The sequence below is a fragment of the Epilithonimonas hispanica genome (assembly GCF_003385395.1).
GTDB lineage: Bacteria > Bacteroidota > Bacteroidia > Flavobacteriales > Weeksellaceae > Epilithonimonas > Epilithonimonas hispanica.
This window is the reverse complement of the sequence record NZ_QNUG01000001.1, coordinates 115,343-165,900: the sequence shown is the minus strand read 5'-3', so window position 1 is coordinate 165,900 and position 50,558 is coordinate 115,343. Positions and strand designations below refer to the sequence as shown.

36 protein-coding genes, 2 tRNA genes and 2 pseudogenes (1 of these 40 cut by a window edge) are annotated in these 50,558 nt (G+C 34.7%); 13 read left to right on the top strand and 27 right to left on the bottom strand.

Annotated elements, in window-relative coordinates; all coding sequences use genetic code 11:
• The 5 genes and pseudogenes from DRF58_RS18575 to DRF58_RS00685 form a co-directional block, all read left to right on the top strand.
• Positions 1-180, top strand: a pseudogene (locus DRF58_RS18575) (IS982 family transposase); the annotation flags it as partial.
• A gap of 121 nt (positions 181-301) precedes the next feature.
• Entirely contained in the window at positions 302-1,930 is a 1,629-nt protein-coding gene (locus tag DRF58_RS00700; RefSeq protein WP_116031691.1) for a M1 family metallopeptidase, read from the top strand.
• 309 nt (positions 1,931-2,239) lie between these two features.
• On the top strand, positions 2,240-3,187 hold the full coding sequence (locus DRF58_RS00695) for a tetratricopeptide repeat protein (protein ID WP_116031689.1): 948 nt from the start codon (positions 2,240-2,242) through the stop codon (positions 3,185-3,187).
• 2 nt (positions 3,188-3,189) lie between these two features.
• Positions 3,190-3,594 carry a hypothetical protein gene (locus tag DRF58_RS00690; RefSeq protein WP_116031686.1) on the top strand — a complete coding sequence of 135 codons (405 nt, stop codon included), beginning with the start codon at positions 3,190-3,192 and terminating at the stop codon, positions 3,592-3,594.
• A 13-nt stretch (positions 3,595-3,607) separates the two neighbouring features.
• The gene (locus DRF58_RS00685) at positions 3,608-3,955 is read left to right on the top strand and encodes a helix-turn-helix transcriptional regulator (protein ID WP_116031683.1); all 348 of its coding nucleotides are present in this window, start codon (positions 3,608-3,610) and stop codon (positions 3,953-3,955) included.
• Positions 3,956-4,006: 51 nt separating this feature from the next.
• Here the strand turns inward: DRF58_RS00685 and guaA are convergent, their stop codons facing one another.
• From guaA to DRF58_RS00595, 18 genes are all read right to left on the bottom strand, one after another.
• A complete protein-coding gene (gene guaA, locus DRF58_RS00680; RefSeq protein ID WP_116031680.1) occupies positions 4,007-5,536 on the bottom strand; it encodes a glutamine-hydrolyzing GMP synthase in 1,530 nt (509 codons plus the stop codon).
• Positions 5,537-5,855: 319 nt separating this feature from the next.
• Positions 5,856-7,094, bottom strand: coding sequence for a phosphoribosylamine--glycine ligase (gene purD / locus DRF58_RS00675; protein WP_116031678.1), 1,239 nt, complete (start codon positions 7,092-7,094; stop codon positions 5,856-5,858).
• Positions 7,095-7,198: 104 nt separating this feature from the next.
• A complete protein-coding gene (locus DRF58_RS00670; protein ID WP_116031675.1) occupies positions 7,199-7,915 on the bottom strand; it encodes a pirin family protein in 717 nt (238 codons plus the stop codon).
• A 139-nt stretch (positions 7,916-8,054) separates the two neighbouring features.
• On the bottom strand, positions 8,055-9,323 hold the full coding sequence (gene ilvA / locus DRF58_RS00665) for a threonine ammonia-lyase IlvA (RefSeq protein WP_245955333.1): 1,269 nt from the start codon (positions 9,321-9,323) through the stop codon (positions 8,055-8,057).
• A 193-nt stretch (positions 9,324-9,516) separates the two neighbouring features.
• A complete protein-coding gene (locus DRF58_RS00660; RefSeq protein WP_116031674.1) occupies positions 9,517-10,971 on the bottom strand; it encodes an ATP-binding cassette domain-containing protein in 1,455 nt (484 codons plus the stop codon).
• A gap of 404 nt (positions 10,972-11,375) precedes the next feature.
• A complete protein-coding gene (ilvC, locus tag DRF58_RS00655) occupies positions 11,376-12,857 on the bottom strand; it encodes a ketol-acid reductoisomerase (protein ID WP_116031671.1) in 1,482 nt (493 codons plus the stop codon).
• Between the two features lie 140 nt (positions 12,858-12,997).
• Positions 12,998-13,588, bottom strand: coding sequence for an acetolactate synthase small subunit (gene ilvN / locus DRF58_RS00650; RefSeq protein WP_116031669.1), 591 nt, complete (start codon positions 13,586-13,588; stop codon positions 12,998-13,000).
• Between the two features lie 187 nt (positions 13,589-13,775).
• The gene (gene ilvB, locus DRF58_RS00645) at positions 13,776-15,515 is read right to left on the bottom strand and encodes a biosynthetic-type acetolactate synthase large subunit (RefSeq protein ID WP_116031666.1); all 1,740 of its coding nucleotides are present in this window, start codon (positions 15,513-15,515) and stop codon (positions 13,776-13,778) included.
• 24 nt (positions 15,516-15,539) lie between these two features.
• Complete coding sequence (ilvD, locus tag DRF58_RS00640) at positions 15,540-17,225, bottom strand: dihydroxy-acid dehydratase (RefSeq protein ID WP_116031664.1); 1,686 nt, start codon at positions 17,223-17,225, stop codon at positions 15,540-15,542.
• Positions 17,218-18,120, bottom strand: a complete 903-nt coding sequence (gene ilvE, locus DRF58_RS00635; RefSeq protein ID WP_116031661.1) for a branched-chain-amino-acid transaminase — start codon at positions 18,118-18,120, stop codon at positions 17,218-17,220. Before ilvE ends, ilvD begins: the two co-directional genes overlap by 8 nt.
• A 589-nt stretch (positions 18,121-18,709) precedes the next feature.
• On the bottom strand, positions 18,710-20,029 hold the full coding sequence (locus DRF58_RS00630) for an SLC45 family MFS transporter (protein WP_116031658.1): 1,320 nt from the start codon (positions 20,027-20,029) through the stop codon (positions 18,710-18,712).
• A gap of 4 nt (positions 20,030-20,033) precedes the next feature.
• Positions 20,034-20,555 (bottom strand): nuclear transport factor 2 family protein, encoded by a 522-nt coding sequence (locus DRF58_RS00625; protein ID WP_116031656.1) that lies wholly within the window; start codon positions 20,553-20,555, stop codon positions 20,034-20,036.
• Between the two features lie 7 nt (positions 20,556-20,562).
• Positions 20,563-22,410: a glycoside hydrolase family 13 protein gene (locus DRF58_RS00620; RefSeq protein WP_116031654.1), complete on the bottom strand. Its 1,848-nt coding sequence runs from the start codon at positions 22,408-22,410 to the stop codon at positions 20,563-20,565.
• A 226-nt stretch (positions 22,411-22,636) separates the two neighbouring features.
• The gene (locus DRF58_RS00615) at positions 22,637-23,632 is read right to left on the bottom strand and encodes a bile acid:sodium symporter family protein (RefSeq protein ID WP_116031652.1); all 996 of its coding nucleotides are present in this window, start codon (positions 23,630-23,632) and stop codon (positions 22,637-22,639) included.
• 171 nt (positions 23,633-23,803) lie between these two features.
• Positions 23,804-25,960, bottom strand: coding sequence for a glycoside hydrolase family 97 protein (locus DRF58_RS00610; RefSeq protein ID WP_116031649.1), 2,157 nt, complete (start codon positions 25,958-25,960; stop codon positions 23,804-23,806).
• 78 nt (positions 25,961-26,038) lie between these two features.
• Positions 26,039-27,052 (bottom strand): SusE domain-containing protein, encoded by a 1,014-nt coding sequence (locus tag DRF58_RS00605; RefSeq protein WP_116031647.1) that lies wholly within the window; start codon positions 27,050-27,052, stop codon positions 26,039-26,041.
• 23 nt (positions 27,053-27,075) lie between these two features.
• Entirely contained in the window at positions 27,076-28,656 is a 1,581-nt protein-coding gene (locus DRF58_RS00600) for a RagB/SusD family nutrient uptake outer membrane protein (RefSeq protein ID WP_116031644.1), read from the bottom strand.
• 10 nt (positions 28,657-28,666) lie between these two features.
• A complete protein-coding gene (locus DRF58_RS00595) occupies positions 28,667-31,387 on the bottom strand; it encodes a SusC/RagA family TonB-linked outer membrane protein (RefSeq protein WP_116031643.1) in 2,721 nt (906 codons plus the stop codon).
• 666 nt (positions 31,388-32,053) lie between these two features.
• Between DRF58_RS00595 and metG the strand changes: the two genes are divergently transcribed.
• Positions 32,054-34,087, top strand: coding sequence for a methionine--tRNA ligase (gene metG, locus DRF58_RS00590; protein ID WP_116031640.1), 2,034 nt, complete (start codon positions 32,054-32,056; stop codon positions 34,085-34,087).
• 53 nt (positions 34,088-34,140) lie between these two features.
• Here metG and DRF58_RS00585 read toward each other — a convergent pair whose 3' ends face one another.
• Positions 34,141-34,845: a class I SAM-dependent methyltransferase gene (locus DRF58_RS00585; RefSeq protein WP_116031639.1), complete on the bottom strand. Its 705-nt coding sequence runs from the start codon at positions 34,843-34,845 to the stop codon at positions 34,141-34,143.
• Positions 34,846-35,317: 472 nt separating this feature from the next.
• On the opposite strand from DRF58_RS00585, the gene DRF58_RS00580 reads away from it, so the two are divergent.
• Both DRF58_RS00580 and DRF58_RS00575 read left to right on the top strand, forming a co-directional pair.
• Positions 35,318-36,460 (top strand): vWA domain-containing protein, encoded by a 1,143-nt coding sequence (locus DRF58_RS00580; protein ID WP_185144522.1) that lies wholly within the window; start codon positions 35,318-35,320, stop codon positions 36,458-36,460.
• Positions 36,461-36,673: 213 nt separating this feature from the next.
• The gene (locus DRF58_RS00575; RefSeq protein ID WP_116031636.1) at positions 36,674-38,128 is read left to right on the top strand and encodes a sigma 54-interacting transcriptional regulator; all 1,455 of its coding nucleotides are present in this window, start codon (positions 36,674-36,676) and stop codon (positions 38,126-38,128) included.
• Positions 38,129-38,478: 350 nt separating this feature from the next.
• Here the strand turns inward: DRF58_RS00575 and DRF58_RS00570 are convergent.
• The 3 genes and pseudogenes from DRF58_RS00570 to DRF58_RS00560 form a co-directional block, all read right to left on the bottom strand.
• Positions 38,479-38,670, bottom strand: a pseudogene (locus tag DRF58_RS00570) (phenylalanine--tRNA ligase subunit beta-related protein); the annotation flags it as partial.
• Positions 38,671-38,754: 84 nt separating this feature from the next.
• Positions 38,755-39,576, bottom strand: coding sequence for a GLPGLI family protein (locus DRF58_RS00565; RefSeq protein WP_116031635.1), 822 nt, complete (start codon positions 39,574-39,576; stop codon positions 38,755-38,757).
• A 259-nt stretch (positions 39,577-39,835) separates the two neighbouring features.
• A complete protein-coding gene (locus DRF58_RS00560) occupies positions 39,836-41,206 on the bottom strand; it encodes a hypothetical protein (RefSeq protein WP_116031632.1) in 1,371 nt (456 codons plus the stop codon).
• A 143-nt stretch (positions 41,207-41,349) separates the two neighbouring features.
• Here DRF58_RS00560 and DRF58_RS00550 point away from each other — a divergent pair, with 143 nt between their 5' ends.
• Entirely contained in the window at positions 41,350-41,700 is a 351-nt protein-coding gene (locus tag DRF58_RS00550; protein WP_116031628.1) for a helix-turn-helix domain-containing protein, read from the top strand.
• 74 nt (positions 41,701-41,774) lie between these two features.
• Here the strand turns inward: DRF58_RS00550 and pheT are convergent, their stop codons facing one another.
• Together pheT and dnaN are read right to left on the bottom strand one after the other, a co-directional pair.
• Positions 41,775-44,174, bottom strand: coding sequence for a phenylalanine--tRNA ligase subunit beta (gene pheT, locus DRF58_RS00545; RefSeq protein WP_116031625.1), 2,400 nt, complete (start codon positions 44,172-44,174; stop codon positions 41,775-41,777).
• 310 nt (positions 44,175-44,484) lie between these two features.
• Positions 44,485-45,615 (bottom strand): DNA polymerase III subunit beta, encoded by a 1,131-nt coding sequence (gene dnaN, locus DRF58_RS00540; RefSeq protein ID WP_116031623.1) that lies wholly within the window; start codon positions 45,613-45,615, stop codon positions 44,485-44,487.
• A gap of 268 nt (positions 45,616-45,883) precedes the next feature.
• On the opposite strand from dnaN, the gene DRF58_RS00535 reads away from it, so the two are divergent.
• The 4 genes from DRF58_RS00535 to DRF58_RS00520 all read left to right on the top strand — a co-directional run bounded on the left by DRF58_RS00535 (position 45,884) and on the right by DRF58_RS00520 (position 48,452).
• Complete coding sequence (locus DRF58_RS00535) at positions 45,884-46,249, top strand: diacylglycerol kinase (RefSeq protein ID WP_116031620.1); 366 nt, start codon at positions 45,884-45,886, stop codon at positions 46,247-46,249.
• A gap of 239 nt (positions 46,250-46,488) precedes the next feature.
• The gene (locus DRF58_RS00530; protein WP_116031619.1) at positions 46,489-47,472 is read left to right on the top strand and encodes a D-alanine--D-alanine ligase; all 984 of its coding nucleotides are present in this window, start codon (positions 46,489-46,491) and stop codon (positions 47,470-47,472) included.
• 73 nt (positions 47,473-47,545) lie between these two features.
• The gene (gene coaD, locus DRF58_RS00525) at positions 47,546-48,007 is read left to right on the top strand and encodes a pantetheine-phosphate adenylyltransferase (protein WP_116031616.1); all 462 of its coding nucleotides are present in this window, start codon (positions 47,546-47,548) and stop codon (positions 48,005-48,007) included.
• A 133-nt stretch (positions 48,008-48,140) separates the two neighbouring features.
• On the top strand, positions 48,141-48,452 hold the full coding sequence (locus DRF58_RS00520) for a hypothetical protein (RefSeq protein ID WP_123902342.1): 312 nt from the start codon (positions 48,141-48,143) through the stop codon (positions 48,450-48,452).
• Positions 48,453-48,502: 50 nt separating this feature from the next.
• On the opposite strand, the gene DRF58_RS00515 is transcribed toward DRF58_RS00520, so the two are convergent.
• The 3 genes from DRF58_RS00515 to DRF58_RS00505 all read right to left on the bottom strand — a co-directional run.
• A tRNA-Phe gene (locus DRF58_RS00515) sits at positions 48,503-48,575 on the bottom strand.
• Positions 48,576-48,694: 119 nt separating this feature from the next.
• Positions 48,695-48,767: transfer RNA gene (locus tag DRF58_RS00510), tRNA-Phe, on the bottom strand.
• 91 nt (positions 48,768-48,858) lie between these two features.
• Positions 48,859-50,558: the 3' portion of a lysophospholipid acyltransferase family protein gene (locus DRF58_RS00505; RefSeq protein ID WP_116031612.1), read on the bottom strand. Its footprint extends 145 nt past the window's final position; 1,700 of the gene's 1,845 nt are visible here — the last part of the coding sequence; its start codon lies beyond the right edge, outside the window; the stop codon is at positions 48,859-48,861.

The window sequence follows — 50,558 nt, the reverse complement described above, 5'->3', positions numbered from 1 at the left end:
ATTGAGACTTTATTCTCTCAACTTTGCGACCAATTTAAAATCAGAAACAATTACGCAAAATCTTTTAACGGTTTTAAAACAAGGGTATTGAGCAAAATAGCAGCATTAACTTTCATTCAGTTTGTAAATGTTTTTGTTTTCAATAGAAAAATGAATAGACTTAAAATTGAATTAATTTAATAGTGCACTACGAGTTTTTAATTAATTTTGTAACGTTTCATTTCATAAGTGAAACTAATTCTAAAGAAAAATTAAAAAATGAAATTGGAAATTCACGAATTCCAAAAAAAATAAAATTATAATGAGTAAAAAATTATTACTTCTCTCCATATTAATATCGGGAGTTTCACAAGCTCAGTTTTTTGAGGATGCAAAACCTACAAAAATAGACACTTTAAAAGGTTCTAATACAGAATTCAGGAACTTTTGGGATGTCAAGAAATATGATATCGTAGTGGAACCGAACTTCGAAGCTAAAAGCATCAAAGGAAGTAATAAAATCAGTCTGACAATTAAGAAAGATATAGTGAATCCAGTTTTTCAAATCGACCTTCAAAGTCCGATGAAAGCTGACAAGATCACAGCCAGTTTTCCTATTGTTGATAAAAAAATAGACGGCGATTTTATTTTTATTTCTACGAAAAAGAACTTCAAAAAAGGAGAAAAATATACGATTGACATTGATTATTCCGGAAATCCTGTGATTGCAAAACGCGCCCCTTGGGATGGCGGATGGATATTTACGAAGGACAAAAACGGAAATCCTTGGATGACTGCTACTGATGAAGGAATTGGTGCTAGCATTTGGCTTCCTGTAAAAGATATTTGGAGTGATGAGCCAGATAATGGTATTACTTTCAAAATCATCACACCAAAAGATCTGGTGGGTGTAGGCAACGGAAAATTAATCAAAGAAGAAAATCTGGGCGATAAAAAGTCTTGGCTTTGGGAAGTAAAAAGTCCGATCAACGATTATTCCATCATCCCATCGATTGGGAAATATGTGAATTTCAAAGATACTTTTGACGGCGAAAAAGGAAAATTGGATTTGGACTATTGGGTTTTGGATTATAATCTTGACAAGGCTAAAAAACAATTTGAGCAAGTAAAACCAATGATGAAAGCTTTTGAGCATTGGTTTGGACCATACCCTTTTTATGAGGATTCTTATAAATTGGTAGAGTCGCCACATCTTGGGATGGAACACCAAAGTAACGTTGCTTACGGAAACAAATATCAAAATGGTTATCTCGGAAGAGACCTTTCCGGAACAGGAATTGGTCTGAAGTGGGACTACATCATCATCCACGAAACGGGACACGAATGGTTTGCGAACAACATCACAGCAAAAGACCAAGCCGATATGTGGATTCACGAGAGTTTTACCACTTATTCCGAAACATTGTTTGTGGACTATGCTTTTGGGAAAGCCGATGGTAACAAATATCTGCAAGGTTTAAGAGGCAATATCCAAAACGATAAACCAATCATCGGAACATACGGAATCCGAAATGAAGGCAGCGGCGATATGTATCCAAAAGGTGCGAATATGATTCATACGATTCGTCAGGTGATTAATAATGATGAGAAATTCCGTCAAATCTTAAGAGGAATTAATAAAGACTTTTATCATCAAACTGTAACTACAGAACAAATTGAAAAGTATTTTTCTGAAAAATCAGGTATCGATTTATCAAGTATTTTCAATCAATATTTGAGAACGGTGAAAATCCCGACTTTGGAATATAAGCAAAACGGTAATCAATTGACTTATAAATGGACGAATGTAATTCCTGATTTGAAATTACCAATCCGATTAGCTGATGGTCAAGAGTTGAAGCCTACAGAAAAAGAACAGACAACAACTTTGAAATCCGATAAGCCTGTTGATTTTGATAAGAATTATTACATCAATTATTCTAAACAATAATATCAGAAGTCATAAAAACAAAAGACCTATTCTAAAAATAAATAGGTCTTTTTCGTTTTTAAAGGAAATTTACTTTTGCTTTATTAATGATAAAGCTCTTATGGTTATTGAATATTCAAATTTATAGTTTACTAAAACCCAAAGCAAAAAAGAGAGGTGGACATTGGGGTGGACAAATTATTTTACAAATAAACACAATTGAAAATCAAACAATTGAATATTTTAAAATTACACCAATGGAAATGTAATTTTATAATAAGTAACAAAATCATTGTTTTTTATGTAATTTGCGTAATCATAAAAATATAATTGAAACAATTTTACATTATAATTCTATTATTTCTTTTCTGCGAAAATCTATTTTCTCAGAAAATTGCGATTGATGGAAATAAAGATGATAAGAAAAAAATAGAATCTATCATTCTTCAAAACAAAAATTTTGGTAAAGACACCATTGCTTTAAAATCCTATCTTGATCCGCTCATCAAATCCAGTGATAAAAATCTACACGCGGTTTATTACAACATTTTGGGAAGTGGTTTTGCATCTGCTAATGAAAAACTCAATCAGAGCAGTGATCTATTTTTTGCTAAATCTATAGAAATTGCAAAAGCCAATAAAAATTCTGGATTAGAGATCTGGGCATTATGTAATTATGCATTCTATCTCTACGATTACAAAAAAACAACAGAAGCACTTCAGGTTTATTTGGATGCGGACAACAAAATTAGACATACAGAAATCAATTCGGTCATTCTCCCAAGCGATTGTTTCAAAAAGATTGGTTATTTTATGGGCACAATCGGGGATAAAAACGAAGCAATTAATTACTTAAAAAAAGCAGAACAACGTGCGGAACCCAACTCCAAAGAATTAGCCGCGATAATGGATAATATTGGTTATTATTTTTTGGAACTTAATCAGCTTCATAATGCCGAAAAATACATCATTGGTGCTAGAGATATTTCTCTGAAGATTAACGATCAAATCCGCTACCCAAAGACTTTGGGGAATCTTGGTTTTTTGGAATTAAAAAAAGGTAATCTTGACAAAGCGGAAACTTATGTAAAGCAAGATCTTAAAATTTCTACCGATCTTCATAGCGATCATAACTCCAGCTTTGCTAGATTTTTATTAAGCAAAATCCTTATTGAAAATAACAAAATTGAGGAAGCTAAAAAAATGTTCAATGAAGCAGAAAAATTTGCAGAATCCAAAGTTCATCTCAAAAAAATGTTTTTCAAATTGAAGAATTAAAATTGAAAATTGCTCAAAAAGAAGGTGATACGCAGCAGGAATTATTCTGTTTAAGAAAACTTAATCAATTAGAAAACGAACTAACTGATAGCGATGGAGATCGAAATCTAGAACGCACTAATATTCTCGCTCAAAAAGAGCGTTATGCTAATAAATTAACCTTGGCTAGTGCACAATTTGAAAAAGAGCAACTGAAAAACAGAGCTATTATAGTTGTTTCAATTTTACTATTTTTCATAATTATTTTATTAATTATCTTCAACAAAAAACAGCTCAAAATCAGAAAAGACAAATACGATAAAACGGTTCTGAGACTAGAATTGGAGAAACTTAAATCTGAACAAAAACTTTCTGAAACCCACAAAACATTGTCTTCTTACAGCACATATCTTTCAGAAAAAAAATGAGCAGATTGAACTATTGAATAGAGAACTTCTTAAAATAAAAAACTCATCTTCTTCATCCATAGAAAAAGAGAAACAAAAGTTACAAAAATTGTTGGATTCTCATCTAATGACAGACGAAAATTGGGTCAATTTCAAACAAGCTTTTCAAGAGGAATATCCAGAATATTACAATGGACTGATGAGCGATTTTTCGGATCTCACAGAATCTAATTTAAGAATCATAACACTTTTGAAACTGGAATTATCTAACCAAGAAATTTCATCTTTATTAGGAATCACTATTGACGCTGTGAAAAAATCTAAACAAAGACTAAGAAAGAGGTTTGGTCAAAAATACGAGGAGTTGTTTGTTGGGAATTAAAAAATCCAGCAATAAATTACTGGATTTTTGATATTTTATTATTAATTATAATTACTCCCACTCAATTGTTGCAGGTGGTTTTGAACTGATATCGTAAGCAACTCTGTTGATTCCTCTCACTTCATTAATGATTCTACTAGAAACTGTATCCAAAAACTCGTAAGGCAATCTGCTCCAAGTTGCGGTCATAAAATCAATGGTGTTGGCTGAACGAACAACGGCTGTGTACTCATAAGTTCTTTCGTCGCCCATTACACCTACAGATTTTACTGGAAGAAGAACCACGAATGCCTGAGAAACTTTCTCGTACAAATCATTTTTATATAATTCCTCGATGAAGATATCGTCAGCTTCCTGAAGGATTCTCACTTTTTCTGCATCTACTTCGCCCACAACTCGGATTCCTAATCCAGGTCCAGGAAACGGATGTCTGTAAACCAACTCGTGCGGAATTCCCAACTCCTCGCCTACTTTTCTCACTTCATCTTTGAACAATTCTCTCAAAGGTTCCAACAATTCGAATTCCATTTCTTCTGGAAGTCCGCCTACATTGTGATGAGATTTGATAACTGCAGAAGGGCCTTTCACAGATTGAGATTCGATAACATCTGGATAGATTGTTCCTTGAGCCAAGAATTTCGCACCTTCTATTTGTTTTGATTCTTCATCGAAAACATAAACAAACTCGTTACCAATGATTTTTCTTTTTTCTTCCGGATCACCAATTCCAGCCAATTTGGATAGAAATCTCTCCGAAGCATCTACCATTTTGATATTCATATCGAAGTGCTTTCCGTAATTTTCCATTACTTTTTTGCCTTCGTCTTTTCTCAAAAGTCCGGTATCTACAAAAATACAATTCAGTTGGTCACCGATTGCTTTGTGAATCAAAACTGCTGCAACAGAAGAATCTACGCCACCGGAAAGTCCAAGAATCACTTTTTGAGTTCCCACTTTTTCTTTGATTTCTGCAACTGTTTTCTCGATATAGTTTGTCAGTTTCCAGTTTTTGTCAGCTTTACAAATTCCGAATACGAAGTTCTCCAACATTTTTCCGCCTTCTTCCGTGTGAGAGACTTCGGGATGAAACTGTACGCAGTAGATTTTTTTATCGGGATTAGAAATGGAAGCAATCACTCCGGATTTTGCATTGAGTTCAAAACCTTCCGGCAATTCTGCAACCTCATCAAAATGGCTCATCCAAACAATTGAATTTTGGTAAACACCTTTCAATAATTCGTTTTCTTTAACGATTTCCAAGTGTGCTTTTCCGTATTCGCCTTTTTCACCTTTTGCGACTTTTCCGCCCAAAAGATGTGCAGTCAATTGCATTCCGTAGCAGATTCCTAAAACCGGAATTCCTTGTTCATATAGTTCTTTTTCTACGAGATGAGCATTTTCGGCATTCACAGAACTTGGTCCTCCTGAAAGAATAATTCCTCTTGGTTTTTTATCCAGAATTTCTGATAATGGCGTGTTGAATGGTACTATTTCCGAATAGACTTCCATTTCACGGATTCTTCTTCCAATGAGTTGGTTGTACTGTGAACCGAAGTCTAAAATGATAATTCCGTTTTGCATATAATGTTGTAATATTTTTTATTTTCATTTTTGTCATTCCGTAGGAATCTAAACTATGCTGAGATTCCTACGGGATGACAAACTTGGTATTTAAATTAAAGTATTCTTATTTTCAAAAATCTCTTAATGATGGACAAATCTTCAATTTTTGTAGAAACCCATAGCCCCGATTGCAACGGCATCCTTTTTTGTTATTGCGATTGTTGAATGTTTCTACAAATTGCTTCACTTCGTTCGCAATGACAAAAAAGATATAGTGGAAAGCGGGATTAAGCTCCTAAAAAAAAGAGACATTGGTTGCCCAACATCTCTCGTTATTTTAAAATTTCGCAATATCGTCTCGGAAAAATCCGTAGTCAAAGTCCACAATATTAGCGTCTTCGTAAACTTTCTTGCGAGCTTCTTCGAATGTGTCTCCAAGTGCTACCAGATTCAGAACTCGACCGCCTGTGGAAACTACTTTTCCTCCTCGGTAATCTGCACCTGCATAAAGCAATGTGCTGTTCTTAACTTTTTCTGCTCCTGTTATCTCGTAGCCAGTCTCGTGATTCTGAGGATAACCTCCAGAACAAACCACCAAACAAACTGCTTTTTGATTTTTGAATTTCAGTTCCAATTCTTTTCCCTGAAGACAATCCTCGATAACATCTACCAAATTGTTCTCCAAAAGAGGTAAAAGAACCTGAGTTTCTGGGTCGCCTAATCTCATATTGTATTCCAACAGATAAGCGCCTTTTTCAGTCACCATTAATCCGAAGAAAATAAACCCTTTGAAACTAAGACCTTCTGTTTTAAGACCTTGAACTGTTGGATTCATAATATTATTAACGAAGTCTTGGAAATGCTCGTCTTTGAATTCCGGACTTGGCGCCGCAGAACCCATTCCGCCAGTGTTTGGACCTTTGTCACCGTTTCCTACTTTTTTATAATCTTTTGCAGGAACGAAAGGGAAAATCTTATCTCCGTTGGAAACCGCAATGATTGAAGCTTCGAAACCTTGTAAAAATTCTTCTATAATCACCTGAATCCCTGCATCACCGAAAATTCTTTTAATCATAAAATCGTGAATCGTTCCTTCTGCTTCTTCCAAATCTTCCGCAATCACTACACCTTTTCCACCAGCTAAACCACTTGCTTTGATAACAATTGGGAATGTTTGGTTTTGAAGATATTCTTTAGCATCTGCATAAGAATCAAAGGTTACAGACTCCGCTGTTTTGATTCCGTAAGTTTTCATAAACTTCTTAGAAAATGCTTTACTTCCTTCTAATGAAGCCGCTTTTTTTGCAGGACCAAAAACCTTGAGGTCAACTTTTTTGAACTCATCTACGATTCCTTCTACAAGAGGTGCTTCTGGACCGACAATCGTCAAATCTACTTTGTTCTTGATTGCAAAATCTCTAAGTACGATGATATCCGTCTCGTTGATATTTTCTCCTAATTTTTCGGTAGTAGCGTTACCAGGTGCGAAAAACATCTTTGTAATTCTGCTGTCTTCACTTAGCTTAAGCGCCAGAGCCGAAGCACGCCCACCATTTCCTACAATAAGTAATCTCATTATGTTTTCAGTTTAACTTTTTAAAATGCCAAATTTAAGATTTTTTGAGGACAAATGTTATACTGTTAGAATGGTATTTTTCTTAAAAATTTATTAAAAAGTTTTTATTTTGGCAATTCCATTGGGACTTCCATCAATAATATTTCTGAATTTTCTTCCGCTTGCAAAACAAAACTTTCTGCATCCCAAATTCCGAAACCGTCTCTGTCATCAAGGATTTGGTCACCAATTTTTGCTTTTCCTTTGATCACAAAAACGTAAACACCATTTCCTGATTTGTTGATTTTATATTCTTTGGAAAAACCTTTGTCAAATTTCGCCAAGTTGAACCAAGCATCCTGATGAATCCAAACGCCAGCATCATCTTGATTTGGCGAAAGAATCTGCTGAAAATCATTTTTGACTGAGTTTTCCTTAATGTTGATTTGGTCATATCTTGGCGTCACATCAGTTTTGTTTGGGATAATCCAAATTTGTAGAAACTTTACTGGTAGCTCAGTTGCATTTTCTTCACTGTGCATAATTCCAGTTCCCGCAGACATTACTTGAATGTCTCCTTTTTTGATGATTCCAGAATTCCCCATATTATCGCCGTGTCTCAATTCGCCTTCCAAAGGAATCGAAATAATTTCCATATCGCGGTGCGGATGTCTCCCGAATCCCATTCCGCCTTCTACGTAATCGTCATTCAACACTCTAAGAACGCCGAAATGTACTTTTTCCGGATTATGATAATTAGCAAAACTAAAAGAATGATGACTCTTCAACCAACCGTGATTGGCATAACCTCTGCTGTCGGATTTATGATATACTGTTTTCATTTTAATTGATTTTAAAATTTAGACTTTTTTATTAACACAAATTTCCAACTTTCAAAATCCTTATGCATTGATGTACGGTAAGAACGAAAAACTCCGACGATTGTCGGAGCTTTATTATTAACACAAAGGCACAAATATTTTAAACAAGCATACTCAAAACATCCGGATTATCATTAAGATAAGATTCAAAATAACCGAGATTTTGCATTCTCTGTTTTAAACCATTAAAATCAGAAATATTGGAAAGCTCGATTCCGACGACTGCCAAAGCGGTTTCTCGTGAGTTTTTTTTAGTATATTCGAAATGCGTGATATCGTCATTTTCGCCCAAAACATTCAGAACAAAATCTTTCAAAGAACCAGGACGTTGCGGAAATTTGACCATAAAATAATGTTTCAAACCATTGTAAAGCAAAGCACGTTCTTTGATTTCCTCCATTCTGGTAATGTCGTTGTTGCTACCGCTTACGATGCAGACAACATTTTTACCTTTAATCTGATTTCGATATTGTTCCAAAGCCGAAATAGATAAAGCCCCAGCTGGTTCCAAAACAATTGCATCTTTATTATATAACTGGAGAATCGTGTCACAAATTTTCCCTTCATCCACAGGAATACAATCTGCAAGTGAATTTTTACAAATCTCAAAAGTCAAATCTCCTACCCTTTTCACGGCCGCTCCGTCAACAAAACCATCGACTTCTGAAAGCTCTGTATTAAGATTATTATCGATGGAAGTTCTCATAGAAGGCGCACCTTTTGGCTCAACTCCAATTAATTGAGTCTCTTTCGATAATTCTTTAAAAACTGTTGCAATTCCAGAAGCCAAGCCGCCACCACCAATCGGAACGAAAACAAAATCGATATTTTCTTTTTGTTGTTCTAAAATTTCCAAAGCCAAAGTCGCCTGACCTTCAATAATCTGAACATCATCAAAAGGATGAATAAAAGCCGCTCCCGAAGTTTTTGCAAATTCCAAAGCTGCATTTTTTGAAGCATCAAAAGTATCTCCAACCAATTTGATTTCGGCAAAGTTTCCACCAAACATTTCTACTTGTTCAAGTTTTTGTTTTGGAGTTGTCACAGGCATAAAAATCGTTCCTTTGATTTGGAGTTGTTTACAGGAAAAAGCTACACCTTGAGCGTGATTTCCGGCACTGGCACAAACAATTCCTTGCGAAACTTTTTCTTCGTTGAAAAGAGTTTTAATTTTATTATAAGCCCCTCGCAATTTGTACGACCTTACAGGTTGTAAGTCTTCTCTTTTGAGGAAAACATTCGCTCCAAATTTTTCTGCTAATCTAGCATTGTATTGCAAAGGTGTGTAATTCACGACATTTTCTATACTTTTTCGGGCTTCTTTTACCGCTTCCAAGGTTGGAAATATAAGCGTTTCGTTCATCTTCATTTATAATTTTTATTTTTTAAAACCACAAAAGTCACAAAAGATATTATTTTTCTTAAAGTTTAAATAGTTGAAAATAAGAAGCTCACAAAATGTTCATCATTTTCGACATTCTTTTTGTGAACTTTAAACACATCTTTTTAAAGCTTAAAAAAACTTTTGTGCCTTTTGACTTCGTCGAATCTACGATTTGTGGTCAAATCATTTCTTTAATTCTTGTTGTTCCGTTTTCCAGAACGAGTTTGTGGCTGAGTTTTTTTGGTAATTGAGATTCAAAATGTCCAACATAAATCAACGATTGTCCCTGACTTGCCAAATCATCAATCACCTGATTGAAATATTGCGTCTGCTCATTATCCATTCCCTGACAAGGTTCATCCAGAATTAGGAGTTTTGGTTTTTTAATCAATGTTCTTGCTAGCAAAGCCAAACGTTGTTTTCCTAGAGGAAGCGTACTCAATTTTTTGTTTTTATCATCTTTCAAATCGAAGAAATAGAGAATTTGCTCCAACTGCTTTTGCTGGTCGAAACTCAGTTTCTGATACAAACTCATCGAATCAAAAAAACCGGAAGCAATAGTTTGTCCGACATTCGCATTCATATCAAAATACCAATGTAACTCGGGCGAAATCATCCCGATTTTTTCTTTGATGTCCCAAATACTCTCGCCACTTCCCCGTTTTTGTCCGAAAAGATGAATTTGATTGGCATAAGCTTGCGGATGGTCGCCATTCAATAAACTCAATAAGGTTGATTTTCCTGAACCGTTATGACCTTGCAACAGCCATTGCTCCCCGGAATTCACTTCCCAGTCGATATTTTTCAGGACTTGTTTTTCGCCGTAGGAAATGTTTATATTCTTTAACCGGATGAGGCTTTTCTTTTCACTTTCCTGATTATTCTGAAGGAAAAAAGGCAACGGTTTTGGTGTTCTTTCTTCGCCTTTGGAAAAATCTTTTGGAGAATTGCGATGAACTAATTGCCCGTTTTCTATTTCCACAAAATACTGAACGCTTTCGGGATATTCGTCATCATTATTAATCAAAATCAAGGTGGTATATTCCTGAATCAAATCATCAAAAGCCTGATTCAGAAACTGTCTCGATCTGACATCCAAACCTGTGTACGGCTGGTCGATTATCAGAACCTGGGGTTTCAGCCAAAGTGCTTTTAACAGCTGTAACTTCTTGTGTTCTCCGCTGGAAAGTTCTATCAATTGCTGGTTTTTGAAATTCTCAAATCCAAAAGGTTCTAAATAGGATTCTAATATTCTGAAATCCAGACTTTCTTCTTTTCCAAAATGATTGAGTTCTGCAAAAACAGTGAGTGTATCATTTTTAGCGAATTGATTGTATCGCTGTTGATAATAAAAATTGCGGTCGCCTTCCAGATTACTGAACTGAAACCAATTGGAAACGTACAGAATTTTCTTTGGCAATTCTGAATTTTCATTAAAATTGACTTCAACTTTTCCTTCAAAATTTTTGATTTCGCCGGAAATGATTTTGGCTAAAGTTGTCTTTCCACTTCCGCTTAATCCGCCTAGCATCCAACATTCTCCGGAAGATATTTCCCAGTTGAAATCTTTAAGTACGACTTGATTGCTGTACTGAAAGTTTAGGTTTGAAATTTGGATGATTGGGGTTGACATTTTTATTTTTTGAATCAATTTTGAACGCAAAGGGCGCAAAGGTTTTTATAATCTTATTGAAAATATTTTAAGGTTCACAAATCAAAGATTCATCGATTCCTTTAAAATCAATAAATGTATTGAGATAAAGGCGCTTCGCTCAGCAAAGAATAAACATTCAATTTGTCATTCCTTAGAATCTCAGCAGTTTTAAACCACTTTGTTAGATTTTCTACGGAATGACAAAATTTGAATTTAGGAACAAACTTTATTTTTATGACAAATTCCCTAGCCCCGATTGACTCTTTTCTTTAATTCTATTTTTTTGAATCGTCGAATCTCGTACCTCGATTTGCAACGGCATCCTTTTGTGATGAGGAACGAAGAGCAAAAGATATAGTGGAAAGCGGGATTAGCTCCTAATTTTAAACCGTTTTGATAGACTTCATCGCAGTCATTGCCTGACGAAGTTTTTTTCCTACAACTTCTACCGGATGATTTCTCAAAACATCGTTGACGTGAACCAATTGAGCGTTATCAACTGAAGCTTTTTTGTCTTCGTTAAAATCTTTTCCGACCAAATCTGTATCCACGGACTTCATAAAATCTGCCAACAAGGGTTTGCAAGCTTGATCAAACAGATAACAACCGTATTCTGCCGTGTCGGAAATTACACGATTCATCTCGAACAGTTTTTTTCTTGCGATGGTGTTGGCAATCAAAGGGGTTTCGTGAAGAGATTCGTAGTAAGCTGATTCTGGTTTAATGCCTGCTTCAACCATTGTTTCGAAAGCCAATTCAACGCCCGCTCTAATGAATGCGGACATCAAAAGATAATTGTCAAAATATTCCTGTTCATCGATTTTCACATCTCCTGCAGGCGTTTTTTCGAAAGCGGTTTCACCTGTTTCTGCTCTCCATTTCAATAAGTTTGCATCGCCATTTGCCCAATCTTCCATCATTGTTTTGGAAAATTCTCCCGAGATAATATCATCCTGATGTTTTTGGAAAAGTGGTCGCATAATGTCTTTCAATTCTTCTGATAATTCGAAAGCTTTGAGTTTTGCAGGATTGGAAAGTCTGTCTAACATCCCACTTACACCGCCGTGTTTCAAAGCTTCTGTGATGACCTCAACGCCGTATTGCACCAACTTGGAAGCATAACCTGCATCAATACCTTTCTCCATCATTTTGTCAAACGAAAGGATAGAACCCGTTTGTAAAAGTCCGCACAAAATAGTTTGCTCACCCATCAAATCGGACTTCACTTCGGCAACAAAAGAGGATTTCAAAACGCCCGCTTTGTGACCGCCAGTTCCCACGCAATATGCTTTTGCTTCTGCCCATCCTTTCCCTTGAGGGTCATTTTCTGGGTGAACGGCAATCAACGTTGGAACGCCGAAACCACGCAGATATTCGGCACGAACTTCGGAACCTGGACATTTTGGAGCAACCATAATTACCGTGATATCCTTACGGATCTGCATTCCCTCTTCCACGATATTGAAACCGTGAGAATAAGACAACGTTGCGCCTTGTTTCATCAAAGGCTGAACCGCATTAATCACAGAAGTATGTTGTTTGTCGGGCGTTAAATTAATCACCAAATCCGCAGTTGGAATGAGTTCTTCGTAGGTTCCGACTTTGAAATTATTTTCGGTTGCATTTTTCCAGGAATCTCTCTTTTGATCGATCGCTTCCTGACGTAATGCGTAGGAAACATCCAATCCGCTGTCTCTGAGATTCAGACCCTGATTTAGACCTTGAGCTCCGCATCCTACAACCACGATTTTCTTTCCCTTCAACGCAGAAACGCCATCAGAAAACTCTGAACTATCCATAAATTCCGCCTGTCCTAACTGATGCAACTGGTCTCTGAGTGATAAGGTATTGAAATAATTTGCCATTTTTATTTTGTCTTGATTTTATTAAGTTTTGTTTTGAATATGTATCGAAAATTGAACACAAAGCGCACTAATATTTTTTTTAAAAACTGAATGTTTTTAAGTTCACAGAGGCGCTTACGTTCAAAATTTTGATAGTTTTTTTACATTGTGAAAACGTCGTCTCTTTTGTCTAAGTATTCGTTTTCCACAATCTCGTGAGAAGGTTCTCTTTTTTCGAACTCAAGGACTTTTTCGTGAATTCCTGCGCTATTTTTGATGATTGCGATTCTTGCTCCACGAACGAATTCTATGAGTCCGTATTTGTTGAGTTCTTCCGTCAATCGGTCGATTTCTTCACGATGTCCTGCTGTTTCGAAAACAATATAATCTTGACGAATCACAACCGTAGACGCACCATATTGACGAAGCAATCTTTCTACGTAAACCTTTTCTGTCACGACATTTGCAGGAACTTTGTAAAGCGCCTGTTCCTGCCAAACAATCTCATCATCGGTATTGAAATAGGCTTTCAGAATATCGATTTGTTTTTCCAACTGACGACAAAGTTTTCTGACAACTTCTTCGGTTTCATTAATAAGAATCGTGAATCTGTGAATGCCTTCGACTTCGGATGGAGACGTATTTAAACTCTCGATATTGATTTTTCTGCGTGAAAAAATTCCTGAAATTCTGCCGATTAATCCAACCGAATTTTCTGTGTATAATGTGATGGTAAATTCTTGTTTTTCCATTTTATGATAAATTAAAGTTCCAAAGAGTTGGAAATGGTTTGCAGATATTTTTTAAACGCAAAGTCCGCAAAGTTTTTTTATTTAATTCAATGTTTTAAAGTTCGCAAAGGCGTAAAACTTAGCAAAGTTTATTAGACTGATAATCTATCTCCTAATTTCTTTGAATTGTTTTATAAATAATTATAAATTATTTAAGTCTGATTTCTGAAACCGAAGTTCCTTGTGCTACCATTGGAAAAACGTTATTTTCTTTCCCAACCATTACTTCCAAAAGATAAGCGCCGTCGTGATTAATCATTGTTTCTAAAGCTGTTTTAAGGTCTTTTCTTTCGGAGATTTTTTGTCCGTCGATGTAATAACCTTTTGCAACGGCTACGAAATCTGGACTTGTAATGTTCACAAAAGAGTAACGTCTGTCGTGGAACAGCTGTTGCCATTGTCTTACCATTCCGAGAAATTCGTTATTGAGAATCAGAATTTTAACCTTCGCTCCAAACTGCATAATCGTTCCCAATTCCTGCAAAGTCATTTGGAATCCACCATCACCAATAATTGCAACAACTGTTTTTTCTGGTGCGCCATACCAAGCTCCAATTGCCGCAGGTAAACCAAATCCCATCGTTCCCAAACCTCCTGATGTTACGCTGGATTTAGAATTATTGAATTGAGCATATCGACAAGCAACCATTTGATGCTGACCAACATCGGTTGTGATGATTGCATCGCCATTTGTCAATTCATTTAGAACTTTGATAACCTCTCCCATTGTCATTACATCAGTTGTTGGATTAAGTTCATTTTGAATGACTTCTTTGATTTCTTCTTTTTCCAATTCACGGAATTTTTCCAACCAAGCTGAATGGTCATTTTCTTTGAGAAGCGCCGTCAACATTGGAAGTGTTTTTTTACAATTTCCCCAAACAGGAACTGTGGTCTTTACATTTTTATCGATTTCGGCCGGGTCAATATCAAGATGAATAATTTTTGCTTGCTTAGCATATTTATCCAAACGACCTGTAACTCTATCATCGAAACGCATTCCGACAGCAATGAGAACATCGCATTCGTTGGTCATTACGTTTGGTGCATAATTTCCGTGCATTCCTAACATTCCGACGTGCAATTTGTGATTGGTTGGAAGTGCGCTAAGTCCCATTACTGTAGCTGCCGCGGGAAGATTGACTTTTTCAATAAAAGCTTTGAATTCTTCTTCTGCTTTTCCCAAAATAACACCTTGTCCGAAAAGAACAAACGGTTTTTTTGCCTGGTTAATCAATTCTGCGGCTTGCTCGATATATTCGTTTCGGATTTCAGGTTCGGGGCGATAACTTCTGATATGATTACATTTTTTATATCCCAAATATTCGAATAATTGTAATTGAGCATTTTTTGTAATATCAATCAAAACAGGACCTGGACGACCTGTACTTGCAATATGAAAAGCTTTGGCAATAGCTTCGGGAATTTCTGTTGCATCGGTAACCTGATAATTCCATTTTGTAACTGGTGTTGTAATATTGATAACATCAGTTTCCTGAAAAGCATCGGTTCCCAAAAGCGAGGCAAAAACCTGACCTGTAATGCAGACAATCGGGTTGCTATCTATCATCGCATCTGCCAAACCTGTCACCAAATTGGTTGCACCGGGACCACTGGTTGCAAATACCACTCCAGTCTTTCCTGACGTTCTCGCAAATCCCTGTGCTGCGTGAATTGCACCTTGCTCGTGGCGAACCAAAATATGTTTCAGTTTTTCGGAATAGTCGTACAAAGCATCATAAATCGGCATAATTGCTCCACCGGGATAACCGAAAATCGTTTCCACATTTTCCTGTAACAGAGCTTCTAAAACAGCTTTTGAACCTGAGATTTCTACCGGTTTGGGTTGTTCTAATTCTGTATTTTCCTTTACTTCAAGCGTACTCATATTATTTTCAATTTTACTTTTAAATTATAAATCGGTTACACAACCTTGTGAAGCATCCGCTACAGATTTAGCGTATTTGTACAACACACCTCTTTTCACTTTGTATTCGGGTTGTTGGAACTCGGCTTTTCTTTTGGCGATTTCATCGTCTGACAATAATGCGTTGATGGTATTTTTCTCTGCATCTAATTCAATCACATCGCCGTCTTTAATTAAGCCAATCAATCCTCCGGAAAAAGCTTCAGGCGTGATATGCCCAACGACGAAACCGTGTGTTCCTCCTGAGAATCTTCCGTCTGTAATCAAGGCAACATTTTTACCTAAACCTGAACCCATCAAAGCGGAAGTTGGTTTCAACATTTCCGGCATTCCTGGAGCACCTTTTGGACCTTCGTTTTTAATGACAACCACGTTTCCTTCCTGGATTTTTTTATCTTCAATTCCTTTGATGAATTCTTTTTCGCCATCAAAAACGATTGCTGTTCCTTTAAAATAAGCACCTTCTTTTCCTGTAATCTTCGCAACAGAACCTTTTTCAGCAAGGTTTCCGTACATAATTCTGATGTGTCCGGTTTCTTTGATTGGATTTTTGATATCGTGAATGATATTTTGCTGTCTGTCGATAATTGAAGTGACGTGTTCCAAGTTTTCTGCAATGGTTTTACCCGTAACCGTTAAACAATCGCCGTGAAGCAAGCCTAAATCCAATAGATATTTCATTACCGCAGGAACTCCTCCTACTTTATGAAGGTCTTCCATCAAGTATTTTCCGCTTGGTTTAAGGTCGGCTAAAAATGGTGTTTCGTCACTGATTTTTTGGAAATCATCCAAAGTCAAATCGTAGCCAATAGATTTTGCAATGGCGATAAAATGGAGAACAGCATTGGTACTACCGCCCAAAATCATAATCAACCTCAAAGCATTTTCGAAAGCTTTTGGCGTCATAATATCAGATGGTTTGATATCTTTTTCGAGAAGAATTTTAACGTAATGACCTGCAAACTGACATTCTTCTTTTTTTTCTTTACTAAGCGCAGGATATGATGATGAATAAGGCAAACTCATTCCCAGAGCTTCGATCGCAGAAGCCATTGTGTTTGCAGTGTACATTCCGCCACACGCTCCTGCGCTTGGACAGGAATTTTGAATCACACCTTGAAAATCTTCCTCAGAAATTTTCCCAGCAATTTTGTTTCCTAACGCTTCGAAAGCAGAAACGATATTCAAATCTTCACCTTTGTAATGGCCTGGTGCAATACTTCCGCCATAAACCATTATCGAAGGGCGGTCGAGACGCGCCATCGCCATCAGAGAACCCGGCATATTTTTGTCACAACCCGGAACTGTAATCAATCCGTCGTAATATTGCCCAGCACAAACCGCTTCTATAGAATCTGCAATGATGTCGCGACTTACAAGTGAATAACGCATTCCGTCGGTTCCGTTGGTCATTCCGTCACTGATTCCAATGGTGTGGAACATTAATCCAACAAGATTTTGTTCTTTAACACCTTTTTTTACAATCTCGGCAAGACCATTCAGGTGCATATTACAAGTGTTGCCATCATAACCCATACTTGCAATTCCAATCTGTGCTTTGTCGAAATCTTCTTTTTGGAAACCAATTCCGTAAAACATCGCCTGAGTTGCAGGTTGAGTTGGGTCTTTCGTGAGTGTTTTAGAATATTTATTCAGTTCTACGTTACACATATTGCAAATTTGATTTTAAATAAGAATAATCTTCTTCTAATACTAAATGGCGATAAGCTGTCTGAATTTTTGATGATAAACTTTCTTCCCAATTCAGTTTGAAGGGAATATTATCCAAAGAATCCAATGCAACAATCTCCGCTGCTGTTCCACAGAAAAACCCTGCATCAGCACCTTGCATTTCTTTCGGTTTGAAGAATTTTTCTTCGTAAGGAATTCCAAGATTATCGCAGATTTCAAAAACTGTAGCTCTGGTAATTCCAGGAAGTATGCTTCCTTTTGCTGGTGTGAAAAGTTTTCCACCTTTTTCGAAGAAGATATTGGCACCTGAACTTTCTGCTACATTTCCATCGGCATCCAAAACCAATGCTTCATCAAAACCTTTATCTTTCGCTTCCTGACAAGCTAAAATCGAGTTTACATAATGACCGCTTACTTTTGCTTCCACTTTAAACGCTTTTGGATTTGGACGTTCAAATGATGACGTCATAATTCTCATTTTGTTGGCCATATAACCGTTGTCCCAATTCCAAACTTCGATGACCAGATAACTTTTTTGCCCTTTTGATAAAGCCATATTTGGAGAACAAATGATCAATGGACGAATGTATGCGTTACTTAAATTATTAATTTCCAAAAGCTTGTAGGTTGCTTCCACCATTTCTTCGGTAGAATAATCGAAAGGCATCATCATTGTTTCGGCAGATTTTCTCAATCTGTCATAATGTTCCTCTGCTTTGAAAATCTTAGTTCCATTGGCTGTTTTGTAAGATTTAATTCCTTCGAAAACAGCATATCCGTAGTGTAACGATTGACCATACAAGTCGGTCTTGGCTTCTTTTGCTTTCATATATTCCCCATCAAAGAAGAGAACACTGTCGTCATTGTAATACATTTTGTATCGGTTTTTATATTTTATTAAATGTTTCGTTTTTAAATAAAAAAACCATTCTCTTGATGAGAATGGTCTGTATTATTTCAATTTCAAAAATTATCACAAGCCATCACTCACCACCGGAATCCGATAATGACAAGAATGACAATAATAATTATTGAGTTATGCATCTGTTTGTTTTGAACGGTACAAATGTATAAACTAATTTCAATAAACCTTGATTTTTTCACAAAAAATTCTTTTCAACACCATCAAAAATTTACAAAAATTTGATTTTTATACGATATTCATTAAAACAAAAAACGCTCATAAGGTATTGATTATCAATTTATGAAAGCTTAGAAAATTACGATGTCTAAAATTTGAGTTTGATAATGAGATTTTAGAATTAAAATTCAAAATTATAGAGCCTGTTAATGAAAGAATATGGTTTTACAATGCGAGAATATAAAAGTCTATGCTGACTCTCATTCCGTAGGTTTCACCTATGGCTATTAATATTGAATCCTTCGGATTCTTTTAAAAACAAAAAATCCACCAAAATTGGTGGATTTTGAATATATCTTTTGTAATAATTTTGGTCTTATAATTAATCAATTGTTTTCTTATCCTTAATAATAAAAACACTGAATGCGCCTAAAACAAGCAATGCTCCTGCGATTCCCAACATTGCAATAGAACTTTCCATCGCGATAGTTTTAAATATAACGCCGCCTAAAACTGCTGCAACAATCTGAGGCAAACAAATTGTGCCATTGAATAATCCTAGATAGGCTCCCATATTATTTCCCTTCAAAGCGTTGGTCAATAATGTAAATGGCAAAGCTAGAATCGCTGCCCAAGCACATCCAATCAATAAATATGGAACGAAAAGCAGATATTGGTCGTGAATAAACATTGTTGAGATAAAACCAATTGCACCTAAAATTAAACTAACAAAATAAGCCATTTTGTAAGATTTGAATTGAGGAATCACCAAAGCCCAAATCACAGAACCAATGGCCTGAATTGCAAACACAACACCAACCCAGTTGCCTGCTTCCTGATACGCAGCGGATTTGACATCTGTTGTATTCCAAACTGTTTCGGCAATCCCTGCATTGGTATAAGTCCACATATACATAAACGCTGCCCAGCTGAAAAACTGAACCAAACCTACCGACCAAAATGCAGATGGCGCTTTTGCCAATAACTGGAAAACATTGGTTGTTTTTTTGGTTTCAGGAGCGTCTTCTATTCCGTGGAATTCGGCATATTCTTTCGGAGGCATTTCTTTGACTTTGAAAATCGTGTACAAAACACAACCAATCAAAATCGCGGCTCCTACATAGAAAGAGTAAATCACAGAATCCGGCACTACACCCGAATCTGCGACATTTGAAATCCCAATCCAAGTAAAAATAATCGGGAAAAGATAACCTACTAAACTTCCTGCATTACAAAGGAAACTTTGGATAGAGTAAGCTTTTCCTTTCTGCTTCTCGTTCACCATATCTCCCACCATCATTTTGAATGGCTGCATTGCCATATTGATGGATGTGTCCAAAAGCATCAAAGCAATCAATCCAAAAATCATTGCTGCAGAAACTGCTAGTTTGAAGCTTCCTGCATTGGGAAGTAAACACATTACAATCACGGAAATGATAGAACCAATCAACAAATAAGGAACTCTACGTCCCAATTTCGTCCAAGTTTTATCACTCATTACGCCAACAATCGGCTGGACAACCATTCCCATCAAAGGTGGTAAAATCCAGAAGTAACTGAGGTTATGCGGATCTGCACCCAAAGTTGCAAAAATCCTACTGATATTGGCACTTTGCAAAGAATAAGCAATCTGAACTCCGAAAAATCCAAAACTGATATTCCATAGTTGAGAGAAAGGTAAATCTCTTTTATTTAAATTCATTTATTTAGTTGTTTTTTAATTTCTGGATGAAAGCATCCTCGATTGGTGTTTTGATTTTGGTGACTTCATCTATCACTTCATTTGGGATGGTTGCGGAAAGAACGTATTGTTTGATTTTCCATTTTCCACCAATTTTTTCGAGAACACCCGAACCTCTACAGATTTTCATCTGCGTATCAAGAACCTCATCGAACCAAGCATAATTTCCGTCTTTGCTGAAATAGATATTTCGTTTTAATGATTTGAAATTCCAAGTTGTTTTTTTATCGAAATAAGGTTTTGCCCAGTCTTTGAACTCTTGTTTTTGCCAAACTTCGGTTGCATCTGTTCCGATGTATTGAGACTCTTCGGCAAAGCAATCGAAGTATTTTTCGAAGTCTGCATTGGCAGCCAAAGTATTGAGGTCATCCAACAATTTGTTGATATTCTTTTTCTGAACATTTTCGTAAAAGCCTTTCTTCTGAGCAGAAAGTGGAATCGAAAAGATTAAAAACGATAGTAGTACAATGGAAATTATTTTTTTCATTTTAATTTTATTTAAGTTCTAAAATTAATGAAGATTTTGCAGGAACAGACAAATTAGTTTTCAAATCAAAATCTTTATCAGAAATGATGTCTCTTCCTTTTGTGAAATTATTCAGACCTTCGGAAAAACGCTTCAAATCTAAGTTTTGAGTTTCTTTGTTGTTATTAATTACGACCATTACTCTTTTGCTATCTGTATAACGGAAATAAACATAAACATTGTTGTTCGGGATGTAATGCAAGGTTTTTCCAAAATGAACTGCTTCGTTTGTTTTTCTCCAATTCAGCAATTTTTTGGTATAATCGAAATACTCGTTTTGAGAAGCTATTCTTCCAGATTTTGTGAAAGCATTATTTGCATCTCCAGCCCAGCCGCCTGGGAAATCTTTACGAATCTCGCCGTCGCCGCCGTTGTTTTTGTCTCCAGCCATTCCGATTTCAGAACCGTAATACAATTGAGGAATTCCACGAACTGTCAGAATCAAACTCATTGCTAATTTGTAATCTTCTATCTTCGGATAGATTTGATTGAATCTATTCGTGTCGTGATTCTCAGCAAACACCAAAATATTATTGATATCAGGATAAAGGAAATCATTAGTAAAATTCCCATAAACTCTCTGCATTCCCGAATTCCAACCCGGCTCTTCTTTGAAAGCCTGACCAATGGCATCATAAAGTGAAAAATCCATTACGGATGGCAAGTAAGAATTAAAGTTTTCTATTGCGCCAATTTTAGAATCTTTTTGCCAGTAAGCCATATGAGCAGGATCTTGCATCCAGACTTCTCCAACGATATTGAATTTTGGATATTCGTCGGTGATTCGTTTTGTCCAATCTGCAATGCCTTTTTTGTCGTTGTAAGAATAAGTATCCACACGGAAACCGTCCAAACCTGCATATTCTATCCACCAGATTGCATTTTGCGCCATATAAGTCACAACCATTGGATTGCTCTGGTTCATATCCGGCATTGTCGTATCAAACCAGCCGTCCATACAATCTGCAGCATCAACTTTTGAAGCATTGATGTCAAACTGGGTTGTCATTTTATAATTACTTCGTTTGAAACCATTTTCCTGTCCTTCCCAATAATGAATCCAATCTTTCGAAGGCAAATCTTTGATAATCCAGCTTTTTGAACCCCAGTGATTGGTCACATAATCCATCACGAGTTTCATTTTTCTTTTATGAAGTTCGTCCGCCAAGTTTTTATAATCTTCGTTGGTTCCGTAACGCGGGTCGATTTTGTAGTAATCGCTTTGTGCATAACCGTGGTAAGAAAAACCAGGTTCATTGTCCTCCAACAAAGGTGTGTTCCAAAGTGTTGTAATTCCTAATTCCTGAAGATAATCCAGATTTTTTACAATTCCAGCAATGTCTCCACCGTGACGTCCTCCGGTTTTGGTTCGGTCGGCTTTTTCCGCTGTGTCTGGCGTGCTATCATTTTTAGGATTTCCGTTGGCAAAACGATCCGGCATTATCAAATACATCACATCCGAAGATGTGTAAGAATCTCTGTTTGCAGAATTTTGTTGTCTTTGCTTAAATTCGTAATGGATGGTTTTAACGGTTTTGTTTCCGTTTTTGAAATTCAGTTTTGCTTTTTGCGGCTGAACACCGTTTGTGTCGATTGTTACAAAAAGGTAGTTTGGATTTTCTACTTTTTTGACTTCTTTGATTTTGATTCCGTTTGAGAACTCTGGTTGCAGATTTTGGATATCTTTTCCATAAACTAATAATTGCAGTTCAGGATTTTTCATTCCGCTCCACCAAAATGCAGGTTCTATTTTCTGAACCTGAGAATAGAAAATAGAAGAAAATACGATGGAAGAAATCGTGAATATTTTTTTCATAAGGTTAATTTTTTGGTCTATTTAAAATCAAGATTTATATTTTATTATTGATGATTTTGAACGCAAAGTCCACAAACTTTAACTTAAAACTACTTTTTTTACCACATAGACACATAGCTATTCGTAATAATAAGGTAAAATAGCAGCAGCGATACTATTTATTCTTTTTCAGAAATTTAATTTTAATATTTTCTATGTGTATATGTGGTTTTAATAAATTTTAAAATCAATCTTCCTCTGCTGTTTCTCTTTTGGCAATTTTATTAGCTAACCAACTTACGTAGAATAATTGAAAACTATGGTAAATCATTACTGGCAACAAAAACAAAACTTTCTGCTCGTCTGGAATTCCTAAAACCAGAAGGAATAAACTCCCGTGAACTAAGGATTTCTTTGAACCACAGAAGGTTGTTGTGATGACATCTTTCTTTTTAAAATTCAGTTTTTCTGCTATGAATTTTAAGATATAATAGGTTGCAAAAAACAAAAAGACCACACTAAAAGCCAATACAACAAACACAAATGAAGGTACAGCTACAAAAATGCTCTCAATAAATGCAGTCGAAAAACTTTCGTAAACGATGAGCAAAATAATCAGTCTGTCAAATTCTGAAATGATGTTTGCATATTTTGTCACCCATTTTTTGAAGATTGGATTGAGAATAATTCCTAAAATAACTGGTAATAAAACTTTGAGTAACAACTGCTGAATAATCTCGGATTGATTGCCAGATTCTCCATTAGCTGTGAGGAAAAAACTCATCAAAAGCGGCGTCATTACAATCCCTATAATTCCGGAAATTGAAGCATTGAAAATGGCTGAAGTGACATTTCCTTTGGCGATCGAAACCATTACGACAGATGATGAAACTGTTGAAGGCAAACTTGCTAAAAAGAAAACCGAAAGCCAAATATTGTAATACGATGTATCTTTCAGGAACGGATAAAACATCAGTGTCAACAAAGGAAAAATAACAAATGTTCCCGACTGAATCAGCAAATGCAGTTTCCAGTTGGAGACATCTTTTATGACTTCTTTGAGATTGAGTTTCAATCCATACAACAGAAAAATCCCCGCAATTCCCCAATCTATGAATCCTGCAAGATTAAAATACTGATTGTAAGACTCTTGGAAAGGAATGACTTTCGCCAAAATTACCATTCCTATCAGCAAGAACAGAAAGGTATTTTGTTTGTTGAAAATCTTGGAAATCCAATTCATTTAATAGGATTTTGAGAAAAAAATTAAGAAAAACTTTGTCAAAGGTTGAACCTTCGACAAAGTTTTATTTGGAGTTGAAAGCCATAGCCCCGATAGTAGCGGCATCCTTTTTCTTTTTTGCAAAAAAAAGAAAAAGATATAGCGGATAGCGGGATTAAGCTCCTAAAAAATTTATTTAACAGGCTTCACAGAAATAGCATAACCACCACTTCTTACCAAATGAACTGGCAATTTTGTTTTGTTAGTAATGGTCTTTTTATAAATATGATAACTCTGTGGATTGTTCACATAATCTGCATCTTTTCCATCTTCATAGATAGTCGCTTCATACTTTTTGCCTTTGTCAAGGAAAGAAAAATCTACTGTAAAATCTCTTGGATTTTCGTCGGTAACACCACCTACAAACCAATTGTCCGTTCCTTTTGCTTTACGAGCCGTGTGGATGTAATCTCCTGGTTCTGCGGAAAGGATTTTGGTGTCATCCCAATCTGCTGCAACATCTTTGATAAATTGGAAAGCATCCATATGTTTTGCGTAATTCTCCGGTAAATCAGCCGCCATTTGCAAAGGCATATACATCACAACATAAAGCCCTAATTGTTTTGCCAAAGTTGTCTGAACGAAACGCTTATCGCCTGGGAAATAATAATCTAACTTGGTTTGAAAAATCCCCGGCGTGTAATCCATAGAACCGCCCATCCATCTTGTGAAAGGAAGAATCGTCTGATGGTCTGGCTTGTTTCCTCCGAAAGCTTCGTATTCTGTTCCACGAGCTGCTTCTGCAGAAATCCAGTTTGGATATGTTCTACTTTCTCCTCCCGGACGAACCGCTTCGTGGGAATTGACCATCAATTTATAATCATTCGCTTTTTCTGCAATTCTGTAATAATGGTTGATAGTCCATTGGGAATAATGATGCTCTCCTCTTGGAATGATGTCGCCAACATAACCGGTTTTTACCGATTTGTAACCGTACTTGTTCATCAATTGAAAAGCTTTGTCAGCCCATCTTTCATAGTTGGTTGCTGAACCCGAAGTCTCGTGGTGCATAATCAAATCCACTCCTTTTGAATGCGCATACTCATTCAACATTTTGATATCGAAATCTGGGTAAGGCGTAATGAAATCAAAAACAAACTCTTTGGAATGTCCGAACCAATCTTCCCAACCTGTGTTCCAACCTTCGATCAATAATCCTTGGAAGCCGTTGGCAGAAGCGAAATCGATGTATTCTTTAACTTTTGTATTGTTGGCGGCGTGTTTTCCGTTGGGTGTTAATTTTGAAAAATCAGTTTTTCCGATGTGAACATTTTCTGCTGTAGAATATGCCCATTGTGATTTTCCGATAATCATTTCCCACCAAACGCCCATATATTTGGTTGGTTTGATGTAAGAAGTGTCTTTATATTTTGTAGGTTCGTTTAGGTTGAACATCATTTTGGAATCCATTACTTCTTCTGCTTTTGGCGAAACGATAATCGTTCTCCAAGGTGTTACAGAAGGCGTTTGGATGTAACCTTTCGCACCTTGTCTGTCTGCCGTCAAATGAGTTTTGAATTTGAAATTCTGAGCATCCACTTCCAGATGAGAAGCCGGATAATCTAGAACTGCCGCTTCACCAACGTTAACATACAATGGTTCTTTACCTTCTTTTTTGAGCATCAAAGGTGACTGAACTGCATTTTTCACAAGTGTTTGAGAAGCATTAGAATCAAAAGCTTTTGACCATTGAGTCGGAATTTCGGAAATCTTTGTGGTTTGGTATTGATATTCCTGAGAATCGTAATCTGCAACAATCCACCACGCTTTCATATCAGTTGGAAAGTTGATTTCTGAATCCTCTTCTCTGATTACGAAATAATTAAGATTTTTTTGTTGAGGAAACTCATATCTGAATCCTAATCCATCGTTAAACAATCTGAATTTCACAACGATACTTCTGTCAGAAGAAGTTTGATTAAGAGTTAAAGCTAACTCGTTGTAATTGTTGATATAGTTTTTCTTTTCTCCAAGAACTGGTTGCCAAGTTTCATTTTTAGAATCTCTTTTTTCGGCTGTTTTTGTGAAGCCGTTATTGAGGTCGAAACTGGCATCTTCTGGTTTTGCAATCTCGGAAGCAAACTTGATAGAAGAATCTTTGAAAAGTCTTAATCCTAATTTAGAATCTTCTACAACTACGTTTCCGTTATATTTCAGATTATAAACAGGAACTCCGTTTTTCAATTGGAAATTCATCTCGAATTTTCCGTCCGGAGACTTTAGACTTTGAGCATAAACTCCGTTAAACATCATAGTAAGCAAAGCTGCTCCAATGGTGAATTTTTTCATTTTTTCTAAGGTTTATATATTGGTACAATATAAAAAAAGTGTTGCGGTTTCGCAACACTTTTTTATCTGATTTGAAGATTAAATCTTCACTAAAGTATATTTTAAATTTATTAAATCAAGTGTTACTTTATAATTTCCAGGTACAGCTAGAGATATATTATCACCACCTACAACGATTACTCCGTTTGCACCTCCATAATTAACATCCCAGGCGTTATTCAGTCTGAATTTTAACTCTCCAGCGGTTAAAAAAATATTTGCTATTTCCCATTGCTGAGTGGTACTATTCCAAATCATGTCTGTATCGCTATCCCAACCTGTAGGAGTTGCTGAACCTATAAGCCCCATTGAATATGGCACAAGATTAAAAGTAAGCGCATTTGTATCAACTTTCAACATCTGATATCCTTCAGAAACTGCTTTCAAGTTACCCCCACCATTGTAAATCAAATTTACATTATCATCTGTTCCATAACTATTATCCCAGTTTTTTTGCAATGTGATTTTAAATTCGGTATTTGGAGCACTGAATTTTATATAGCCAATATATTCGCCATTGCTTGTAGCAGACACAAGCGTCTCTGCTGTAGCAGGATCCCAGTTTTGATAGGCACCAGGAGCATATAAATATGATATTGATGCATATGGAGTTACCGTCAAAGAAAGACTTTGTGAATATACAACCATTGAATTATTAACAGAAGACTTGAGTCTAACGTCTAAGTCTGAAGCCTCATTAACTGGTAAATTGAGATTAAGCATAATATTGTTTAGTTCCAACACACTTAACTCTTTTGTAAGAATACCTGCATCCAGATTTATTTCTTTCGGAGCAGCAAAATCAGATCCTTTAACAGCAAATTGCAACACGTTGGTTACAGACAAAGAAACTCCATAATTAGGATTTTTCCAGTTGAAAATAACAGAAGTATCGTCTGCATTTTCTTTAACTAACACTACAGAGGACTTGTCTGCTATAAGGGTATTATTATCTGTAGGAACATTTGCCACAGCCATATCTTCATCTTTATCACAAGAAAAAATAACAACTGCAACAGCCAACAGAGATATTAATTTTAGAATTTTTTTCATTTGATTTTAAATTTAAAAAGTTATTAGTATCCTGAATTTTGCACAAGATTTGGATTAGCAATCAGATCATTAGTAGGGATAGGATAAATTTGTCTATAACTTTCTACTGCTCGCCCATCTTTTACACCTCCTTTGAAAGGCCATAAATAATTGCTTGATGTAAACTTACCATAACGGATAAGGTCTGTTCTCCTTGTTGCTTCCCAAGCTAATTCTCTTGCTCTTTCTTCTAAAATAAAATCTAAATTTATAGATGATACATTTCCACTCGTATTTCCATAAGCTCTAGTTCTTAAAGCATTGACATATCCTAAGGCTGTAGACATACTACCTCCACCGCCTCTCAAAACAGCTTCGGCATAAATTAGGTAAGCATCCGCTAAACGGAATAAAGGAAAATCAGTATCTACAAAGTCACCTCCCGTATCGGATCCAGCTGCTCCAGATCTTGTTATATTTTTAAATTTAATAAGCGGATAACCATCTGTAAAAGTTCCTACTGCATTAATCTCTAAACTTTGTCCATCGGAATGAAAAACGCCTCTTTTGTCTTTAGAACCATCTGTTGTGGGGAAAAGATTCACTAGATTTTTTGTACTTCTGATACCTCCCCAACCGCTATTGATGCCAAAATTAGCTGCTACCATAGAACCTCCTGTAGAGGCATGAATAATAAATGTTGTTCCACCATAAGTTCTAGTATGTGTACCATCAAAATTAACAGAGAAAATAGCTTCGTTATTGTCTAAGTTATTATCTGCCAAGAAAAGTTCATTGTAATTATTTTTAAGAGAATATCCTGAATTAATAACTTTTTCAGCATAAAGTCTTGCGTCACTATATCTATTTTCTCCTGTATAAACTTCAGCATTTAAATATAATTTTGCTAATAACATATAAACAGCTCCCTTGTCCGCTCTACCATATTCATTGGTTCTAGGATCTTTTAAAAGACCTTCAAGATCTTTTAATTCGGACTCTATATAATTAAAGAGATCTTTACGTTCAATTCTTGGAGGGGGCTTTACACCAACTTCATCTTTTTCGGTTACGAAAGGACCATTACCAAATAAATCTATGGCATGTGAATAACTTAAAGCTCTCATAAAACGGGCTTCATTTCTGTATAATCTAGCTTCATCAGCATCACTCCCAGTTATATTTCTAGAAGAAAGTTTATCATCTTGAGTTTCTCGGATAAATTCATTAGCCATAGCAATTTGATAATAAATCCTGTAATAAAGAGCTGTAACATACTGATTATTCGCAGCCCAACTCATATTATGAATATCTGGAAGACCAGAATCTGACCAAGCAACAATTGCTTCATCCGTTGGTAATTCTTGTAATTGAAAATATTGTCTTAAATAATTTGAAGTACCTCCATCAATACCTCCAATATCTGCACTACCATCACCACCTTCTTGCCCACTCATTGCGAGACCAGCATAAACCTTTGCTAAAACACCCTTATAATTACTAAAATTAGAGTACACAGATGCCGAAGTTATTTCTGTTTCCGGCATACGATCCAAATCTTTCTCACAAGATGCAAGAAATAATGATGTAGTGATACCTGTGATTAATATATTTTTAAATTTCATGACTTTTTAATTAAAATTGAAAGTTTAACCCAACTGAATATACCCTTGGTCTTTGATAAAGGTTATTATCAATACCATTGAACACTTCTGGATCTAGTCCACTATAGTTAGTGATCAAGAAAGCGTTTTGAACAGAGCCAAACACTCTTAATTTTGAATTTTCATTAATAAAACTTGGAAAATTATATCCTATATTAATATTATCCATTCTTAAGAATGACCCATTTTCTACATAATAATCACTAAAATATTGCGGGTTATCAAATTGAGTATCTAAATAGCTCGAATGTATGTTTTGCAGATAATTATTTGCTTTAATTCCCGATAGATTTCCATATTGAGAAGCTTGATTATTATAAATATAATTTCCAAAACTAGCTCTCATAGTAAATCCCAAATCCCAGTTTTTGTAAGTAAATCTAGATGAAAAACCTAACAATAAATCTGGTGCGGGAGATTTATATTGATATAAATCTGCACTATTGATGATACCGTCTCCATTACGATCTACATATATACCTTCCATTGGTTTACCAGCCTGATCATATGCCTGTTGATAGACATAAAAAGAATTTGGCTGATATCCTTCTGCATGTATTTGAATGGTACTTCCAGTTCCTCCAGATATACCGCCTGTCAATACAGAAGTTGATGCTAAATTGGTTATTTCTGATTTATAATGAGTGGCATTTAAATTAAATTCCCATGAGAAATTTTCATTTTTAATTGCTTCAACTCCAATGTTAAATTCTACACCCCTATTTCTCATATCACCAACATTGGTCAAAAGTAAGTTTGTTAAATTGGCTCCAGCTGGAACTGGCACAACGCTTAACAAATCTTTTGTCTCTTTTTCATAAACTTCTATACTACCATTGATTCTATTTTGCAAGAAACCAAAGTCAAGTCCCAAATTTTTAGTAGTGGTTGTTTCCCATTTGATATTCTTATCATATCCTTGACCTCTTAAGGTATTGTAAAAATCATCCCCTATTTGATACTGCGCACCACTATTAGATTGAACATATCTAGCTAAATAAGGGTAATCATTATCATTGATATCCTGTTGACCTGTTTGCCCCCAACCTGCTCTCAATTTTAATGTGGAGAATACATTAGCATTTTTAATAAAGTTTTCTTGATCCATTCTCCAAGCTAATGCTACAGAAGGAAAATACCCAACTCTATTATCTTCACTAAATCTTGAAGAAGCATCTCTTCTTACGGAAGCTGTTAAAAGATATTTTTTATCAAAAGTATAGTTTAGCCTTCCAAAATAAGAGATTAATGTATTTTGAGTGAAAAAATCATTACCTGTTTCTGGATTCATCGTTCCATTACCATAAATTGTTGGAGCAAAAGGCTCGCTTCTTTGCCAATCTTGATAGGAGTAACCAACAGTAAAGTCCACCAATGATCGGATGTCTAAAATCTCTTTGGTATAGTTTAAATAAAATTCTAACAACTTATTTTTCTTCTCCTGAGTATATCTTCTATAAGAACCTTTTCTATAATATTCGGAAGCTGCAGTTGGCAAAACAGTAGTATTTCCATTAGAATCGGAGTAATCATAACCAAGATTAAGATTTGCTCTCAATTCTGGCAAAAAATGCATTTTGTAATCAAACTGGATATTACCCAAAACCCTTTTAACGTACGAAAGATCATAACGTTGATTAAGCATTGATAAAGGATTTTTTGTTCCATTTGTATTTGGCGTACCGGTAGAATCCAACCATTCGAAATATCCTCCATAATTATCAAAACCAGGTGCATATACGGATTGAGTTGGATCAAATACCACTGCTGCTCCAACAGCTCCATCATCTTTGAAACGGTTTTCAACATAAGTACCTTTCAAATTGAAATTAATATCGAGGTGATTATCAAAAAATTTAGGATTCAAATTTAATGATGCAGTTGATCTTTCAATATTATTAGTTTTAATAATACCATCCTGATTAAGATAACCCAAAGACAATCTATAAGGCAAACCTTTCACTCCTCCAGACAAAGAAATTGAATTATCATATCCAACCGCAGTCTGATAGATTTTATTCTGCCAATTGGTATTAGATTGACCTAGAAGTAATTTGTAATTATCAGCAGCTTTAGAATTAACTACTTCTCTAAACTGATCAGCAGATAACATATCTACAGTGCCCATCTTATCATAAATAGATGTAGTCGTAGTATAAGTCGCTTTTAATTTCCCAGTTTTTCCCTTTTTTGTAGTTATAATAATAACCCCATTAGAAGCTCTAGATCCATAGATCGCAGTTGCAGAAGCATCTTTAAGGATATTAAAACTTTCGATATCATTAGGGTTAATTAATGCCAAAGGATTAGAAGCACCGCTAATTCCTTTATTATCTAATGGTACTCCATCAATAACAATTAATGGATCATTACTAGCATTTAGTGAAGCTCCACCTCTGATTCTAATTGTTGAACCAGCACCAGGAGCACCACTGTTAGTAGTAATTTGAATACCAGATGCTTTACCTTGAATTAATTGTTCTGGTGAAGTAATACCGCCTTCGTTAAAGTCTTTTGATGTAATAGAAGTTATAGAACCAGTAAGGTCTGTTTTCTTCTGCTTACCATAACCAATCAGCACAACTTGCTCAATCTCGGTTTCTTTTTTCACCGTATCGTTTTGTTGTGCATGTAACATTGATCCGAGCAATAGAAAAGCTGGAGCAATTTTTAATACATTATAGTTTCTCACAAAAAATAAATTTTTAAGGTTTATATTATTTTCTTATTTGTTTCTAGACAACACTTAATCTAGATTCGCAATTTATAAAAAAAACAACATTGTGTTAAAAAATTTTTAAAAACGGTTAATTTAGTACTATTTTTAATTACAAAAACACACTCACAAAAATACAATAAACTAATAATCAACAACATAACCAAATGTTAATTTTAGTAACAATTATCATTTTTAACCTATTTTTGAACATTTTTAACACGTTTTTCTTCTTCTAAATTAACCAATATTAATCCTATATTAATCAAAAATGAAATAATTTATTTTTTTTCGAATTTATTAAAACCTCAAAAACCTCAATATTTTCGTGATTTTAACAAAACTAAAAATATCCTATAAAATAGATGAATTAAAATAAATTTATAAACCCATCCAATCAAAATAAATAAAAATAAAACAATATTAATTTGATCCAACAATGGATAAACATAGAGTACAGGAAAGACTTAATAAAGTCTAATAGAAATATTACAATTTCGATGTTTCGATTTATAAACAAAAACACAATCTAAATACGCCAAGAAAAAAAACAGCTATTATAACTCTCTACATATATTTAACATCTATCCTATTTTTAAAATGAAAAATCGTAATTTTGCATCTCAAATTTTCAATTAAAAAATGTCAAACAAAAAAATGATTACCGCCGCTTTGCCTTACGCAAACGGACCGGTTCATATAGGGCATTTGGCGGGTGTTTACATTCCGGCTGATGTCTATGCAAGATTCCAGAGAAGAACGGGAAAAGATGTCGCTTTTATTTGCGGTTCGGATGAACACGGGATTCCGATTACCATCAGAGCAAAAAAAGAAGGTGTGACACCGCAGGATATCGTGGACAAATACCACGGGATTATCAAACAATCTTTCTCCGATTTAGGAATCTCTTTTGACGAATACTCCAGAACGACATCCAAAAAACATTACGATGTAAGTCAGGATTTTTTCAAGACATTATATAATAAGGGAAAATTCACGGAAGAAGTTTCTGAACAATATTTTGACGAACAAGCCAACGAATTCTTGGCAGACCGATACATTGTGGGAACTTGTCCAAATTGCGGTAACGAAAATGCCTACGGTGACCAATGTGAGAAATGTGGGTCTACCCTTTCTCCATCGGAGCTAATCAATCCAAAATCGATGTTGAGCGGCAATGTTCCCGTTCTTAAAGAAACCAAAAACTGGTATCTTCCTCTGAACGAATATGAAGATTTCCTAAACGAATGGATTATCGAAGGCCATAAAGATGACTGGAAAACCAACGTTTACGGACAAGTAAAATCTTGGTTGAATGACGGACTGAAACCTCGTGCAATGACCAGAGATTTGAATTGGGGCGTTCCTATTCCTCTTCCTGGTGCAGAAGGAAAAGTACTTTATGTTTGGTTTGATGCGCCAATTGGCTACATCTCTTTCACTCAGGAATGGGCGGAGAAAAACGGGAAAGATTGGAAAGATTATTGGCAAAACGAAAACTCAGATTTGATTCATTTCATCGGAAAGGATAATATCGTTTTCCACTGTATCATTTTTCCAAGTATGATGAAAGCGCACGGCGATTATATTATGCCGAAAAATGTTCCCGCTTTCGAATTCCTTAATCTTGAAAACGAAAAAATCTCCACTTCAAGAAACTGGGCAGTTTGGGCACACGAATATGTTGAGGATTTCCCGGGTCAGCAGGATGTGTTGAGATACGCATTGCTTTCGTCTGCTCCGGAAACTAAGGATAATAACTTTACTTGGAAAGATTTCCAAACCAAAAACAATTCTGAATTGGTTGGGATTTTCGGAAACTTTATCAACAGAGTTGCGGTTTTGATTCACAAATATTACAACGGAATTGTTCCGGAAGGAAACAATAACGCTGAGGAATTGAACGAAATCAAAAAAGCAGCAAAAGAAATCGGAACTTTCTTGGATAACTTCGAATTCAGAAATGCTTTGTCAGCGTTGATGAATTTGGCAAGATTTGGAAATCAGTTTCTTCAGACAGAAGAGCCTTGGAAAACAATCAAGGACCAACCTGAAAAAGCGGCGAATTCTCTATTCATTGGAGCGCAAATTGCTGTGGCTTTGGCTCAGTTGTCAGAACCATTTATGCCTTTCAGTTCAGAAAAATTATTGAATATGTTCAATGTTCAAAAATCTGACTGGAACGATGTTGAAAACAAAAATATCCTGATTGAAAGCGGACATCAAATCAATGAAGCCTCTCTTCTTTTCTCGAAAATCGAAGATGATGTGATTGAGGCTCAAATCCAAAAATTAGAAAATACCAAACAAAATAACAAGAAAACAAATCCTAACGCCAATCCTATGAAAGACGAAATTCAATTCGATGATTTTTCTAAAATCGATCTTAGAACTGCTACCATTCTTGAAGCTGAAAAAGTGGAGAAAGCAGACAAATTATTGAAGTTCAAAGTGGATACTGGTGTGGACATCAGAACGGTTGTTTCTGGTGTTGCGGAGAGCTTTTCTCCGGAAGAATTGATTGGAAAACAAGTAATGATTCTTCTGAATCTTGCGCCAAGAAAAATCCGCGGAATCGAGTCTCAAGGAATGTTTTTATTGACAACAAAACCTGACGGAAAATTATCATTCGTAACGCCGGATGAAACCGTTGAGAATGGGATTGAGATTGGGTAATATTAAAAATTACATAAACAAAAAGAGGCTGTCTCAAAAGGATAGCCTCTTTTTTATTTCTTAGTCAGTTTCGCCAGATAAGAATCTTCTTCCTGCAGAACTTTTTCAATTTTAAAACCATTATTTTCTGCAGCGTTTTTCAAAGTATTGAAATCGAGATACAGCCATTTTATCGGCTCTTCAGACTCGCCTTTATAATGAACAATATAATCTAGTTCGCCATAATAACCATCTGCTGGGATGTAAAAGCCACCGTCCTCATCCTCGTCAAACATATAGATAATATCGGTACTATCAATCAAGATTTGGCCTTTTGAACTCAATAATGAATGAAGTTTTTTAAGATAAATATCAATGACATTCAAACTTTGAAAAATTCCTGTTCCGTTCATCAATAAAAGAATCGTATCGAAATTACCTTCTGAAAAATGCAACATATTTTCAGCGAACGCATTCTTGATTCCTCTCAGTTTACAAACTTCAATCGATTTTGGAGAAATATCCAATGCCGTAACTTCAAGATTTCTGTCATTTTGAAGATAAAGAGAATGCGAACCTGCTCCTGCTCCAATATCCAAAACTTTTCCGATCGCCAGTTTCAAAGCTTTTTGTTCGATTTTATTCATCTCATCAAAATCTCGGAAAAGGTAATCCACAGGAAGTTCATCCAGTTCAGAAATCGAAGTTTCGGTTTGCAAATCTTCAGGATTATCGTTGTGATAATAATCCCAGATTGCGCGTCCCATTAAGTCTTTCATAGCGGTAAATCTTTTGCAAAGATAGAATTTTAGTTTCGTAGTTTTAAGTTAAACACAAAGGCACAAAATATTTTTTTTCGATTCGTTTTTAAGGCACAAAGATATTTCCGCTAAAATTTTCACAACTTTAAAAGCTTTTTTAAAAATTAATAAAACCACATAGTCACATAGATAAAACACAATATTGTCTTTAAAAAAAGATAAAATAGAGCTAAACACTCTACTGTTTTTTCTTAGATTTTATACAAACAACTATGTGTCTATGTGGTTAAAAAATATTTTAAAAGTAAATTAAAAAAAGCCAAAAAACTTGAAAACTTTTGTGCCTTAAAAGAATTATTGAGTAAAATTAAAACCTTGTGTCTTTGTGTTTAATGTATAAGTTTATCACTGCCATTACTTTTTTCTATACTCTTACGGTTCAGATTTTGCTAATAATGCCTAAATTGTATCTCAAATTTGAAATCAATCTATGACAGATAAAAATAAAAACTTCCAGACGGGATTTACTTTCAGTAAGCATATTCCGGAAGAGGTTTCACATTTCGACAGGGTATTTGGCATTTTCAAAGACTTGCTCATCCACACTTCCGGAGATTTGGACGAAGCTTTTGACTGGCTGGATATGCTGGATAAAGAGTACGATATTTTCAATGAAGAATATGGTTTGGACGACTTTATCGAAGACCTTAAAAAACGAGGTTACATCAAGGAAGAAATCAAACCTGAAGATGGTAATACAGGTTCTGGAGAAGGCAGAAATATCCTGACAGCCAAATTGGAAGCCGCTTTGCGAGATTATGCCCTCGACCAAATATTTGGAAAACTGAGAAAAAGCGGCGTTGGTAATCACAGAACTAACAAAAGCGGTGTTGGTGACGAGAAAGATGGAGAAAACCGAAATTTCCAATTTGGTGATGACCTTGCAACCGTCAACCTAACGGAAAGTATCAAAAACGCACAAATCAACAATGGGATTTCAGACTTGAGGTTAACGGAAAATGACCTCATCGTAGAAGAAACCAAACACAAAGCGCAGATGAGCACGGTTTTGATGATTGACATCAGCCACTCAATGATATTGTATGGTGAAGACCGAATCACGCCTGCCAAAAAAGTAGCGATGGCTTTGGTGGAACTCATCAAAAGAAAATATCCGAAAGATTCCATTGATATTATTGTTTTTGGGAACGATGCGTGGCCGATTCAGATTAAAGATTTGCCTTATCTACAAGTCGGACCTTATCATACTAATACGGTTGCAGGATTAGAATTAGCAATGGATATTCTCCGAAGAAAAAGAAACACCAACAAACAAATCTTTATGATTACGGACGGAAAACCAAGTTGCCTAAAACTTCCAACCGGCGAATATTATATGAACAGCGTGGGTCTGGATGAAAAAATCGTCTCCGAATGTCTCAACAGAGCGGCACAAGCCAGAAAACTGAAAATCCCAATCACCACTTTTATGATTGCGCAAGATCCATATTTGAGACAATTTGTGAAAGCTTTCACCGCTCAAAACAAAGGAAAAGCTTTCTTAACAGGACTTTCAGGTTTGGGACAAATGATATTTGAAGATTACGAAAAAAATAGAATTAAAAGGATTTAGAAAGAGACAAGTTAAAATGCAAAAGTAAAAAGTTTTCAATTTGAAAATTTAAACCACAAAAGACACAAAAGTTTTTGCACTATAAAAGAATAAAAAGCTTTCATCAGAAGTTATGTTGAGTTTTTTTGGACTTTTGATAAGCTAAATTTTCAAAAATTTCTTTTGTGACTTTTGTGGTAAAAAAATATAAAACAAAATAATATCATTTATAAAATGAAGAACGATACGACATTTAAAAAATTAAAAAAATCGGGATATACAGATAAAACCATCAATCAGGAAATCCAAGCCAATCTGATTGCAAAAATCAAAGCTAAAGAACCCGTTTTTGAAGGACTTTGGGGCTACGAAGACACCGTGATTCCGCAATTGAAGAAAGCAATTTTGGCTGGACATCACATCAATCTTTTAGGATTACGTGGACAAGCAAAAACCAGAATTGCCAGAAGTATGGTCAATCTTTTGGACGAATATATGCCGATTGTGAAAGGTTCCGAAATCAACGACAGTCCTTTCAATCCGATATCGAAATTCGCAAGAGATTTAATTGCTGAGTTGGGAGATGAAACGCCAATTTCTTGGGTTCATCGTTCGGAGAGATTCTTTGAAAAATTGGCAACTCCAGATGTGAATGTTGCCGATTTGATTGGTGATATCGACCCAATCAAAGCGGCAACTTTGAAGCTACCTTATTCTGACGAGCGTGTTTTACATTACGGAATGATTCCAAGAGCAAACCGTTCTATTTTTGTTTTGAATGAATTGCCGGATTTGCAGGCGAGAATTCAGGTTTCTTTGTTTAATATTTTGCAGGAAGGTGATGTCCAGATCCGAGGTTTCCAGTTGAGAATGCCTTTGGATATTCAGTTTGTATTTACAGCGAATCCTGAAGATTATACGAACAGAGGAAGTATTGTAACACCTTTGAAGGACAGAATTGGTTCTCAGATTTTTACACATTATCCAAAAACCATAGCATTAGCAAGACAAATCACCGAACAGGAAGCATTGATTTCTGAAGATGATAAAGCAAAAATCCAAGTTCCGGACTTGGCACGAAATCTTTTGGAAGAAGTCGCTTTTGCGGCCAGAGAAAGTGAATATGTAGATGCGAAAAGTGGTGTAAGTGCGAGGTTAACCATTAGTGCGATGGAAAACCTAATTGCAGCTGCTAAATTGAGACTATTGGAATCTGATTCGGATAAGACGCAAGTTCGTTTGTTGGATTTTATGTCAATTATTCCATCCATTACTGGTAAGATTGAATTGGTATATGAAGGCGAACAGGAAGGCGCAGATTTCGTAGCCAAAATATTAATTGATGACGCTGCGATGACACAATTCGAAAGCCTTTTCCCAAGAGTTCCAAAACTTGAAAAAGAAGGCTTGAAAACACCTTACACCGATATCATCCAATGGTTCAACAACAATCATCTGGAACTCAATTATTCTGATACGGATAAAGAATTCTACAACAAATTGGACAGCATAAAACCTCTTACCACTTTGATTGAAGAAAACGTCCCAGAATTAGACAGCAACGATAAAAACTTCTGCAAAGAATTGGTTCTTTGGGCTTTGACCATCAGTAAAAAATTGGATAAGTCGGAGAATGCTTCTAATTTCAATTTTGAATCAGCTGGGATTGGACAGTTTTTTAGAAAATAATTTGGTCAATTTTTAACTAAAAAAACCTCAGAAAAATTTCTGAGGTTTTTTATTTTATAGCCCCGATAGTAGAGTCGTCCCTTTTTGCCATTGCAGTGAAAACATCTAAGAATTGCTTCTCTTCGTTTGCAATGACAAAAAGATATAGCGGATAGCGGGATTTAGCTCCTAAAAATTTGACTCATTTACTTAAATCTTGTTTTAATTTATAAGGAGTTTTATTTTTTATATATGTTCGAGAGCCTAAGACTGACAATGCTAGCAAGCTTCGAGAGCCTCAGACTGAAAAAGAGAAACGCTTTCAGAGGTTTGAAACTCTGAAAGGGTTTTGTATGGGAAATCCTCTTAATTTATCTCAACTCCGCATTGAATTCTTTTGCGAAAGATTTGATAAGAGAGTTCATTACTTCTGTGATGTCTTTGTCTTTTAAGGTTTTTTCTTCGTTTAGAAGTTCAAAACTTAATGCATAAGATTTTTTGCCTTCCGGAAGGTTTTTACCTTCGTAAACATCAAACAGATTGATATTTTTCAGGAAAGGTGATTTGTTGGATTATGCTGGCTCGTAAAAACCTTTAGCAACAAGCGGTCAAAATCTGAAACAAAGTTTATAAATAAATATTTTCATTTATTTAGGATAATAGATTGCTTTATCCAATTCAATAGGATTATTATATTTTCTTAAATAATCTTGTGTGCGTTTTGTATAATCCTTAACATTTAATTTTGTAAGATTTCCAGACTCATCCTTAAATAAAACTTCTTGATCTCCAAAATCTTTTAACGGATTTATGAAGTTATCTATTTTTATTTTTTTGTACGCTTCTTCTGATATTTTTATTGGTTTTTCTTCATTGAGATTTTCCAAATAAAAAGAAGTATCAAAATTGGAGGACAAATTTACATTTTTTGCTAGCTGGAAAATAAATTGATTTTTATCATCTTTCAGCTCTACAATCAATCCTGGTAATCCTCTAAATTTATATGGACCTTCCTGAAAAGGAAAAGAAAGAGAAAACCAAGCTTCCCAATGCCGACCTCCGAAAAAGGTGGTTGCTTTCTGAAGCTGTAATCCGTTTACTTCTTTTGTTTCATTTACAATTTTCCAATCTTGGTTATCATTTGTTGTGTAAGAATAGTACAATGGTACAATGGTAGCATAATTAATATTAACACCAGAATTATTATACCTAATCAATTGATAATCAAAATTTTCATAAGAATAATTATAATTACCTGTCTTAATTCTAATGGAATCTTTTATTAAAAAATCTTCTGGAAAGAATTTAACTCTATTTTTTTCTATATCCAAGACAGATACCTTTTTTGTATAATCATTTGATAAAGAGTCTGCTTTGAAAGAAATGTGATAAAGAAAACGATGGGTCTGTGCTTTTACAAAGAAAGCATTGAAAATACCTAATATAAAAATCAATTTAAATATATTCATAATAATTATTTAGTTTTAAAAACAATGACCGCATAAGGCATCATATAAATATTAACACTAAAAGATACATTTATTAACTCACTATATTGCGGCAAATTATTAATAACCTTTTTGACTTCATTATGTAGTCGCGAACTGCTCCAACTCCTAAGTAATACTGTTTCAATTTTTTGCATAATAATAAATTTATCCGATTAAAAAAAGCTCTGACATACAAATCATTGTTGCAAAATAATTTGCAACAATGATTGTTTATTAACTACAACTTATCTGTTTCTACAATAAAATTATCAGAAGAATATGGAATTCGAAGTGAAACAATCTGGAGACCATCTTTATATTTTATTGAATAATCATTATTCTGTTTTAAAACACTCACTATGCCCTTCTCAAGATTATTAATTTTTTTCAATTTAGTTTTAGTATCAAGAACAATTACACCATAATAATAATTACTATAATTAGTCGCCTTAGTTTGTTTAGCCTTACCTGAAATTTGTATTTTATTATCGCTGAAATTAGCTTTAACATTGGTTATTGTATGATAATATTCTGCCACTAAATGAAATGTATTAGGTTTTAAATCATTTTTCTTAATCGGATAATACTCAAAAATAGATGCTTTGTTATTTTCAACTTTTACTGGGATAGTAGGACAATAAAATTCTGACTCTGAAATATAATTTGGAGTCATATAGTATAAACCATTCGGCACAGCAAATTGAGGATAGATATATTTACTTTCAATTTTTTTACCATTAGCATCTAATAGTTCTATTCTTTTTGCTTTATCAAAATCTGTAGAGGGTTCTGGAAGAATATAACCATTATCCGTAGCTTCACGAATCCCTACAAATGTATAATTATCAGGAATTTTTTCAAATTTTAATTTCACAGTATTAACTTTTTTATCAGAACTTTCCATAGCAGACCCCCAAGAAATGGTTAAATTCACATTTGGAGGAAAACACACAGAAGCATCTTTTCCAATCATTGCTTCAGCATTTTTCCCAAGACTTGTTAATCCATAGTTTGGAAGTTCTAATAATTTTGTATCAATCCAAGTAACTATATCAACAATTTTACCTGGTTTTCTATCTAAAGAATATGTAAGTTCATTTGTAGATTCATTCCATTCATAAGTCAGTTTTGCATTTGCATCTTTTTCTTCTATTAAAACATATGGCTCAACTCTACTAACGGTTTTATTTCTATCCAAGCAATAAAAATTAAAATCATAAACTTTGTTAGCTAAATCTAATGTTAATTGATCTTGGGTATCATATTCTCCAGAATGCCAAACAAATCTATAGGAACAATTATTAGGAACAATTTCATTTTTTATTGAAGTAATATTTGAATATTCTTTATAAAATGTGCCATTTGAAATAACGAATCTCTTAGCTTCATAAGGTTTTCCTGCAGTAGTAATAAAATCAATATTAATTTTAGAAAATCCTTTTTCAATAACTTCAGAGCTATTATGATCAGCGTTTTCAATCAATTTTTCTCTGTCACAAGAATAGATTCCCAAAACAGTTAACAATGCAAATCCAATCAAATAATAATAAAAATTTTTCATTTCAATTAATTTTAAAGTTAATAATTTTTTAATAATAATTCTATGCATATTTTTATTATTATAAAGTTCACAATATACATCTGATAATTTATAAAAAATTTAAGTGGATTTTTTTCTTTATTAAGAAAAATTTCAGCATATTTAAGAATTATATCTTCAGAATACCTATATTTATATTTAATAAAAATAATATGCAAATTGGTCACAAAATAAAACGCATTAGAGAAATAAAAGGATTTTCTCAATCAGAAGTAGCGGATAAATTACACATTACCCAAAGAGCATATTCTGATGTGGAAAATAATAAGACAAAATTAGATTTGGAGCGTTTAGAAAAACTAGCAGATTTTTTTGAAATGAAACCTCCTGATATTTTGACTTTTGATGAAAAACAGATGTTCAATAATTGTTCTAGTTCAGAAAATAATTATTTAACATTAAATATTAAAGAATCTTTTGAAAATGAAAGGAACTCATATCAAAAGCAAATCAAACATATGGAAGAAGAAATCATTTTCCTTAGAAATCTCTTAAAAAAATAAAAACCCTTTCAGAATTCTAAAAACTCTGACAGGGTTATAGCATAAAATAAATTTTGTCAAAGATTTGATGAAAATTATCTCAACTCTGCTTTGAATTCTTTCTGAAAGGATTTTATAAGAGAATTCATTACCTCTGTTATATCCTTATCTTCTAATGTTTTTTCCTCATTCAGAAGTTCGAAACTCATTGCGTAAGATTTTTTGCCTTCTGGAAGATTTTTCCCTTCGTAAACATCGAACAAGTTGATATTCTTCAGGAACGGCGATTTGTTTTTCTTCGCCAATTGGTATAATTCTGAATAGTTTATGGTTTTATCTACCAACAACGCCAAATCTCTTCTTATTTTGTTAAACTTCGGAATATCTACGAATTTCAGATTTTCTTTCGTTCTCAGTGCTTGGCAGTTTTCCAACTCGATTTCTGCATAAATAACTTCTTGGCTGATGTCGAAATCTTTCAACATTTGAGCCGCAACTTTTCCAATTCTTGCAACAGTTTTTCCGTCAGATTTTATTTCCAAAGCATCAGAAAAACGATCATCAACCAAAGCTGATTCTTGCAAATCTAGATTCAGTTTTTCCAAAAGAACTTTGACGTAAGCTTTCAAATAATAAAAATCTGTTGCGCTTTTTGGCTGACGCCAGTTTTCCGCAACTTCTCTTCCCGAAGTCAAAATCGCTAATTGCTTTCTTTCTTCGTATTTTTCTCTTTTATGATAAATTTTCCCTAATTCGAAAAACTTGATGTCAGAAGATTTTCTGTTGATATTATAAATCGCATTTTCCAAAAGTCCTTCTAACAGAGACTTTCTCATAAATGCTAAATCATTACTCAAAGGATTCAGCAATTTCACAGCATTGGTTTCGTCTTTTTCAGAGCGAAGTGAATTGTTCATCACTTCATTAAAACCGTTGGATTGCAACGTTCTTGCCCAAGAATTCTCTAGAGCATCTTGGTCGTCAAAACTCAACTTAACAGGTGTGAAAGAGATTTTCTTCGGTGCATCGATTTTGTTGTAACCGTAGATTCTCAATACTTCTTCAATCACATCGATTTCTCTTATAACATCTGCTCTGTAAACAGGAACAGACAATTCAAGACCATTTTGAATTTCATTAAGAATCTGAATATCAAGAGATTTAAGAATTTCTTTAATTTTTTCTCTGTGAATTTTAGTCCCTAAAATCTGGTCTAATTTCGAATATCTGAAAACCACATAATGGTCTTTGATTTTCTCTGGATAATGTTCCAAAATCTCTCCAACCAACTTCCCACCCGCCAATTCCTGAATCAGATTAATCGCGTGCGTCAAAGCAGTTCTTGCATTGTTAGGGTCAACACCTCTTTCGAAACGGAAAGATGCATCGGTATTCAAACCGTGAGATTTAGAAGCTTTTCTAATCGCCACTGGATTAAAATAAGCACTTTCTAAGAAAATCGTTTTTGTCTCGGAAGAAACTCCGCTTTCACTTCCACCGAAAACTCCGGCGATGCAAAGTGGATTGTCTTTTCCATCTTTGATCATAATTTCGGAACCGTTTAAAGTTCTCTCAACATTATCCAAAGTTTTGAATTTGGTTCCTGCTTCTACAGTTCCAACTTTCACTGTTTTATCTGCAATTTTATCAGCATTAAAAGCATGAAGCGGTTGTCCAAGCCCGTGAAGAATATAATTGGTAATATCTACAACATTATTAATTGGCGAAAGTCCGATAGCTTTCAATCTTGCTTTCAACCAATCCGGAGAAGCTTTGATTTCTACATTTTCTAAAACTGCGCCTAAATATCTTGGCGTTAATTCAGAATCTTCAACTTCTAATTTGAAATCGTGAGAACCTTCGATGTTTAAAACTTTAGATTCTAATTTTGTGAATTCTGATTTCAGATTATTAGAAGAAACGAACGCCTGCAAATCTCTTGCAACGCCGTAATGCGACATTGCATCGGTTCTGTTGGGCGTCAATCCGATTTCGTAAACCTCATCGTTGGTCAATTCATAATAATCAGCGAAAGGTTTTCCAACTTCAAATTTAGTTTCGTCCAAAACCATAATTCCAGCGTGGTCGTCACTCAAACCTAATTCGTCCTCGGCGCAAATCATCCCTTCGGAAACTTCGCCACGGATTTTAGCCTTTTTGATTTCGAAAGAACTTCCGTCTTTTGTGTAGATTTTTGTTCCAACGACAGCAACAGGAACAGTTTGTCCGGAAGCAACATTTGGTGCACCACAAACAATTTCCAACACTTTTCCGTTTCCAACATCCACTGTTGTTTTGCTTAGTTTATCCGCATTTGGGTGTTTTTCGCAAGTCAAAACTTTACCTACAACAATCCCTTCCAGACTTCCTTTTATGCTTTCGAATTTATCAACACCTTCTACCTCCAAACCGATATCGGTAAGATAAGCACTGATTTTTTCTGAGTTAAGGTCTGTTTTGATATAATCTTTAAGCCAATTATTAGAAATTTTCATTCTTTTATTTTATTTAGAATCTAGATTCAAGAAACGAGATTCAAGATTTTTAAGTTATTTTATCATTGAAGAAATCTAAAAGTTTAGATTCCTACGGAATGACAAAGGTTATTTTTATTTACAAATCTTCATTTTTGCGAAGCTGCAGCCCGACTTGAGTGGAAATCCTTTTTTTTGCTGTTGGAAAAGCATTGAAAAAAAAGATTGGGAACGGAAGGCGGAAATTGCTGCCCAAAAAATTAAGATTCTTAAACTAAAATTTGAGACTTGAATTTCAAATCTCAAATTTTAAATATGGTTAATTTTAAAATTATAAACCTATTACAGGCATAGAAAGCATCAGGATACTTTCATTCTCCTCCAATCCGTCAACCGGTTCTACAATTCCAGGTCTGTTTGGCTGAGACATTTTCATTGTAATATCATCAGAAGCCAAAACGGATAACATTTCTGTCAAGAATTTTGAACTGAAACCAATATTGATATCATCGCCGTTATAATCACAAGGAATCTGCATATCCGCTTTGTTTGCGTATTCTGTATCTTCTGCGTGAAGGTGAAGAACGTTACCAGATAATTTGAATCTCACTTGATTCGTAGATTTGTTGGACATAATAGATGCTCTTCTGATAGAACTCAAAAGTAAACTTCTGTTGATAGTCAAAACATTTGGATTTTCTTTCGGGATTACAGCGTTGTAATTTGGATATTTCCCGTCAATTAAACGACAAATCCAGATGTTATTTCCGAATGTGAATTTCGCCATATTATCACTGAATTCAATCACAACATCTTCGTTGGAATTGTTCAGGATATTTTTGAAAATTGACAAAGGTTTCTTTGGCATAATGAATTCCAAAGTTTCAGAATGCGTGATATCTGTTCTTTTGTAAACCACCAATCTGTGAGAATCTGTGGAAACAAAATTAGTTTCATCTTCTTTGAATTGGAATAAAACACCAGTCATCACAGGACGAAGAGAATCGTTACTTGTAGCGAAAAGTGTATTGTTAAGAGCCTCTGCCAAAACTCCTCCACCGATTGTTACTTTCTGAGATGCATCAAATTCCGGCAACTCAGGATAATCATCCGCATTGTCTAACGCTACTGCAAAGTTGTCTTTCTCATCCAAAATTTCCAAAACGCTTCCGTTTCCGTCTTCGGAGTCTTTAACTGCAAGAGTCAAAGGCTGTTCACCGTAAGTTTTCAAGAAATCCTGAAAAATCTTACCTGGAACTGCTAATTTTCCTTTGTCATCCGACTTCACTTCAAGAGAAGTAATCAAAGTCGTTTCACCGTCAGAAGCCGTAACTGTCAACAAGTTCTGGTCTAATTCGAAAAGAAAATTCTCCAAAATTGGTCTGGATTGTGAACCTGAAATCACGCCACTCACCGTCTGTAAAGCTTTTTGCAAATCGCCACTGGCAACAATAAATCTCATAAACTGTATTTATTTCAATTCCACAAATATAATGATTTCGGTTCGATTGTAAAAGTTGATTTTATTTAGTTATTAACATTTTTTTTGAATTGGAGTAAAATAAGTTTGAATAACTTTGTGAAAATTTGATAATTGCTGAATTTTTAAACGCAAAGTCCGCGAAGATTTTTTTTGAAATTATTGAAAATATTTTTAAAGTTCGCAATGCTGTAAAACTCAGCAAAGATTTCAAAGAATAGAATCAGAAATCAATTTTATTTAATTAAAAATGAAAAAACCTCCATTTTATAAAAGTGTGCAATTTACAATCAAGGGATTGGTATGGATTTTGCGAAACGAGCGCAATTTTCAAATCGAAGTTTTTGGTTTGATGATTAATCTTTTTCTGATCGTTTTTTTTGGACTTAACCCTTTTGAAACTTGCATGATTCTTATTACAAGTTTTGTTGTTTTAATTACAGAAGCCGTTAATACTTGTATCGAAAAAATCTGTGATTATATACAATCTGAATTTGACCAAAGAATTGGAATCATCAAGGATTTGTCTGGCGGCGCGGTTCTGCTTTCTGTTATTGTTTCAATTTGTGTTGGCGCTTTGATTTATTGGCCGTATTTGAAATTATTCTTTTATTGATATAAATTTTTTTAACATAAAGACACAATGTTTTTCTTTTAAGATTGAAATGTTTTAAGGCACTAAAATCTTTGATTTTCTAAAACTTTGTGCCTTAAATACAACTACATTTTTCATAGTCTTTTGTGCCTTCGTATTTTTTTGATTTTTACAATTCATTTCGCATCTTTAAATTTTGATAGATTTAATCATAGATTTTTTCATAAAATCTTTACATTTGTTTTTAAGAAAAATTTGAAATGAGCAAAAAAAATGTAGCCGTTGTAATGGGCGGTTATTCTGATGAATACAAAGTTTCTTTAAAAAGCGGACAATTGATTTTTGATTCACTTGACCGTGAACTTTATGATGTTTATAAAGTGGTTATTTTAAAAGATGAATGGTATTTATTAGACGAGAACGACAGAAAAAAATTCATTAATAAAGCAGATTTTTCCGTCAACATCGGTGATGGAGACATTCTTAACTTTGACGTTTGTTTCAATACCATCCACGGTTCACCTGGCGAAAATGGAATTATACAAGCTTATTGGGATGCTGTTGGTCAAAAATATACCGGTTGTGATTTCTATCAAAGCGCACTGACCTTCAATAAAAAAGATACGTTAGCTGTTTTATCAAAATACGGAATTCCTTCCGCAAAAAGTATTTACTTAAGAAAAGGCGAGGAAATTTCTGATGACGAAATTGTAGAAAAATTAGAACTTCCAGTTTTTGTTAAGCCTAATCAAAGCGGTTCTTCTCTCGGAATTTCTAAAGTCAAAGATAAAAGCGAACTGCAAACAGCAATCGAATTTGCTTATAAAGAAGACGACGAAATCCTTATCGAAAGTGCATTAAATGGAATGGAAGTTTCTGTTGGTGTTTTGGATTATCAAGGAGAAGTAATTGTTTTAGGAATTACTGAAATTGTTCCAGACAAAGAATTCTTTGATTATGAAGCTAAATACGAAGGTGCTTCTCAGGAAATTACACCGGCAAGAATTGATGAAGAAACCAGAAAAAAAGTTGAAGAAATTTCTATTAAAGCTTATAAATCTCTTGGAATGAGTGGTTTTTCCCGTTCAGAATTCATTATCGTTGACGGAATCCCGCACTTATTGGAAATGAATACCAACCCCGGGTTTTCACCGGCAAGTATTCTTCCTCAACAGGCAAAAATCTATGGAATCTCTATCAAAGACCTTTGCGGAAACGAGGTAGAAAAAGCACTTAACAAATAATTATAAATGATAAATTTTAGATTTAAAATTATTTAAGAAATCTAAAATTCATAATCTAAAATTTAAAATTTCTATGAAAATTGCTGTTTTTCCCGGGTCATTTGACCCAATTACACTTGGCCATTATGATATTGTAGAACGTGCTGTTCCGCTATTTGACAAAATCATTATAGCCATCGGAAAGAATTCTCAGAAAAAATACATGTTCTCCTTGGAACAACGAAAAGAGTTTATCAGAAAAACGTTTGAAAAATTCCCGAATGTTGAAGTTGATGATTTTGAAGGCTTAACAATTGATTATTGTAAAAGTAAAGATGTAAATTTCATTTTGAGAGGATTAAGAAATCCCGCCGATTTTGAATTCGAAAAGTCGATTGCGCAAACCAACAGAGCTTTAACCAGAGAAAATACGGTTGAAACTATTTTCCTTTTGACTTCTTCTGGGAAATCTTATATCAGCAGTAGCATTGTGAGAGAAATAATTTCGTATGGTGGGAATTATGAGATAATGGTTCCAGATGCCGTGAGAGTTTAGAAATTATAAATTCATTTGAAGTAACAATATAAATCACCTCTATTTGTAGGTGATTTTTTTTGATATTTAGAAAAAAAAACTAAACGATAAACACTGTTGTACATTCGAGAAATTAACCTAAAAATTTCAACAAATGAATTACTATTTTTTAATGACTTACAAAACAGACAAAATGTTTGAAGTCGCGATCCAACAATATGATTATTTTGGAATCATAGGAGAATACACAATAATAACAGATGAATCAAAAAAAAAAAATATTAAAAAACTTCCTTGGAGTTTTTTGAACCCAACAAGATGTGTGGAGTTTGGATTACCTGAAAAACTAATCTTCCTATTAGACTTTTACATCAAAAGCTATTGTGAAAAAATATTAGATTTACCTTCAAGAGAAAATCATCAATTCAAAAACCTAGATTTTCACATTACAAAAACGAATAAATAGACAATAATATTATCAAACAAAAAAAACCGCCTAAATTAGGCGGTTTTAAGTGGTTTCTCCAGGGATCGAACCAGGGACACATGGATTTTCAATCCATTGCTCTACCAACTGAGCTAAGAAACCATTACTTGTTTTGTTTTGAGTGGTGCAAAAATACACTCTTTACTCTTATAATCCAAATTAGATTGCTACTAATTTCATTTTTTTATTTAAAAAACCGCCTAACAAAGGCGGTTTTTAAGTGGTTTCTCCAGGGATCGAACCAGGGACACATGGATTTTCAATCCATTGCTCTACCAACTGAGCTAAGAAACCATCACTCTTTTTGTTTTGAGTGGTGCAAAAGTATATTCTTTATTCTTATAATGCAAATTATATTAGAATTTCTTCGCACATTTATTTAAAATCATTGATTATCAGAAGATTTTTTTTCGGTCTGAGCTTTGAAAAAATCGCTTAACTCTTCCAAAACAGGCTTGATTGTATCTTCCGGAAGATCACTTATCCTGATATACATCAATCCATCAATCGCATCATTGAAGTTTGGATCTACATTGAAAGCAATCATTTTTGCATTTTGTTTGATATATTTTTTAATCAAAACAGGCAATCTCAGTTCAGGTTCAAGATCGTCGATAATCTTATCGAGCTTATTAAGATCCGCATCCATATCTTCAAAGAACAAAGCTTTATCACGCTCTTTCATCACCACTTTGAACTCGTTCTTCGGATGAATATATTGCGCCACCGCAGAATCATAATAATGAGAACGCATAAATTCTATCATCAATGATTTAGAAAATTCGGAAAACTTATTACTGATACTTACGCCTCCCATTAGGAATTTGTGCTCAGGATTTCTTAAACAAACGTGAACTATTCCTCTCCAAAGCAAGAATAACGGAAAAGGTTTTTGCTGATACTCCATAGAGATATAAGCTCTACCCATTTCTATTACTTTTCGGAAAAACGGTTGTAATTCTGTATCGTATTCGAAAAGAGAACTGGTGTAGAATCCGTCGATTCCGTGCTTTTTCATTACTTCGGATCCCAAAGCCATTCTGTACGCACCAACCAATTTTTTGCCTGCATTATCCCAAAGAAAAAGATGATGGTAATGGTTATCATATTCATCTAAGTCAAAAGGCAGATTGGTTCCTTCTCCAATTGCGCGAAAAGTCAATTCTCTTTGCCTTCCGATTTCTCTCATTATCGATGGAATCTCTTCTGATTTTGTAAAGAAAACGTCATAATCGCCGTGAGAAAATAGTTTTTTGTTTTCGGCAACTTTTAGCTTTTCTATTTCAGTAATAATATCTTCGACAGGTGTTTCGTCTATAATATTTTGAACAATATTATTCTGTTTCTGTAAAGGAAGCTTGAGAGACATATTGGGAAGTTTCAGTTTCTCCGTAATACTTTTTCTTTTTTCATAATAAGACTTCAGCATATAAACCTTATTATAAAGATAATCGCCTAATTCCTCTATTGTTTCTTCTTCCTCAATTTGTTTTACAGAAATAGGTTTTCCAATTCGGATTCGGATTGGTTTATCTCTTTTGCGCATCATTTCTGCTGGCAACATCAATGTCTGTAAATCTGGATGCAACTTGGAAACGTTATAAAACATTTTGCTATTAGTCGCGTGGAAATACATTGGGATTACAGGAACTTTAGCTTTCTTGATAATCTTCAAAGCAATTTTCCCCCAAGGTCTGTCCAGAACTTCGCCGTATTCATTATTTTTATTGGAAACTTCACCAGCTGGAAAAATACCAATACAGCCACCTTCTTCCAAATGTTTGAAAGTTTCTCTCATCCCAGAAGAACTATTAAAAGCATCTTTCCTACCTTCAAACGGATTCACAGAAATCACGAAAGGTTCCATTGGTTTAATTTTCGACAAAAGAAAATTCCCCATCACTTTAAAATCTGGACGAACGCGTAACAAAATTTTGCACATCAAAATCCCATCCAAAGCGCCAAGCGGATGATTGGAAACAATGATAAAAGGTCCTGTTTTGGGAACTTTTGCCAAGTCTTCTTCGAAAACGATATAACTGAGTTCCTGCTCTCTGATGAACTCATCAAAGAACTGCACACCTT

Excerpts from the sequence above, each read along its gene's own strand:
- DRF58_RS00700 (WP_116031691.1), top strand. The coding sequence starts at position 302 with ATGAGTAAAAAATTATTACTTCTCTCCATATTAATATCGGGAGTTTCA.
- guaA (WP_116031680.1), bottom strand. The coding sequence starts at position 5,536 with ATGCAAAACGGAATTATCATTTTAGACTTCGGTTCACAGTACAACCAA.
- purD (WP_116031678.1), bottom strand. The coding sequence starts at position 7,094 with ATGAGATTACTTATTGTAGGAAATGGTGGGCGTGCTTCGGCTCTGGCG.
- DRF58_RS00670 (WP_116031675.1), bottom strand. The coding sequence starts at position 7,915 with ATGAAAACAGTATATCATAAATCCGACAGCAGAGGTTATGCCAATCAC.
- ilvA (WP_245955333.1), bottom strand. The coding sequence starts at position 9,323 with ATGAAGATGAACGAAACGCTTATATTTCCAACCTTGGAAGCGGTAAAA.
- DRF58_RS00660 (WP_116031674.1), bottom strand. The coding sequence starts at position 10,971 with ATGTCAACCCCAATCATCCAAATTTCAAACCTAAACTTTCAGTACAGC.
- ilvC (WP_116031671.1), bottom strand. The coding sequence starts at position 12,857 with ATGGCAAATTATTTCAATACCTTATCACTCAGAGACCAGTTGCATCAG.
- ilvN (WP_116031669.1), bottom strand. The coding sequence starts at position 13,588 with ATGGAAAAACAAGAATTTACCATCACATTATACACAGAAAATTCGGTT.
- ilvB (WP_116031666.1), bottom strand. The coding sequence starts at position 15,515 with ATGAGTACGCTTGAAGTAAAGGAAAATACAGAATTAGAACAACCCAAA.
- ilvD (WP_116031664.1), bottom strand. The coding sequence starts at position 17,225 with ATGTGTAACGTAGAACTGAATAAATATTCTAAAACACTCACGAAAGAC.
- ilvE (WP_116031661.1), bottom strand. The coding sequence starts at position 18,120 with ATGTATTACAATGACGACAGTGTTCTCTTCTTTGATGGGGAATATATG.
- DRF58_RS00630 (WP_116031658.1), bottom strand. The coding sequence starts at position 20,029 with ATGAATTTAAATAAAAGAGATTTACCTTTCTCTCAACTATGGAATATC.
- DRF58_RS00625 (WP_116031656.1), bottom strand. The coding sequence starts at position 20,555 with ATGAAAAAAATAATTTCCATTGTACTACTATCGTTTTTAATCTTTTCG.
- DRF58_RS00620 (WP_116031654.1), bottom strand. The coding sequence starts at position 22,410 with ATGAAAAAAATATTCACGATTTCTTCCATCGTATTTTCTTCTATTTTC.
- DRF58_RS00615 (WP_116031652.1), bottom strand. The coding sequence starts at position 23,632 with ATGAATTGGATTTCCAAGATTTTCAACAAACAAAATACCTTTCTGTTC.
- DRF58_RS00610 (WP_116031649.1), bottom strand. The coding sequence starts at position 25,960 with ATGAAAAAATTCACCATTGGAGCAGCTTTGCTTACTATGATGTTTAAC.
- DRF58_RS00605 (WP_116031647.1), bottom strand. The coding sequence starts at position 27,052 with ATGAAAAAAATTCTAAAATTAATATCTCTGTTGGCTGTTGCAGTTGTT.
- DRF58_RS00600 (WP_116031644.1), bottom strand. The coding sequence starts at position 28,656 with ATGAAATTTAAAAATATATTAATCACAGGTATCACTACATCATTATTT.
- metG (WP_116031640.1), top strand. The coding sequence starts at position 32,054 with ATGTCAAACAAAAAAATGATTACCGCCGCTTTGCCTTACGCAAACGGA.
- DRF58_RS00585 (WP_116031639.1), bottom strand. The coding sequence starts at position 34,845 with ATGAAAGACTTAATGGGACGCGCAATCTGGGATTATTATCACAACGAT.
- DRF58_RS00580 (WP_185144522.1), top strand. The coding sequence starts at position 35,318 with ATGACAGATAAAAATAAAAACTTCCAGACGGGATTTACTTTCAGTAAG.
- DRF58_RS00575 (WP_116031636.1), top strand. The coding sequence starts at position 36,674 with ATGAAGAACGATACGACATTTAAAAAATTAAAAAAATCGGGATATACA.
- DRF58_RS00565 (WP_116031635.1), bottom strand. The coding sequence starts at position 39,576 with ATGAATATATTTAAATTGATTTTTATATTAGGTATTTTCAATGCTTTC.
- DRF58_RS00560 (WP_116031632.1), bottom strand. The coding sequence starts at position 41,206 with ATGCATAGAATTATTATTAAAAAATTATTAACTTTAAAATTAATTGAA.
- DRF58_RS00550 (WP_116031628.1), top strand. The coding sequence starts at position 41,350 with ATGCAAATTGGTCACAAAATAAAACGCATTAGAGAAATAAAAGGATTT.
- pheT (WP_116031625.1), bottom strand. The coding sequence starts at position 44,174 with ATGAAAATTTCTAATAATTGGCTTAAAGATTATATCAAAACAGACCTT.
- dnaN (WP_116031623.1), bottom strand. The coding sequence starts at position 45,615 with ATGAGATTTATTGTTGCCAGTGGCGATTTGCAAAAAGCTTTACAGACG.
- DRF58_RS00535 (WP_116031620.1), top strand. The coding sequence starts at position 45,884 with ATGAAAAAACCTCCATTTTATAAAAGTGTGCAATTTACAATCAAGGGA.
- DRF58_RS00530 (WP_116031619.1), top strand. The coding sequence starts at position 46,489 with ATGAGCAAAAAAAATGTAGCCGTTGTAATGGGCGGTTATTCTGATGAA.
- coaD (WP_116031616.1), top strand. The coding sequence starts at position 47,546 with ATGAAAATTGCTGTTTTTCCCGGGTCATTTGACCCAATTACACTTGGC.
- DRF58_RS00520 (WP_123902342.1), top strand. The coding sequence starts at position 48,141 with ATGAATTACTATTTTTTAATGACTTACAAAACAGACAAAATGTTTGAA.